Source organism: Erwinia sp. V90_4 (assembly GCF_029967685.1).
GTDB classification, from domain to species: Bacteria; Pseudomonadota; Gammaproteobacteria; order Enterobacterales; family Enterobacteriaceae; genus Erwinia; species Erwinia aphidicola.
The window spans coordinates 1-51108 of the sequence record NZ_JASCAQ010000049.1 but is presented as its reverse complement, the minus strand read 5'-3'; the positions used below and the strand labels follow the sequence as shown (position 1 = coordinate 51108).

Below are 51108 nucleotides of genomic sequence, written 5' to 3'. Positions count from 1 at the left end.
AACTGGTTTGGGACCAGTGGGTCGGAGGTTCGAATCCTCTCTCGCCGACCAATTTAAGAAACCTGCTTGAAAAAGCAGGTTTTTTTTCGTCTGTAGCCAATGAGGATGAGAACCTCCGAAGGAGGTTTGAGCCGAGCGCAGCGAGACAACGTTGCTTTAGCAACGGCCCGCAGGGCGGCTCGCAGAGCCGCAATCCTCTCTCGCCGACCAATTTAAGAAACCTGCTTGAAAAGCAGGTTTTTTTTCGTCTGTAGAAAACTCCCCCCTCAAAACTTGCGCTTATAAACCTTTCATGCTTTTCACCCTGAACTGCTTTTAAAGTGCGATCTGCTTCAAAAACCCCCATATCTGACAAGGTTAAGATTGGCCGCTTTTTCAACAAAAAGGTGTCAGAAATGGCAATCCCAGCTTATATGTGGGTTAAGGATGATGGCGGAGCCGATATCAAAGGTTCTGTGGATGTCACTGGCAGAGAAGGTAGTATTGAAGTTGTCAGTTTTATGCATGGCTTAAATATCCCCACCGATGACTTTACCGGTAAATTAACGGGTGTGCGCGTGCACAGCGCGATGGAAATCGAGAAAGAGTTTGATTCGTCCAGCCCCTATCTTTACAAAGCGGTTTCAACCGGGCAAACGCTGAAGTCAGTAGAGATAAGGTGGTATCGGATCAATCATGCCGGGCAGGAAGAAGTTTACTTCATCATGTTGCTGGAAAACGTAAAAATCGTCGGTATTAATCCGATTATGCATAATATTAAAACGCATGAAAAGATGAATCACCTCGAATCCGTTTTAATTCGCTATGAAAAGATAACCTGGAAATATTGCGAAGGCAATATTCTCCACTCTGATACATGGAAAGAGAGAGCCTAAAGGGATATGGCGTAGTAATACGCCATTTATAATAAAAGGAGACAGAGATGGCTTGGGTATATGAAGTAAATAAAAAGAGTTTTTTCTTAAATGATGATTTCAAGTTTAGTGCAAGATATGCTGGTGCGCCGGGCTATAAAAATGATACGCAATACGAGTGTCTGGCTAACAAAGGGCCATTACCCAGAGGAAAATACCGTATTGTGGGCCAACCCTTTAAGCATCCCACTGCAGGTCGGTTCACGCTGCGTCTGGAACCTTATGCCAGTAACAATATGTGTGGAAGGGTGGGTTTTTGATCCACGGGGATAGCCGTAAACATCTTGGTGAAGCATCAAACGGATGCATAGTAGCTAACCCTGAAGATAGAAAGGCAATATGGGACAGTATGGATAAGGAATTAATCGTAAAATGAAAAATATCTTACTGATACTAATCACCTTGTCAGCTTCTGCATTTGCCGATGTTATCAAAGATGACCCGTGTAAATCACCCAAATCTTCAACCGGAATTCAAATGATGCGAATTATGGAGGATCAATTGGGTATGGGGATTTTAATAGATACGGTAGACCAAAGTGCAACAACAACAGAATTGATCGCTAATACTAAAGTGAGTGACCGGCTGGCAAGTCAATTCGCAAGGGAGTCATATAGGAAAAGTCCTGACGACTGGCTATCTGTTAAGGATTATAAAAAAATATACAGTGAAGATGATGCTCGCAATCTCATCATTAAATTCCATTATTACAACAAGGATAAAAAGGAAAATATTTTCCTGGTATCCGCGCTGGCTAATAAATATGAATGTGGGGTGCGGTTTAACGGCTATATTGTCGTTAAGCGGGAATTCTAAAGCTGGCTCGGCGGAGGAATCAAAGCAGTGGTCCATCCTTTACAGAATGAAGGAGTCTGCCACTGATACCTTTCGTCTCCGTTAGGTGACGTCTATCGTATTGTTTTAAAATGAATTTACTCATACTTGCATTACTTGTCTCCGATTAGAGACGCCTTCAGGCGGGAGATGTTGGTTTTTAACGACAGCATTCCTGAGCGGTTTTAGCTTTTCTGAACTTTAAATCAAGATAAATCATAGAGATATATTTTTAAGAGTCATAGTTATGCCATTCTGGCACGGCATATGCAATAATTTCCCCGTAGATGCTCATTCCACCTCTTATGTTTGCTAACGCTTCATAAACCTGGGAATGACGCAGAGCCACATTACGGTACCTGTTGTCCAGCCAGCCAATATCGCTTACGCCTTATTGGATTTATCGGGCAAAACGTTGAGTCGGGTACCAATCGGTTGTCTTAACCGACCTGATATTTAGACCTGCCAGATGGCAGGTCTTTTTTTTTGCATCGGATTGGCTACAGGAAGGGTAGGGGCCGGGCATGCCCGGCCGCAGTTACGGCGTGTTCTTCAGCGTCAGCAGCAGGCCGTCGCGACGCATGCTGGCCGCTTCTTCCGGCTTGTGCTGGCGGTCCAGCGTATCGGCCAGCCAGGCATAGTCAAACGCGTCCGGGCGCTGCGCGAGCGCAGAACGGAAGGCTTCACTGGCCTGTTCCCACTCCCCGTGCTGCATCAGCAGTTGCCCCAGCGTGCTGTACAGCAGCGGCGTGGCGCCGTGCTGCTTAATCTGCTGGCGCAGTGCTTTTTCCAGCTGCTCCGGGTTACCGGTTTTCAGGCGCGGCATCAGCAGCACCAGGCGCTCGTCATACTGGCGCTTCAGGCCATCCAGCACGATTTGCTGCGCGGTGTCATGGTCGTCACAGACGATCAGGTGATCGGCCATGGCGACCTGCAATGCAGTTTCATGACGCGTTTTACGGCTCTGATTCTGCCACCAGCGCTTCAGGCCATCGCTGCCCTGATCGGCCATTGCCTGGCTCATCAGACCCAGCCATGCCTGCTGCTGTAGCGCAACACGATGAGTTTCATCACCCACCTGCACTTTCTCCATCGCTGGCAGAATATCTAACAGCGCGCTCCATGCCTGAGTACGCACGTAAGCCTGCTCGGCCAGGCGCAGCACTTCAGGATGACGCGGAGCAATCTCCAGCAGGCGGTCAACGCCGTGACGGGCGGCGTGATCTTCATTGCGTGCCAGCTGGATGCGCACGCGGGTAATCTCAACCGGCAGCGGGTCGCCGTCGTTGAGCTCGGTGGCACGTTCCAGATGCTGATTGGCGCGGATTTCGTCACCGCGCTGCTGGGCGGCCTCAGCGGCCAGCAGATAGTTGACCATCGGCTGCTCAGCGTGATCGGCATGGCGCGACAGCAGTTTTTCCACCTGCTGGTAGTCACCTTCCGCCAGCTTCACCAGCGCAGCATTGGTCTGCTTGCGGGCGCTACGGCGTTTACGACCTGTGAACCAGCCACGGGTGCGGGCACCGGTGCGGAAAATGCGGCGCAGCAGCCATTCGATAGCGAGGATCGCCAGCAGCGCCAGCACCAGCATAATCACCAGGCCAGTCACGCTGGTTTCAATATTCCAGTTATCGGTCTGGATCAGCACATAGCCCTGATGGCCCGCTATCATTGGGCCAATCACCACGCCAGCGATTAACAGCAGGAAAAGAAGGAGAACTTTTAACATGGTTATTCTCCCTGCTGCGTGGGTTTAGCGGCATTAACAGAAGGTTGTGCCAACAGGTTACGTACGCGGGTCTGCATCAATTTATCCAGCAGTGGCTGGCTTTCCAGCGCGTCCGGCACGTCCATCGACACGCTCTGCTGGCTCAGTTCATCGAGCTGGCTGAGAAACGCCTTGGTGCTGGCATCGTTAGTATCGAACCAGGCACGCACCCAGGCGGAAACGGTATCGATCGACTGCTTATAGATTTCGTCCTGATGGCGCGGTACGGCCTGGGCGGCAATCAACAGGCGCGAACGGATATTTTCACGCAGATAAACGTCCTGATTCGGTGCCAGCAGCGGCTCAGCGGTGGCATCGCGGCGGCGGATGGTGATGAAATCATCCATAAAGTTATGCCAGCTTTTCACCAGGTTCTGGCGCCATTCACGCAGGGATGAAGAGAGTTCGCCGCTGTCGGCATCCATTGGCTCATCATCGCTGTTGTTGTCGGCAAGGCGCAGATTATCCACGCCGTTAGACAGCTGGTTCAGCTTAAGGATGATGCCGTCATAGTCGACCTGGCTGAGGGTGGAAAGCGTGCTGATATCCTGCGCCAGGGCGCGACGTGCGTCGATCAGGCTGGGATCGTTCATGTCGGCCAGGCTGGCGTCGGCGCTCTTCAGCAGCGCGGCGGCGGTGGTGACATCCTGATCGCTCCACAGCTTACGCCCGGCCATTTTCACCAGATAATCAGACTGGGCCAGCAGCCAGGTCTGTGCATCGCTGCCGGAAATCGTCGCAACCTTCTCTTTCAGTTCGTCGAGCTGCTGGCTCATCGCCGTTTGCTGCTGACGCGCTGTATCCAGTGCGCTGGTCTGCGTTGCCAGCTGCTGAACCAGTGACTGCCGGTCGCTGACCGACTGCTGCTGCAGTTCAGAGAGCTGTGCGGCCAGTGCCTGGCTGGCAGCAGCCTGCTGTTGAGCCTGATGCTTCCCATACATATAGAGGCCACCGCCCACTGCCAGCGCAATCGCGATAGCGACAATGCTGAGCACGGTGGCGCTATTTTTCGCTTTACGCGCTGGCGTAGATTCAGGTGTTGAGGTTTCAACCGCTGGGGTGGTCTCTTCAACCATGGCGGAGGAATCTTTGTGTTCCGTCATAATGGCTCATCCCATATTAAGTGCGCGTAGTAACGCGTCATTATCGGCACCCCCGGCGACACAGATGTTCGCCCAGCCCAGTTCCCTGGCCAGGGTAGCCAAACGTTCACTGACGACAACAAGCCGACAGTGCAGAAGCCATTCATCCCGATCGACCTCGGGGAATAGCGAGTAAAGCTGTTGCAGCATCTCACCGCTGGTGACCACCAGGGTATCTATTCCCTGATTGCGCCAGCGCCGGCCCTGCTCCGCGCCGTGGTAATACTTTGCACACCGTTGATAGCACTCAATAAACTCTACCTGAGCGCCACGGTTAAGCAAAGTTTCCGCCAGTAATTCACGCCCGCCGTTGCCGCGCAGAATCAACGCCCGCTTGCCAGCGACCGCCTGCAGCGCCGGGAGTTGAATAAGAATTTCACTGGTTTCCTGCTCGTGCGGCCAGACTACGTCGTAACCGCTGACGGCATGCAGCGCCAGCGCGGTGCTGCGGCCTATAGCATAATAGTTCAGGCTGGCGGGCCATGTTGCTCCGGCGCGCATTAACGCAGGCTGAGCATAGTGAATGGCGTGCTGTGAGAGAATAAACACCAGATCCCCGTCCTGCAATGCGCTCAGGCGTGCGGGTAGAAGGTCCAGCTGAGTTCCGGGGGTAAATTCAATCAGCGGAAAGGCCCAGGCAACCTGGCCGCGTGCGCACAAACGGCTGACCAGCTCATCTGCGGCAGGTGACGGACGGGTTACCAGGATACTCATGTTGGTGGATTTCCCTGATAAACCTCGGCGAGAATTTCGCGCGCGCCGTTATCCAGCAGCTCTTCCGCCAGCGAAATTCCCATTTTCTCGGCATCCGCACGCGGGCCACGGCGTTCACCGCTGACCATTTGACTGCCGTCCGGTGAACCCACCAGACCGCGCAGCCACAGCTGCTCACCTTCCAGCAGCGCGAAGCTGCCGATAGGCACCTGACAGCCACCTTCCAGCCGGGTGTTCATCGCACGTTCAGCCAGCACGCGGCAGGCCGTGTCTGCATCATTCAGCGCTGCCAGTAGCCCGATGGTGTAAGCATCATCAAGGCGGCACTCAATGCCCACCGCGCCCTGGCCAACGGCAGGAAGCGACTCCTCAGCGGGCATGATCTGGCGAATGCGATCGCCAAGGCCCAGGCGCTTTAATCCGGCCACGGCCAAAATAATCGCGTCATACTCTCCGGCATCCAGCTTGCTTAAGCGAGTGCCGACGTTACCCCGCAGCGAGCGGATCACCAGATCCGGACGACGTGCGCTGATCTGGCACTGACGGCGCAGGCTGGAAGTGCCGACAATGGCCCCCTGCGGCAGCGCGTCAACCGAATCATAATGATGGGAGACAAACGCATCGTGCGGATCTTCTCGTTCACAGATCGTCACCAGCCCCAAACCCTCAGGAAAAGCGACCGGGACATCTTTCATCGAGTGCACGGCAATATCGGCGCGGCCTTCCAGCATCGCCTGTTCCAGCTCTTTGACGAACAGACCCTTGCCGCCCACCTTCGCCAGTGGGGTGTCAAGGATCACATCACCCTTGGTGACCATCGGCACCAGTTCGACGCGCAGCCCCGGATGGCTGGCGGTTAAACGCTGCTGTACGTACTCCGCCTGCCATAAGGCCAGCGGACTTTGCCTGGTGGCAATTCTTAAAATTTTGTCTAACATGCTTGATACCGTTTTGATCGTTCACTGATTATCCTATCATTGAACCGGGAAGGCTGTCAGTTAAACGGCGGCACACGGACGTATTGCAGTGGGTTGAACGCAAAATGTGCTAAACTGTTAAGTAGCGCAACTTTCTTTACGGTCAATCTGCCAGGTGTTAGATTGATCACGTTTCCAGCAAAAATCTGCACGACTATTTTTAAAGCAAACGGCAGATTTCGGAAACCGAACTTTTATATACCCTTTTCAGTCCATAAGGGTGTAAGCACTGGGACAATCAGGCGAGACGTCTTGTACCTCTACATTGAGACACTGAAACAGAGACTGGATGCCATTAACCAGCTGCGCGTTGACCGCGCACTGGCCGCTATGGGACCTGCATTCCAACAGGTTTACAGTCTGCTGCCGACCTTATTACATTGTCATCATCCGCTGATGCCGGGTTACCTTGAAGGTAACGTTCCACATGGCATCAGCTTCTACTCGCCTGATGAAAGCCAGATTAGCTATCTTAATGATTTGGAAGATAAATCCGGATCTCTTGCCGCCATTCCCGCCGCGGGTGAAATGCCGATTACCGGCGTTTACTCCATGGGCAGCACCTCCTCTATCGGCCAAAACTACACCTCTGACCTCGATATCTGGGTCTGCCATCAGTCATGGCTGGACAATGACGAGCGCCTCAGCCTGCAAAAAAAATGCACCCTGCTGCAGAAGTGGTGCGCCTCGATGGGGGTGGAAGCCAGCTTCTTCCTGATTGATGAAAACCGCTTCCGTCATAATGAGAGCGGTAACCTGGGTGGAGAAGACTGTGGTTCAACCCAGCACATTCTGCTGCTTGATGAGTTCTATCGCACCGCCGTGCGCATGGCGGGCAAACGAATTCTGTGGAATATGGTGCCGCGTGAAGAGGAAGAGCATTACGACGACTATGTGATGTCGTTGTATCAGCAGGGTGTGCTGACGCCCAACGAGTGGCTCGACCTCGGTGGCCTCGGCACGCTGTCGGCGGAAGAGTATTTCGGCGCCAGCCTGTGGCAGCTGTATAAAAGTATCGACTCGCCGTACAAAGCCGTGTTGAAAACCCTGCTGCTGGAAGCCTATTCATGGGAATATCCGGCCACCCGCCTGCTGGCAATGGATATCAAACAGCGCCTGCACGATGGAGAAATCGTCTGCTACGGGCTGGATCCTTACTGCATGATGCTGGAGCGGGTAACGCACTATCTGACCAGCATTGACGACCACGCACGCCTTGATCTGGTGCGCCGCTGTTTCTATCTGAAAGTGTGTGAGAAGCTCTCACTCGCGACAGAGGATGCCGGCTGGCGCCGCGAGATCCTCAGCCAGCAGGTAAAAGAGTGGGGCTGGGACAGCGCACGTCTGGCGATGCTCGACAGCCGAGCCGACTGGAAAATCGGCCAGGTACGCGAAGCGCACAACGAGCTGTTAGACGCGATGATGCAGAGCTATCGCAACCTGATCCGCTTTGCGCGGCGCAACAATTTAAGCGTGAGTGCCAGCCCGCAGGATATTGGCGTACTGACGCGTAAACTGTATGCCGCGTTCGAAGCGCTGCCGGGGAAAGTCACGCTACTGAACCCGCAGATCTCCCCGGATCTCTCTGAGCAGCACCTGACCTTTATTCACGTGCCTAACGGCCGCGCCAATCGTGCAGGCTGGTATCTGTACAACCAGTCGCCGGATATGAGCTCGATCATCAGCCATCAGCCGCTGGAATATAACCGCTATCTCAATAAGCTGGTGGCGTGGGCATGGTTCAACGGATTGCTGACCAGCAAAACAAGGCTGCATATTAAAGGCAATGAGATTTGCGACCTGGCGCGTCTGCAGGAGCTGGTGGCCGATGTGTCACACCATTTCCCGCTGCGCCTGCCTTCTCCGACGCCCAAAGCGCTCTACAGCCCCTGCGAAATTCGCCATCTGGCCATTATCGTCAATCTCGAATATGACCCGACGGCCGCGTTCCGCAATCAGGTGGTTCACTTTGATTTCCGCAAGCTGGACGTGTTCAGCTTTGGCCAGCAGCAGCAGTGCCTGATTGGCAGCATCGATCTGCTGTACCGCAACTCGTGGAATGAAGTGCGTACCCTGCATTTCAACGGCGAGCAGTCGATGATCGAAGCGCTGAAAACCATCCTCGGCAAAATGCATCAGGACGCCTCACCGCCGGATAATGTTGAGGTGTTCTGCTACAGCCAGCATCTGCGCGGACTGATCCGTACCCGCGTGCAGCAGCTGGTGTCCGAGTGTGTTGAGCTGCGTCTCTCCAGTACCCGCCATGAGCCAGGCCGTTTTAAAGCGCTGCGCGTGGCGGGCCAGACGTGGGGGCTGTTCTTTGAGCGCCTCAGCGTGTCAGTACAGAAGCTGGAAAATGCCGTGGAGTTCTACGGTGCTATCTCCAATAACAAGCTGCACGGCCTGTCGCTGAAGGTGGAAACTGACCAGGCGCGCTTACCGGCAGTGGTGAACGGCTACGCCAGCGAAGGGATTATCCAGTTCTTCTTTGAAGACACGCGCGACGATCGCGGCTTCAATATCTATATCCTCGACGAAACTAACCGCGTTGAGGTTTATCACCATTGCGAAGGCAGTAAAGAGGAGCTGGTGCGCGACGTCAGCCGCTTCTACTCCTCTTCACACGATCGCTTCACCTACGGTTCCAGCTTTATCAACTTCAATCTGCCGCAGTTCTACCAGATTGTGCCGCTTGACGATCGCTTCCAGGTGATCCCGTTTCGCAGTCAGACTCTGACCCAGCTGTGCGCCACGCTACCGGAAAGCGGCTCCAGCGAAGATTACGCCCAGCGCTATCAGATGCATTAATAGCGTCACGGCGGCTTCTGCTGCGCGATTCGCTTTTCCTGTTGCTTTTCGAACTTCAGCTGCGATGATAGACAGCATTAGGTATCTTTCACGAGCAGAAAAGAATGAAGAAAACGATTTGCCAGCTGGCACTGTTACTGACTGTCGTCAGCCTGGCGGGATGCGGGCTAAAAGGGCCGCTCTATTTCCCAAAGGATGAGCAGCCGAAGTCACAGGCGACCCAACCGGTCCAAACCACGCCATCAACGACGCCATCCACCGATACCGGGCAAACGCCTGCAAGCGGCGGGACGAGTGTGCAACCGGCTCAGTAACCCATGACGCACCCGGCGGAGCAGAAAATGCAGTTCTCAAAAATGCACGGCCTTGGCAACGACTTTATGGTTGTGGATGCCGTCACGCAAAACGTCTATTTCTCTCCAGAGCTGATCCGCCGCCTGGCCGATCGTCATCTGGGGATCGGCTTTGATCAGTTGCTGATCGTCGAACCGCCTTACGATCCCGATCTCGATTTTCACTACCGTATCTTCAACGCCGACGGCAGTGAAGTTGCGCAGTGCGGCAATGGCGCGCGCTGTTTTGCCCGCTTTGTGCGCCTGAAAGGGCTGACCAATAAAAGCGATATTCGCGTCAGTACGCAAAATGGCCGCATGGTGCTGAGCGTCAACCAGGATGAACTGGTGTGCGTGAATATGGGCGAGCCGAATTTTGAGCCGCAGCAAGTGCCGTTCCGCGCCAACAAAGCCGAATCTATCTATCTGATGCGCGCCGCTGAGCAAACGGTGATGTGCGGCGTAGTGTCGATGGGTAATCCTCACTGCGTGCTGCAGGTTGAAAGCATTCAGACCGCCACGGTCGAGGTCCTCGGACCGGTGCTGGAAAGCCACGAGCGCTTCCCGGAGCGCGTTAACGTCGGCTTTATGGAAGTGGTCAGCCGTGAACACATTCGCCTGCGCGTCTATGAACGCGGCGCGGGAGAAACCCAGGCCTGCGGCAGCGGCGCCTGTGCGGCGGTGGCGGTGGGAATTCAGCAGGCGCTGCTGAGCGATAAAGTGCGGGTCGACCTGCCTGGCGGCACGTTGCACGTCGCCTGGAAAGGTCCGGGGCATCCGCTGTACATGACCGGGCCAGCCACTCACGTTTACGACGGGTTTATTCATCTATGAAATATGTCGGGGAGCCACAGCAGGAAGAGAGCGAACTTCTGCTGGACGATCGCGCCGTCAGCGATTTTCTGCTGCAAAATCCAGACTTCTTTATTCGCAATGCGCGCCAGGTTGAACAGATGCTGGTACCGCACCCGGTGCGCGGCACCGTGTCGCTGGTCGAGTGGCAGCTGGCGCGCCAGCGCAACCATATCCAGCAGTTGGAAGAAGAGATTACGCTGCTGATGGAGCAGGCGAGCGCCAACCAGCAGCTGTTCGATCGGCTGTTTGCGCTGCAGGCGCAGCTGGCTTCGGCCCCGAGCCTGCATGAGATGCTGAATCGTCTGCACCGCTGGGCGCGTGAATTTGGGCTGGCCGGGGCGAACATCCGCCTGTTCAGTGAGAAATGGCATATCGGTGCGCCATCCGATTTCACCCAGCTGGCGTTGCCGCGTCAGGCTTTCGAATCCGTGCGCATTCAGCGTCTTGGCAAGCAGAATCACTATCTCGGCAGCCTCAACGGCCCTGAACTGCTGCTGCTGTTACCGCAGGCGAAAGCCATCGGTTCAGTCGCCCTGTCGCTGCTGGGCGAAGAGGGCGACCTCGGCGTGCTGATCTTCAGCAGCCGCGACAGCCAGCACTATCAGTCCGGGATGGGTACCGTCCTGCTCCAGCACCTGGCGCTAATGCTGCCGCAGCTGCTGTCGCGCTGGATTGAGCGCGTGTGAGCAGCGAATCGCCTCTGCAACCTGCCGTAGAGGGCTTCCTGCGTTACCTGAAGGTTGAGCGCCAGCTCAGCCCGCTGACCCAGATCAACTACCAGCGCCAGCTGACGGCAGTTATCGCCCTGCTGGACGAACTCAAGGTCAGCGACTGGCCGCGCCTCGATGCCGCGCTGGTACGTTCGCTGGCTGCACGCAGCAGCCGCAGCGGACTGAAACCCGCCAGCCTGGCGCTGCGCCTCTCTGCGCTGCGCAGTTTTCTTGACTGGCTGATTAGCCAGGGCGTGATTAAAGCGAACCCGGCGAAAGGGGTGGCGACGCCGCGTGCGCCGCGCCACCTGCCGAAAAATATTGATGTCGATGAAGTGGATCGCCTGCTGGAGATCGACCTTAACGATCCGCTGGCGGTGCGTGACCGGGCGATGCTGGAAGTGATGTACGGCGCAGGGCTGCGTCTGTCTGAACTGGTCGGTATCGACCTCGGTCATCTCGACCTCGCGACGGGTGAAGTCTGGGTGATGGGTAAAGGCAGCAAAGAGCGCCGCCTGCCGATTGGCCGCACGGCGGTGCTGTGGCTTGAACACTGGCTGGCGCTGCGCGAGCTGTTTGTACCCGAAGATAACGCGCTGTTCCTGGCGAAACAGGGCCGGCGTATCTCGGCGCGCAATGTACAGAAGCGCTTTGCCGAATGGGGCGTGAAGCAGGGGCTGTCGGGCCACGTACATCCGCACAAACTGCGCCACTCTTTTGCCACGCATATGCTGGAATCCAGCGGAGATTTGCGTGCGGTGCAGGAGCTGCTGGGTCATGCCAACCTGACCACCACCCAGATCTATACTCATCTCGACTTTCAACACCTGGCGTCGGTTTACGATGCTGCTCATCCCCGTGCGAAACGAGGAAAATCCTGATGCACTTTTACCGACCACTGCGCCCGATTGCGGCGATGACCTTCGATCTCGACGACACCCTGTATGACAACTCCCCGGTGATCCGTCGTACCACTAAAGAGTCCCACGCTGCGCTGCAGGCGCATCATCCTTTACTGAAGGATTACAGCGTTGAACAGTATCAGCAGGTGCGCGATCGCCTGCTGGCCGCCGAGCCGGAAATCTATCATGACGTTAGCGAATGGCGCCGCCGTGCGGTTGAGCAGGCGATGCTGGATGTCGGTATTGCTGCGACCCAGGCCGCCAGCGGCTCGCGCGAGGTGATGGACGTGTTCGCCCACTGGCGCAGCCAGATCGACATTCCTGAAGAGACGCACCAGACGCTGAGCGCGCTGGCCAAACGCATTCCGCTGGTGGCGATCACCAACGGTAACGCTGAACCGCATCTGTGCGGGCTGGATCACTACTTCCAGTTTGTGCTGCGTGCCGGTCCGGACGGGCGTGCTAAACCGTATCAGGATATGTATCAAACGGCGGCTGAAAAGCTGAATCTGCGTCCTGAGCAGATCCTGCATATCGGTGACGATCTCACCACCGATGTTGCCGGTGCGGTTCGCTGCGGGATGCAGGCGTGCTGGATTAACCTGCGTGAAGGGAATCTGATGCATATCGACGATACCCGCCTGCTTCCCACGCTGGAAATTTCGCAGTTGGCTTCTTTAACTGCGCTTGTATAATAAGCTGGTTAAATATCCAGTGGGTGGCCTGACGCCGCCCCCGATCTCCGACGGTGCCTATGGACGTTTCTGACCTGCTCGACAGCTTGAATGACAAACAACGCGAAGCCGTAGCCGCCCCGCGCAGCAACCTGCTGGTGCTGGCCGGTGCCGGCAGTGGTAAAACCCGCGTGCTGGTGCATCGCATTGCCTGGCTGATGGCGGTTGAAAACTGTTCTCCGTATTCGATCATGGCCGTCACCTTCACCAATAAAGCGGCGGCGGAGATGCGCCACCGCATCGAGCAGCTGATCGGCACCAGTCAGGGCGGCATGTGGATCGGGACCTTCCACGGCCTGGCGCACCGCCTGCTGCGTGCGCACCACCTCGATGCTAACCTGCCGCAGGATTTTCAGATCCTCGACAGTGAAGACCAGCTGCGCCTGCTTAAGCGCCTGATCAAGGCGATGAACCTTGATGAGAAGCAGTGGCCGGCCCGCCAGGGGATGTGGTACATCAACGGCAAAAAAGATGAAGGGCTGCGGCCGAAACATATTGAGAGCTACGGCAACCCGATTGAGCAGACCTGGCTGAGGATCTACCAGGCCTATCAGGAAGCCTGCGATCGCGCCGGGCTGGTGGACTTCGCCGAGCTGCTGCTGCGTGCACACGAGCTGTGGCTGAACAAGCCGCATATCCTTAATCACTACCGCGAGCGCTTCACCAATATTCTGGTGGACGAGTTCCAGGATACTAACAACATCCAGTACGCCTGGATCCGCATGCTGGCGGGCGACAGCGGCAAAGTAATTATCGTCGGCGATGATGACCAGTCAATCTACGGCTGGCGCGGGGCGCAGGTGGAAAATATCCAGCGTTTCCTCAACGATTTTCCCGGCGCGGAAACTATCCGTCTTGAGCAGAACTACCGCTCGACCAACAACATCCTTAAAGCCGCCAACACCCTGATCGCTAACAACAACGGGCGCCTGGGTAAAGAGCTGTGGACCGAAGACAGCGACGGTGAACCGATCGCCATTTACTGCGCGTTTAACGAGCTGGACGAAGCGCGCTTTGTGGTAAACCGCATTAAGGTGTGGATGGAGAACGGCGGCGCGCTGAACGACTGTGCCATTCTCTACCGCAGTAACGCCCAGTCGCGCGTGCTGGAAGAGGCGCTGCTGCAAACCAGCCTGCCTTACCGGATTTACGGCGGGATGCGCTTCTTCGAACGGCAGGAGATCAAAGATGCGCTGGCCTATCTGCGTCTGATCTCTAACCGCAACGATGACGCGGCATTTGAGCGCGTGGTAAATACGCCAACGCGCGGTATTGGCGACCGCACGCTGGATGTGGTGCGCCAGACTTCGCGCGAGCGCCAGCTGACGCTGTGGCAGGCTACGCGTGCGCTATTGCAGGAGAAAGCGCTGGCCGGGCGTGCTGCCTCCGCGCTGCAGCGCTTTATCGAACTGGTCGACTCGCTGGCGCAGGAAACGGTTGAGATGCCGCTGCACGTACAGACCGACCGGGTAATCAAAGACTCCGGCCTGTGGATCATGTACGAGCAGGAGAAAGGTGAGAAGGGCCAGGCGCGTATTGAGAACCTTGAGGAGCTGGTAAACGCCACGCGCCAGTATGCCTATCAGGATGAAGATGAAGATCTGATGCCGCTTCAGGCGTTCCTGTCCCATGCCGCGCTGGAAGCGGGTGAAGGCCAGGCTGACAAATGGCAGGATGCGGTGCAGCTGATGACCCTCCACTCGGCCAAAGGGCTGGAGTTTATGCAGGTGTTTATCGTCGGCATGGAAGAGGGGATGTTCCCGAGCCAGATGTCGCTGGATGAGGGCGGGCGGCTGGAGGAAGAGCGTCGTCTGGCCTACGTTGGCGTGACGCGTGCCATGCAAAAGCTGACCCTGACCTATGCGGAAACCCGACGTTTGTATGGCAAAGAGGTGTATCACCGTCCGTCGCGCTTTATCGGCGAGCTGCCGGAAGAGTGCATCGAGGAGGTTCGCCTGCGCGCCAGCGTTACCCGGCCGGTGAGTCATCAGCGCATGGGCACGCCGGTAGCACAAAACGACAGTGGCTTTGCCCTTGGTCAGCGCGTGCGCCACGCCAAGTTTGGTGAAGGGACTATCGTCAATCTGGAGGGCAGCGGCGAACACAGTCGTCTGCAGGTCGCGTTCCAGGGGCAGGGCATAAAGTGGCTGGTTGCGGCCTACGCGAAACTGGAAACAGTCTGATACTTTACGGGCGCGTGGCCTGCTTGACGGCTTTTTCGTCTCAGCGTAACATGCGCCCACCATTACCCTTAGAGGACACCCGCCTTGGACACACCCAGTACATACTGGCTCATTGACCTGCTCACCAGGTACAACTCCTAAGGCTATCCTCCTTTGCCGATAGCCTTCGTGGTTGTTGGCGACCCCCGTATATCGTCGCACTGAGTCAGTTTTGCTCGCTGACTGAAACGCTTGTTTCCCGTGTTCAACGCTTTGTCCCATTTGTTGTTACGAATTGGGAGTACAGCTATGCTGAGCGCATTTAAACTGCATCAAAACCGTCTGACCCGCCTTGAACTGGATGATGCTGATGCCAGTGAAGAGCTGACGGGGTCCGTTTGGGTCGACCTGATTGAACCTGAAGAAACCGAGCGTGACCGTGTGCAGACCGAACTGGGTCAGAGCCTTGCGACACGTCCTGAACTGGAAGATATCGAAGCCTCGGCGCGTTTCTTCGAAGACGAAGATGGCCTGCATATCCACTCCTTTTTCTTCTATGAGGATGCGGACGATCACGCGGGTAACTCCACCGTGGCGTTCACCATCCGCGAAGGGCGACTCTATACGCTGCGCGAGCGCGAGCTGCCGGCGTTCCGTCTCTACCGCATGCGCGCCCGCAATCAGACGCTAATCGACGGCAATGCCTTCGAGCTGCTGCTTGACCTGTTTGAAACCAAGATCGAACAGCTGGCGGATGAGATTGAAAATATCTACAGCGACCTGGAAAAGCTCAGCCGCGTGATTATGGAAGGGCAGCAGGGCGATGCCTTCGACGAAGCGCTGTCGACGCTGGCGGAGCTGGAAGATATTGGCTGGAAAGTGCGCCTGTGTCTGATGGATACCCAGCGCGCGCTTAACTTCCTGGTGCGCAAGGCCCGCCTGCCGGGTAACCAGCTGGAGCAGGCGCGCGAGATCCTGCGCGATATCGAATCCCTGCTGCCGCACAACGAGTCGCTGTTCCAGAAGGTCAACTTCCTGATGCAGGCGGCAATGGGCTTTATCAATATTGAGCAGAACCGCATTATCAAGATCTTCTCGGTGGTTTCGGTGGTGTTCCTGCCGCCAACGCTGGTGGCTTCCAGCTACGGGATGAACTTTGAATTTATGCCGGAGCTGAAGTGGAGCTTTGGCTATCCAGGGGCGATTACCCTGATGATCCTGGCGGGGCTGGCACCTTACGCCTACTTTAAGCGTAAAAACTGGCTGTAAGATAAGAGTAAAAACCCCGCGTTCAGCGGGGTTTGCTTACGTAGACAATTACTGGCAGCTTGAACGACCGGTTTTATTGTTAACTCATTATCAGTAAATAGCAGCACGACTCTGCTCATTAACCTCGCGCTGAGGTTAAGGCTGACGAGGCTTCTCATCAGACGCGGCATTTTGCCACGGTTAGGGATGGTTGATGCGGCGGGACGATGAATACAAGACGGGTCCTGGAGTGGCGCATTGCCTGATAGTGAGATGCGACAGGGTGAAGGTGACTGAGTGGAGAAAAGGAAAGAAAGATGGGATCGGGACCCCGCCTGGTCATTGTGAGATCCCTCTCCCGAACCGCTAATTAAATCAGCGGCTCAATCAATTGCAGCAGCGCTGCAATCAGGTTAAGTACCGCAGCAATAATTGCCAACATAACCCGCTCCTCCATCTCTGTGGAGCGCGACGTCACCACCGGTTTCGCCTCCCTTCGCCTGTACCTCCGGTGTTTCCATCTGTTGAGGAAGGATATGCCACGCTACCGTTTAAAGGCCCTGTCAGCACCACCTGTTACAGGCAGGACTTATTAGTTAATACACTGAATAAGCCAACACCAGGGATAAGGTCACGGCAGCAAGGTTAATCATAATTTCCTCAACCGCGTGATTATATCCCTGGAGATGAATTAAACAACGCTTGGATTGATTTAATTTTGCACAGATGATATTTTCCAATCGTTGAGGATCGATATGCCACGCAGGCTTCCCCGGTTTATCGGCAGAAGCCAAAAGTCAGAATTAAACCCCGCCACCAACGGGGTTTTTTTCTGCCCTGAATTCTTACGCCCTTCCTGGGCTGGCGCATCCCGGCGGTAACGCGTACTCTTTAACCTCTTCTTTCAATAGATAAAGTTTTACTCTATGGAACGCATTTCCCTGCACGGGCAGTGGGCGATTCTGCTTGGCGTCTCGCTGTTACTCGGTTTTATACTCCAGACTTTTCACGTACCGGCGGCGCTGCTGCTTGGCCCGATGATTGTTGGCGTGGTAATGGGGCTATGTGGTGCAACCATCCGCATTGATAAACGTATTTTCGTGCTGTGCCAGGCGGTACTGGGCTGCATGATCGCTCAGAGCCTGTCGCCATCTATCCTGCAGCCGCTGATTGCCGACTGGCCGATAGTGCTGGCGGTATTGATCCTGACGCTGGCGGCCAGTGCGCTCTCCGGGTTTTTACTGGTGCGCTTTAGTAGCCTGCCGGGGCCGACCGGGGCGTGGGGATCCTCCCCTGGCGGGGCATCCGCCATGGTGGCGATGGCAGGGGACTTTGGGGCTGATACCCGGCTGGTGGCATTTATGCAGTATCTGCGGGTACTGTTTGTCGCTACCGCTGCCGCCATTGTGGCGCGTATCGGCTTAGGCGACAGCGCACATGCGGCCGATACTGACTGGTTTCCCGCACTTGGCTCGCCGTTTGCCGCCACGATTGGCGTGATGCTGCTGGGCGCATTTCTCGGGCAAAAGTTTCGCATTCCTTCCGGCGCACTGCTGCTCCCGGCGATTATTGGCGCGACATTGCACTCCAGCGGAACGCTGAGTTTGCAGGTGCCGGAGTGGCTGCTGGCGCTGGCCTATGCGCTGATTGGCTGGACCGTCGGGCTGCGTTTTACCCGCCCGGTATTTCTGCTGGCGCTGCGCACGCTGCCGCAGATGGTGATATCGATAATTGGTCTGATGCTGCTGTGTGGCGCGATGGCATGGATGCTGACCAAAACGCTGCATGTCGATATGCTCACGGCCTATCTGGCAACCAGCCCCGGCGGGTTGGATACCGTGGCGATCATTGCGGCCGGCAGCCGGGTGGATATGGCGTTTGTGATGGCGATGCAGACGCTGCGTCTGTTTACCATTCTGTTCACCGGCCCGGCGCTGGCACGTTTTCTCTCGCGCTATGCGCGCAGCTGACTCAGCCAATCATATAGGTGGCCGTGGCGCTGGCGATATGCAGGCCCGCATCGTTATGCAGTTCGACGCGCGCCACCGACACTTTATTACCGCCGCGCAGCAGGCTGCTGCTGGCGATAAAGCGCTCACCGCGCCCCGGACGCAGGTAATCCACCCGTAAATCGATGGTGCCCATGCGCGATAATCGCTGGCGCAGCTCCTCTTCGGTAATACTCTCCTGGCGGGTCAGCGCGCTGGTGACGCACACCAGCCCGGCGGCGACATCCAGCACCGATGCAATCACCCCGCCGTGCAGGATCTTCTGCGCGGAGTTGCCGACCAGCATCGTCTGGTTGGCCAGGCTAAGCTCGGCGTAATCGGACTCCAGCCGGTCAAGTTCCAGCCCCAGGGCGCGGTTGAAGGGCATGTGGTAGACAAAAATTTCACCGATCAGGCGGCGGGCGGCAGCCTGATCCATAGGTACTGCTGACATTATCGGCTTTTCCTGTGATGCGTGCTGAGTAAAAGTCAGGTTAACGGAGTGTGTATATTATGCTTCGTTGTTAGTGCTTTCCACTTTCGAAAATGAGCACTAATCCCTCATGATTTTTCTGTGTAGAATGGCGTGCTTTTTATTCAATCATTCGCCTCTCTGGGAGAACCCTATGGCTCTGCTGAAAGGATTGCTGGCGTCAGCAATTCTGTTTCCTACATTAGTGCTGGCTCAGGAAGCCACGGTTAAAGTGATTCATGACCGTCCTGCGGTGAAGGGCAGTATTATTGCCAACATGCTGGAGAAACACGACAACCCGTTTGTCCTGTTGCCTTATGAAAGCAACTATCTGCTGTATACCGATACCAGCAACATAAATAAGGAAGCGATCGAGTCTTATAACTGGGACAAAACGAAACACGATGAAGTGAAGTTTCAGCTGAGCCTCGCATTCCCGCTGTGGCGCGGCATTCTCGGTGAAAACTCGGTGCTTGGCGCATCCTATACTCAGAAATCCTGGTGGCAGCTCTCTAACCGCAGTGCCTCTTCGCCGTTCCGCGAAACTGACTACGAGCCACAGGTCTTCCTCGGCTGGGCAACAGACTACAGCCTGGGCGGCTGGACGCTGCGCGATGTGGAAACCGGTGTGAACCATCAGTCCAACGGCCGCTCCGACCCAACCTCGCGCAGCTGGAACCGCGTCTATGCGCGTCTGATGGCGGAAAACGGCAACTGGCTGGTGGAAGTGAAACCCTGGTACCGTATTCCAGAAAATGAAAATAATGACGATAACCCGGATATCACTAAGTACATGGGGTATTATCGCCTGACGGTGGGATATCAGTGGGGCGAGAGCATCTTCAGCGTGAAGAGCCAGTATAACTGGAACAGCGGCTACGGCGGCGCTGAACTGGGCTGGAGCTACCCAATGACTGAGCATGTGCGTTTTTACACGCAGGTGTATAGCGGTTATGGTGAATCCCTGATCGATTACAATCATCGTCAAACGCGCGTCGGTGTCGGCGTGACGCTCAACGACCTCTTCTAAGGTCGCCGCTTACCGGGCAGGCACTGCCGCCCGGTTAAAAATTCAGTCACTTCAGATTTTGGGGACAATGTGTCTACGGCAGCAGTCATCAATAAAGAAACGCTGGCAGAGCAGGTATTACGCGATACCTTCGGCTACCAGCAGTTTCGTCCGGGGCAACAAACTATCATTCAGGAATCGCTTAACGGCCGCGACTGTCTGGTAGTCATGCCGACCGGCGGCGGAAAATCACTCTGTTATCAGATCCCGGCGCTGGTGCGCGAAGGGCTGACGCTGGTGGTGTCGCCGTTGATCTCGCTGATGAAAGACCAGGTGGACCAGCTGCTGGCAAACGGCGTGGCGGCAGCCTGCCTCAACTCGACGCAGAACCGTGAAGAGCAGCAGGAAGTGATGGCGGGCTGTCGTACTGGCCGCATCCGCCTGCTGTACATTGCGCCTGAACGTCTGATGATGGACAACTTCCTCGACCAGCTGACGCACTGCAATCCGGCCATGCTGGCGGTCGATGAAGCTCACTGTATCTCCCAGTGGGGCCACGATTTCCGTCCGGAGTATGGCGCTTTAGGCCAGCTGCGCCAGCGCCTGCCGGATGTGCCGGTGATGGCGCTGACCGCGACCGCCGATGAAACCACGCGTAACGATATTGCCCGCCTGTTACAGCTTGACGATCCGCTGATCCAGATCAGTAGCTTTGACCGCCCCAATATCCGCTACACGCTGGTGGAAAAATTCAAACCGACCGAACAGCTGCTGCGCTATGTGCAGGATCAGCGCGGTAAGTGCGGCATTATTTACTGTAACAGCCGGGCAAAAGTGGAAGACACCGCAGCCCGACTGCAAAGCCGTGGGCTCAGCGTCGGGGCTTATCATGCCGGAATGGATAACGCCCACCGTGCGCACGTGCAGGAAGCGTTTCAGCGCGACGATCTGCAAATCGTGGTGGCGACCGTCGCATTCGGCATGGGCATCAACAAACCCAACGTGCGCTTCGTGGTGCACTTTGATATCCCGCGTAATATTGAATCCTACTATCAGGAAACCGGCCGCGCCGGGCGTGACGGTTTGCCTGCTGAAGCGCTGCTGCTGTACGATCCGGCCGATATGGCCTGGTTACGTAAGTGCCTGGAAGAGAAAGCGCCAGGCCCGCTGCAGGATATCGAGCGCCATAAGCTGAATGCGATGGGCGCGTTTGCCGAAGCGCAAACCTGCCGCCGCCTGGTGCTGCTGAACTACTTCGGCGAAGGCCGTCAGCAGGCGTGCGACAACTGTGATATCTGCCTCGATCCGCCGCGCCGCTACGACGGACTGGTGGAGGCACAGAAAGCGCTGTCCTGCATTTACCGCGTGGGTCAGCGTTTCGGGATGGGCTATATCGTCGAGATCCTGCGCGGGGCCAACAACCAGCGCATCCGCGATATGCAGCATGATAAATTGCCAGTCTATGGCATTGGCCGCGAGCAGACGCACGAGCACTGGACCAGCGTGCTGCGCCAGCTCATTCACCTCGGTCTGGTGACGCAGAACATTGCGATGCACTCGGCGCTGCAGCTGACCGAAGCCGCCAGGCCAATTCTGCGCGGGGAAGCGCCGCTCCAGCTGGCGGTGCCGCGCCTGGTCAGCATCAAGCCGCGCAGCAGCAGCCAGAAGTCGTTCGGCGGCAACTATGATCGCAAGCTGTTTGCCAAACTGCGCAAGCTGCGTAAAGCGATTGCGGATGAAGCGAACGTGCCGCCATACGTGGTATTTAACGATGCGACGCTGATTGAAATGGCAGAGCAGATGCCGATTACCGCCTCAGAGATGCTGAGCGTGAACGGGGTCGGTCATAAGAAGCTGGAACGTTTTGGCAAGCCGTTCCTGGTGATGATCAAAGAACACGTCGACGGCGACGACGTGGAGTAATGGATACCGGCGGGCCAAGCGGAAAACGGTCGGCCTCTCCTGCACTTGCCGCGGGCGACATTTTTGCCGCCCGCCCCCAATTATTCAGGCCATTCTGCGCGCCGAAGCCAGCAGCGCACCCACCGCCATAAATAACCCACCAAACGTCCGGTTCAACAACTTCATCTGTTGCGGGCCTTTAATCCATACCGCAATGCGCGTCGCCAGCGTGGCGTAGCCAATCATCACAATGATATCGACCACCACCGTGGTGACGCCGAGCACCAGATACTGCATCGCCTGGGGCTGATGCGGAATAATGAACTGCGGGAACAGTGCGGCGAGGAAAATGATGCTCTTCGGGTTGGTCAGATTGACCAGCACTGCTCGGCGAAACAGCTTGCGGCGCGGCATCGCCTTCGCCACCGCGCCGAGATCAATCGCGCCGGATGAGCGCCACTGCTGAATACCCAGCCACACCAGATATGCGGCACCCGCCCACTTGAGAATTTCAAACGCCAGCACCGACTGAGAAAACAGCGCACCCAGCCCAACGCCGACCAGCACGATATGCAGCGAAAGCCCGACCTGCAGCCCGGCAATGGAGGCCACTGCACCGCGATAGCCGTGGCTAATGCCGGTACTCATGGTGTTAATCGCCCCGGAGCCGGGCGACAGGCTTAAAATGCTGGTTGTTAACAAATAGGTTAGCCACCATTCGATGGTCATGGGGTAAAGCTCCCTGAAAACGCTCAATTGTGACACAATACGACATTGTTGAACGTTGCGCTATGGGTAACAATGTCCGCTGCCCGCAGTTTGTCTCTTCTGGAAAACGCCCGATGGAACATCTTAAAAACAGCTGGCTGACGCGGGAGAGAGCCTTCGCCGCTTTTGCCACCGGCCCGCTGCTGGATTTCTGGAAGCAGCGTGAAGAGGGTGAGTTTACCGGCGTGGAAAACGTGCCGATCCGCTATGTCCGCTTCATCTCCCCGCAACACGATAAAGTTATTTTGCTGTGTCCCGGCCGGATTGAAAGCTATGTGAAATATCCCGAGTTGGCCTACGACCTGTTCCACAGTGGGTACGACGTGGTGATTATCGACCATCGTGGCCAGGGGCGCTCCGGCAGGCTTCTTGCTGATTCGCATCGCGGACACGTGGTGGAATTTGAAGATTACGTCGACGATCTGGAAACCCTGTATCTGAAAGAGATCGTCGCACGCCACTATCGTCACCGCTACGCGCTGGCCCACTCGATGGGCGGGGCGATCCTCGCGCTGATGCTGGCGCGCCAGCCAGCAGCCTTCGACGCGGTGGCGCTGGCATCGCCGATGTTCGGCATCTATCTGCCGATGCCGCTGTGGATGGCGCATCAGATCCTTAACTGGGCGGAGAAACGCCCGGCGGTGCGCGATGGCTATGCGCTCGGCACCGGGAAATGGCATGCGCGCCCCTTTGCCATCAACGAGCTGACGCACAGCCGCGAACGCTATCGCCGTAATCTGCGCTTCTACGCTGACGACCCGGGGCTGCGCGTCGGCGGACCCACTTATCACTGGGTGCGTGAAGGCGTGCGCGCCGGGCAGAGCATCCTCAGCCAGGCCGCGCAGATTGCCACGCCGCTGCTGCTGCTGCAGGCATCAGAGGATAAGGTGGTGGATAACCGCGCTCAGGATCTGTTCTGTCAGACGATGGTGGCGGCAGGCCAGCCCTGTGCCGGCGGCAAACCGTTGGTGATTGACGGTGCCCGGCACGAGATCCTGTTTGAGAGCGACCGCATGCGTGCCGAAGCGCTGGAGGCGATCCTCACCTTCTTTGCACGCCACCCGTAAGTGGCCAGTATTCAGTGACCGGCGGGGAGTCCCGCCAGAAAATGTTAACCAGAGGTTTTATGTTCCATATTGTTGCTTCAGACCTGGATGGCACGCTGCTGTCACCGGATCACACCCTTTCTCCTTTTGCGCGCGAAACGCTACAGCTGCTGACGCGTAAAGGCGTGCACTTTGTCTTCGCCACCGGTCGTCACTACATTGATGTGGCGCAGATGCGCGACAGCCTCGGCATCGACGCTTACATGATCACCTCAAACGGCGCGCGCGTGCACAACACCGCCGGTGAGCTGGTGTTCAGCCATAATCTGGATGAAGATATCGCGCAAGAGCTGTTTGCCATGCAGCACGCCAACCCGGATATCTACACCAACGTCTATCGCGATGAAGAGTGGTTTCTTAACCGCCATCGTCCGGAAGAGGTGGATTTCTTCCGCGAATCAGACTTTAACTACCAGATTTTTCAGCCGGGCCAGCTGCAGACCGACGGCATCAGCAAGGTGTTCTTTACCTGCGCGATCCCCGAGATGCTGGTGCCGCTGGAGCAGGCGCTGATGGCGCGCTGGGGCGACCGGGTAAATGTCAGCTTCTCGCTGCCGACCTGTCTGGAAGTGATGGCGGGCGGCGTGTCGAAAGGACATGCGCTGGATGCGGTTTCAAAATCGCTCGGCTATTCGCTGCAGGAGTGCATCGCCTTTGGTGACGGCATGAACGATAAAGAGATGCTGAGCATGGCGGGTAAGGGCTGCGTGATGAGCAACTCGCATCAGCGCCTGAAGGATATTTTGCCGGAGCTGGAAGTGATTGGTTCAAATGCCGATCTGGCGGTGCCGAAGTATCTGCGCGAGCTGTTTAACGTCTAAGCTTTTAAAACGGGTCAGGCATGCCTGACCCCTACGTTTTATCGTCCTAAAAAATGCACCGCTTTATCCGGGAAGTCGGTAAACAGCCCGTCGACGCCGGCCTTGTGGTACAGCAGGTCATACAGCTGGTCGACATCACTGACATACGGCGGCAGCCGATCGGCGCGCACGGTGTAAGGGTGCACCACCATCTTATTCAGATGCGCTTCTTTAACCATGTCGGTGACGCGCACGTCGCCGCGCTGTGATCCGTCCGCTATCAGCATGTGGTAATCCGGCCCGATACCGTCGGCATACTGTGCAATCGTCTTCATCGCACCCGGTTTAAACATCCAGTCGTAGCTGTAATTTACCCACTTGCCGTTCTGCTGCTCCTGGGTTTCATCCCATTTGGTATAGGCAATCAGCTGCACCAGCTTGAGGTTCATCGCGCGCTGCGGTTCCAGCTCGGTTTTGATGCGCTTCACTTCGTTATAGTCAAAGCACTGCAGATAAACCTTATCGTCCTTGCCGCTATAACCATACTGTTTCAGCACATCCAGCACCTTCGCCGAGATGTCTTTGCCCTCCTTACGATGGAACCACGGTGCTTTGATCTCGGTATAGATACCGATGTTCTTGCCGGTAGAGTGGTTCAGACCCTGGATAAACTCCAGCTCCTCCTCGAAGGTGTGCACGCGGAAGTCCGATTTTCCCATCGGGAAACGTCCTGGGAAGGTCTGTACTTTTTTGCCGTTCTCAATCTCAAACCCTTCGCTGAACTTCAGGCTTTTAATCTCGGCCAGCGTAAAGTCGATGGCGTAATAGCGCCCGTCTGCGCGGGCACGCTGTGGGAAGCGCGTGGCAACATCGGTGACGCGATCGAGGTAGTGGTCATGCAGCACCACCAGACGATCGTCTTTGGTCATCACCAGATCCTGCTCAAGATAATCGGCACCCTGGGCGTAGGCCATCGCCTTCGCCGGCAGCGAATGTTCCGGCAGATACCCGCTGGCACCGCGATGGGCAATCACGATGGGTGCGGTACTCGCGGCCGTAGCCGCGAGAGAGGTCGAAAGCAGTAAAGTTGCGATAACGTTTTTCAACATAATGGCGTCTCCTTTCAGCGAGTTTTCAGTGCCTGCTTGTGTTTGTTCTCACTTACCATGGTCATAAACAGCAGGATCACTGCCAGTACGCAGCCGCCGATCATCACCATAAAGCCGCCGTCCCAGCCGAAGAAGTCCACGGTGTAACCGACGATGGCACTGGCCGCGACGGAACCGCCGAGGTAGCCAAACAGCCCGGTGAATCCGGCCGCCGTCCCTGCCGCTTTCTTCGGTGCCAGCTCCAGGGCATGCAGGCCAATCAGCATCACTGGGCCGTAGATCAGGAAGCCGATAATCGTCATACACGCCATATCAACGCCCGGATTGCCGGCCGGGTTCATCCAGTACACCACGGTGGCAATCGTCACCAGTACCATAAAGAACACGCCGGTGGCACCGCGATTGCCCTTGAAGACTTTATCCGACATCCAGCCGCACAGCAGCGTCCCTGGAATACCGGCGTACTCGTAGAAGAAGTAGGCCCACGAAGATTTATCCAGCGTGAAGTGCTTCACCTCTTTCAGGTAGGTCGGTGACCAGTCGAGGATGCCGTAACGCAGCAGATAGACGAACACGTTCGCCAGCGCGATATACCACAGCAGCTTGTTGGGCAGGATGTACTGCATAAAGATCTGTTTCGCCGTCAGCTCTTCTTCATGCTTTTCATCATAGTCCGGCGGATAGTCGTTCTTATACTCTTCAATCGGCGGCAGGCCGCAGGATTGAGGGGTGTCACGCATTAAAGCAAAGGCAAAGATGGCGATAAGAATGGCGCCAAAGGCAGGCATATACAGCGCGGCTTTCCAGTCGTTAAACCACGCCATCCCCAGCAGGAACAGCAGTGGAGGGATCCCGCCGCCAACGTTGTGCGCGCAGTTCCACACCGACACGATACCGCCGCGCTCTTTTTGCGACCACCAGTGCACCATGGTGCGTCCGCACGGTGGCCAGCCCATTCCCTGGAACCAGCCGCACAGGAACAGCAGCACGAACATCACCATAATGCTCGACGTCGCCCACGGCACGAAGCCCATAAACAGCATCACCACCGCGGCCAGGATCAAGCCAGCAGGCAGAAATACGCGCGGGTTTGAGCGGTCCGATACCGAACCCATAATAAATTTGGAGAAGCCGTAAGCAATGGAGATCCCGGACAGGGCAAAGCCGAGGTCGCCGCGCGAAAAGCCCTGCTCAACCAGGTAAGGCATTGCCAGTGCGAAATTCTTTCGCACCAGATAGTAGGCGGCGTAGCCAAAGAAAATACCCAGAAAGATCTGCCAGCGCAGTTTGCGGTACAGCGGATCGACGCGGCTGTCATCGACACGCGGTTGATGTGCAGCAGGTTTGAAAATACTTAGCATGTAAACGGCCTCCCGTGGCTTATAAAACTGACACCCTGATGGATGTTCAGCAAAAGGAACAAAATCCGGCCAGTGCAGGGTTAAATGTTCCATTTCGCGCACAGCCTAGTGGTTATCAGCACAAAGGACTGTGAAGAAGGGCGCAGATGTTACACTTTTATGACAAAGTGGCTATATGTGCATCACAAAATGATGAAATATTTTCGCAATGAAACGATAAAGCGTGATGACTATCACGTTTTGAGCGAGAGGGGATGCTGCTGTGTTCGTTTGGTGAGTGGTTATGTTCTAAATGGAAGATATGAGGAAGGGAAGATAAATGCGATTAACGCAGTCGGGCGTTAATCGCATCAGGCGTTAAGCCTGCGCTTTAGGTTTGGCCGGGCGAATTTTCATCGTCAGGCCTTTGAGGAAGTTACGCAGGATCTGATCGCCACATTCGCGGTAGTTTTTATGCCCCGGTTTACGGAAGATCGCGCCGATCTCTGACTGACCTACCGCAAAATCGGTGCTTTTCAGCAGCTCAATAATGTCGGTGGTTTTCAGGTCGAATGCCACGCGCAGCTTTTTCATCATGATGTTGTTGGTCATCTTGCGTTCGATAGAGGGCGCCGGGGCATCTTCGCTTTTGCCGCGACGCTCGAAAATCAGACCGTTGAGAAAGTAACCCATGATGACATCCGGGCAGGCGCGAAAACCGGGCTCTTCCTCTTTCTTCAGGAAGCTGGCAACTTCGGCTTCTGTTACTTCGCTCTCTGCCAGCGCCAGAATGCTTACCACTTTCGCATCGCTTAAATTCAGCATGTAACGCACGCTGCGCAGGACATCATTATTCGTCATAGGAACTCTCTTTCATTGAAACCATAGCAATGAGCGCATTATAGAGACAATTCGTGAGTTAAACAGGAAAAACCGCCAGCGGCAGGCTGGCGATGGTGTTACAGAGGATTGATCGCGGATAACGGCGTGCCGGGGCGTGAAGCGTCACGCACCAGCGGCAGGTGATCGCAGGCGTGCTGACGGGCGGAACGGATAAATGCCTCCACGATTGGCTGGCGCTGTTCGCCGTCGCGCACGGCGGCATATAGCCTGCTCCACAGGCCGTCCCCTAACGTTTTCGTCACCACCAGCCCCTGGTGTTCAAAACTTTCTACCACCCAGTGCGGCAGTGCGGCAATGCCCATCTGCGCGGAAACCATCTGAATCAGCAGCAGCGTATTATCGACGTTTTTCAGCGCCGGGCTGATCCCCGCGGGCTGCAGGAAATGGCGCCAGATATCCAGGCGCTGGCGCTGTACCGGGTAGATCATCAGCACTTCACTGGCCAGATCCTCCGGCGTGATGTGATCCTTCTGTGCCAGTGGGTGATCCGGGGCCAGCACCAGGCGTACCTCAAAATCAAACATCGGCGTATAGAACAATCCGCTGCGCGGCAGAATATCTGAGGTCAGGACGATATCCAGCTCGCCCTGCTGTAAAGCGGGCTGTGGATCAAAGGTCACGCCCGACTTGAAGTCCATTACGACCTGCGGCCAGCTCTGACGGAAGTTATTCAGCGCGGGCGTCAGCCACTGAATACAGCTGTGACACTCAATGGCAATGCGCAACGTGGTCTGATGCGGCTCGTGGCATGCCTGAAGCGCGTGCTGGATCTGCGGCAATACCTGCTCTGCCAGCTGAAGCAGGATCTCCCCCTGTGGCGTAAAGCGCAGCGGCTGGCTTTTTCGCACAAACAGGCGAAAGCCAAGGCGCTGCTCCAGATCGCTGAACTGGTGAGATAACGCTGATTGCGTCTGGTGGAGCTGAGCGGCAGCGGCGGCCAGCGACCCGGTATTTCGCAGTGCCTGCAGCGTTCGCAGGTGCTTGAGTTCGATCATGAGAGTCCTTCACATCGACAGTGAACATTTTGCGCTTGTGGTGAATACACTACCTGCGGATTATAGCGGTGTAAACATCTGGATGGCTAAATGAGTCAGCCAGCCCGGTAAAAATGGATTCTACGAGGCAAAACTGATGACTATTCTGAACCATACACTTGGATTTCCGCGTGTCGGTCTGCGCCGCGAACTGAAAAAAGCACAGGAAAGCTACTGGGCGGGTAACAGCTCTCAGGAAGCGCTGTTAGCGACCGGTCGTGAACTGCGCGCCCGCCACTGGCAGCAGCAGAAAGAGGCCGGTGTTGACCTGCTGCCGGTCGGCGATTTCGCTTGGTACGATCACGTCCTGACGACCAGCCTGCTGCTGGGGAACGTTCCGGCGCGCCATCTCAATAAAGACGGTTCAGTTGACCTCGACACCCTGTTTCGCCTGGGCCGTGGCCGTGCACCCGGCGGTGAACCGGCGGCGGCGGCAGAAATGACCAAATGGTTTAACACCAACTATCACTACATGGTGCCGGAATTTGTGCAGGGCCAACAGTTCAAGCTGAGCTGGACTCAGCTGCTGGACGAAGTGGATGAAGCGCTGGCGCTTGGACACAAAATCAAACCCGTGCTGCTTGGCCCGGTAACCTATTTATGGCTGGGGAAAGTGAAGGGCGCCGCGTTTGACCGCCTGAACCTGCTCAAAGCGATCCTGCCGGTTTACCAGCAGGTGCTGGCTGAGCTGGCAAAACGCGATATCGAGTGGGTGCAGATTGACGAACCTGCTCTGGCGCTGGAACTGCCAGCCGAATGGCTTGCGGCCTTCAAACCTGCTTATGCTGCATTGCAGGGCCATACCAGACTGCTGCTGACCACCTACTTCGACAGCATCGGCCAGAATATCGATACCATTCGCGTACTGCCGGTGCAGGGCCTGCATGTGGACCTGGTGCACGGTAAAGACGATATCAACGCGCTGAACCGCCAGCTTCCGGCGAGCTGGCTGCTGTCGGTTGGGGTGATCAATGGCCGTAACGTCTGGCGTGCCGACCTCAGCCGCTGGTTTGAGCGCCTGCAACCGCTTGTCGCCGCCCGTAAGCAGCTGTGGATTGGCTCTTCCTGCTCGCTGCTGCACAGCCCGATTGACCTGAGCGTGGAGACCCGCCTCGATGACGAGGTCAAAAGCTGGTTCGCCTTTGCCCTGCAGAAATGCGCAGAGCTGTCGCTGTTGAGCCATGCGCTAAATAACAGTGACCCGGCCTCGCTGGAAGCCTGGAGCGCCCCAATCCGCGCCCGGAAATTCTCGACCCGAGTGCACAATCCGGCAGTAGGCCAGCGCCTGGCGGCAATAACCGCTCAGGACAGCCAGCGTAATCACCGCTATGCGGTGCGCGCGGAGGCTCAGCGCCAGCGCTTCCAGCTGCCTGCCTGGCCCACCACCACCATCGGTTCGTTCCCGCAGACCAGCGAAATTCGTGGCCTGCGCCTCGATTTTAAGCAGGGGCGTCTGGATGCTAACCACTACCGCACCGGTATCGCTGAGCACATCAAGCAGGCGATTGTCGAGCAGGAGCGCCTGGGGTTGGACGTGCTGGTCCACGGGGAAGCCGAGCGCAACGACATGGTGGAGTACTTTGGGGAAAACCTCGACGGCTTCATCTTTACGCAAAATGGCTGGGTGCAGAGCTACGGCTCACGCTGTGTGAAGCCACCGGTGATTATTGGCGACGTCAGCCGCCCGCAGGCCATCACCGTGGAGTGGGCAAAGTATGCCCAGTCGCTGACCAACAAGCCGGTGAAAGGTATGCTGACCGGTCCGGTGACCATTCTCTGCTGGTCATTCCCGCGTGAAGACGTTTCGCGTGAAACCATCGCTAAGCAGATTGCCCTGGCGCTGCGTGATGAAGTGGCAGACCTGGAAAAAGCGGGAATTGGCATCATCCAGATTGATGAGCCAGCGCTGCGAGAAGGGCTGCCGCTGCACAAATCCGATTGGGCCGCCTACCTGGAGTGGGCAGTGGACGCTTTCCGCCTGAACGCCGCCGTGGCGCAGGATGACACTCAGATCCACACCCACATGTGCTACTGCGAGTTCAACGACATTATGGATTCGATCGCTGCGCTGGACGCCGACGTGATCACCATTGAAACCTCACGGTCCGATATGGAGCTGCTGGAGTCGTTCGAAGAATTTGAGTACCCGAATGAGATTGGCCCGGGCGTGTACGACATTCACTCGCCGAACGTGCCGTCGATAGAGTGGATAGAAGCGCTGCTGCTGAAAGCGGCTCAGCGCATCCCGACTGAACGTCTGTGGGTTAACCCGGACTGCGGCCTGAAAACCCGTGGCTGGGCTGAAACCCGCCAGGCGCTGGCGAACATGGTACAGGCGGCGCAAAACCTGCGTAACGCCAAAGCGTAATTATCTGTGTTGTTGATGTGTATTTGGGGCGCTAAGCGCCCCCTTTTTTAGGCCTTTGGCGCAACGCCATACTGTTTAAACCATGCCAGCATACGTTGCCAGCCGTCCTGGGCGGACTCGGCGTGATAGCTGGCGCGATAGTCAGCATTGAAGGCGTGACCGGCATCGGGATAGACAATAATTTCCGCATTCGCATTGGCCGCCCGCAGTGCCTGACGCATGGTTTCCACGCTCTCCTGCGGGATGCTGTCATCTTTACCACCGTACAGCCCTAATACCGGGGCATTCAGATCGACGGCGATATCGACCGGCTGCTTCTGCTGCTTCATGGTTTTATCACCGACCAGCTTGCCGTACCAGGCGACGGCAGCCTTCAGCTGCGGATTGTGCGCCGCATAGAGCCAGGTAATGCGCCCGCCCCAGCAGAAACCGGTAATCGCCATATTGCGCATATCGCCGTCGTGACGCGATGCCCAGTTAGCCACATGATCCAGGTCGGCCAGCACCTGATTGTCCGGCACTTTACTCACCAGCTCTGAGAACAGGGTTGGGATATCGTCATATTCGCTCGGGTCGCCCTGGCGGAAGTAGAGCTCAGGAGCGACAGCCAGATATCCCTCCGCCGCCAGGCGGCGACAGATATCGCGGATGTGTTCGTGAACGCCGAAGATCTCCTGGACGACTAACACCACCGGCAGCGGGCCTGTGGCATTACGCGGTTTGGCGTGAAACGCCGGCATATTCTCCCCCTGAGAGGGAATCGAGGTTTCCCCGGAGATAATCCCGGCGCTGTCGGTAATAATTGTGGTGGCAGCCGTCGGCAGGACTGCGGGCGCAAAGCCTTTCTCGCTCAGTTCTTGAGTCATGTTATCTTCGTTTTTCATGGTTCTCTCCGTGCAGGCGCGAATGCAATCAGCTAACTATAGCCAGGAATGCGATGGGGTCAGAGCTTGAGTGAGGGTATCTCTTTATCACCTGATAAAGCTGAACCACAGGGCAAGTTGTGTCAAAGTGGCATGAGCAAATAATGAAATGTGATGCTGGTCACTATTTTCAGTGTAAGGCGTGTAACTTTCATTTTAATCAGCGACATTAATCACACTAAAAGGCGCCGTTATTCCTTACAGTAGCGCTTAATTTACTATCCCCGCTTTCCGCGACAGGAGTTTGAAATGGCACATTCTGACGTTTTCCATCTTGGCCTCACTAAAGCCGATCTCCAGGGCGCGACGCTGGCCATCGTGCCTGGCGACCCGGAGCGCGTAAAGAAAATTGCTGCCCTGATGGACAATCCTGTCCACCTGGCTTCACACCGTGAATTTACCACCTGGCGCGCCGAGCTTTCCGGTAAGCCGGTGATCGTCTGTTCGACCGGTATCGGCGGTCCTTCGACGTCTATTGCCGTGGAGGAGCTGGCGCAGCTCGGCGTTCGCACCTTCCTGCGCGTGGGTACCACCGGTGCTATTCAGCCGGACATCAACGTTGGCGATGTGCTGGTGACGACCGGTTCCGTACGTCTCGACGGTGCCAGCCTGCACTTTGCGCCGCTGGAGTTCCCGGCGGTAGCGGATTTCACCTGCACCACCGCGCTGGTCGATGCGGCGAAAGAGGCCGGCGCGCGCACCCACATCGGCATCACTGCTTCATCTGATACTTTCTATCCGGGCCAGGAACGTTACGACACCTGGTCAGGCCGGGTGGTGAGCCGCTTCCAGGGGTCGATGAAAGAGTGGCAGGAGATGGGCGTGCTGAACTATGAAATGGAGTCCGCTACCCTGTTGACTATGTGTGCCAGCCAGGGACTTCGCGCCGGAATGGTCGCTGGGGTAATTGTTAACCGTACCCAGCAGGAGATCCCGGATGCGGAAACCATGAAAAAAACCGAAAGTGACGCGGTGAAAATCGTGGTTGAGGCTGCACGCCGCCTGATCTAAATTTCTCACTTTGCGGGCAGCGTCTGAAAGCTGCCCGCATACCGCAACCGCCCCCTCATTTATCTGCGTACCCTCTCCAAAATTTCTCCTAAGCCCGTGAGCAAGTTGCTTTTTATCTGGACATTTATACAGTGCGCCTCTATTTTTCCCCTGTCAGGGTTTCAGCAGGAGAAGCAGGGTGGATCCAACAATCGTTTATAGCGCAGGTATCGGTCTGGTCGGGCTACTGGCAGGGTGGCTGTTCGCCTCTTATCGCAGCCAGCAGCAGCTGGCGAAGGGCGAGACGGAGCGGCAGCTGCTGTTACAGGCGTCTGAGCAGGCGCAGGCTGAACGTCAGCGCTTACAGCAGCAGCTTGAGGCCCAGTTACTTGTCCATAAGCAGAGCGAGCAGGAGCTGCGCCAGCTGCACGCTGCGCATGCCGCAGCCGGTGAAAAGCTACAGCACCTCGATCACTGGCGCGCAGAGAGCGACCAGCTCACGCGTGAATTGCGCACTCAGCTGGAGATCAACAGCGCCCAGGAGGCGGAGCTGCGTGAAGTTACCATCCGCCTGGAAGAGACGCGCATGGCGGCTGAAGAGAAGCAGCGCCTGCTGGTCAACAGCGAGCAGCGCCTTAATGCGCAGTTTGAAAACCTGGCAAACCGAATTTTTGAAAACAGCGGCCGTCGCGTCGATGAACAGAACCGCCAGAGCCTGAATGGGCTGATTACGCCGCTGCGCGAACAGCTGGAGGGCTTCCGCCGTCAGGTGCAGGAAGGTTTCGGTCAGGAAGCGCGCGAACGCCATACGCTTTCTCACGAAATTCGTAACCTGCAGCAGCTCAATGCCCAGATGGCGCAGGAAGCGATTAACCTCACCAAAGCGCTGAAGGGCGATAACAAAACCCAGGGCAACTGGGGGGAAGTGGTACTCAGCCGGGTGCTGGAGGCTTCCGGCCTGCGCGAAGGTCATGAGTATGAGACTCAGGTAAATATACAGCTGGAACAGAGTGGCCGCATGCAGCCGGATGTCATTGTGCACTTGCCGCAGGGCAAAGACGTAGTGATCGACGCCAAGATGACGCTGGTGGCCTATGAACGCTACTACAATGGTGAAGATGAAGCCGGGCGTGAAGCGGCGATTAGCGAGCACATCGCCGCCATCCGCAGCCACCTGCGGGGCCTTAGCCGAAAAGATTACCAACAATTGCCCGGTTTACGCTCGCTGGATTATGTGTTGATGTTTATCCCGGTGGAGCCGGCCTTTCTGCTGGCTATCGACCGTCAACCAGAGCTGATCAATGAGGCGCTAAACCTCAATATCATGCTGGTCAGCCCGACCACGCTGCTGGTGGCGCTGCGCACGATCAACAACTTATGGCGCTATGAGCATCAGAGCCGTCATGCCCAGCGCATTGCCGACCGGGCCGCCAGGCTCTATGACAAAATGCGCTTATTCGTTGACGATATGAGTGCGATCGGCCAGAACCTGGATAAAGCTCAGGAGAGCTACCGTCAGGCGATGAAAAAACTGTCGGAAGGGCGCGGCAACCTGATTGCGCAGACGGAAGGCTTCCGCCAGATGGGCGTTGAGATAAAACGCCCGATAAATCCTCGTCTGGTCGAGCAGGCGCTGCCCGCGGAAGAGGGGGAGGAAGATGACGCTGCCGGGGAAGCAGAAAGTGAAGAATTTTCTCCTGCCGCAATGCCACACCGCATCAATGAATAAGCGTGTGGCAAGTGCCTGGTCAGCGTGACTCTGGTACACTTGGCAAATATTTGATTGTAGAGCAGGCAAAACAAATGGCAGATGAATCAAAGGACACCACCCACTTCGGCTATCGCACGGTAGCGAAAAACGAAAAGGCCGAGATGGTGGCTGATGTTTTCCATTCCGTTGCGGCCAAATATGATCTGATGAATGACCTGATGTCTATGGGCATCCACCGCATCTGGAAGCGTTTTACCATCGACTGCAGCGGCGTGCGCCGTGGGCAGCGCGTACTTGATTTAGCAGGCGGCACCGGCGATCTCACGGCAAAATTCTCACGTCTGGTCGGTGAGACCGGTGAAGTGGTGCTGGCCGATATCAACAGCTCAATGTTGAAAGTGGGCCGTGAAAAGCTGCGCAACAAAGGCGTCATCGGCAACGTAAATTACGTTCAGGCCAATGCCGAAGCACTGCCGTTCCCGGATAACTACTTCGACTGCATTACTATCGCTTTTGGTCTGCGTAACGTGACCGAAAAAGAGAAAGCGCTGGCCTCGATGTTCCGGGTGCTGAAGCCGGGCGGGCGTCTGCTGGTGCTGGAGTTCTCCAAGCCGCAGTTCGAACTGCTGAACAAAGCCTATGACGCTTACTCTTTCCACATCCTGCCGCGTATTGGCGAGCTGGTGGCGAAAGATGCAGGTAGCTACCGCTACCTGGCAGAATCCATCCGAATGCATCCCGATCAGGAAACCCTGAAGCAGATGATGATGGACGTTGGCTTTGAAAACACCACGTATCACAATCTGACGGGCGGCATTGTTGCCTTGCACCGCGGATTTAAGTTTTAAGCAGGAAAACGCATGACATTAACGCCGCTGTTAACTGCCAGTCTGGAGAGCGCGCTTAACCAGATTTTATACCGCGATCGCGGCCTGAAGGCGGCGCGTCAACGTCTTAACGGGCGTAGCCTTGCTATCGTTCTTGCGGAACTGCAACAGCCCGTCACCTTCGTCTTCAGTGAAAACCAGGTGGATGTGATAGGTGCGTGGGGTGACACGCCAGACTGTACGGTGAAAACCCGTCTGGCAACCTTGCCCAAACTGCGCGACCGCCAGCAGCTGACGGCCCTGATCCGCAGCGGCGAGCTGGAGGTGGAAGGTGACCTGCAGCTGGTGCAGCAGTTCTCTGCACTGCTGGACCTCGCAGAACTCGACCCGGCGGAATATCTTGCCCCGTGGATTGGCGACATAGCTGCGGAAGGGCTGACAAAGTTTGCCCGCCGTGGTTTCAACGCGCTGCGCCGTGATGTCGAGCGTAAGCAGAGTTATCTGGGCCAGACGCTGACGGAAGAGTGGCGGCTGGCACCGGGTAAGCTCGAGCTCGCCTGGTTCAGTGAAGAAGTGGATGCCTTAACCCGATCGTTGGATGCCCTTGATGCCCGAATTAATCAGCTGGAGGTCAAATGACCTTCGGTGAACTGCGTCGTCTCTACCTGATTATCCGCGTTTTTCTCAGCTACGGTCTGGATGAACTGATCCCCAAAACCCGCCTGACTTTACCCATTCGCCTGTGGCGCAAATGCCTGTTCTGGATGCCAAATCGCCACAAAACTCAGCCGCTGGGCGAGCGTTTGCGTCTTGCGCTGGAGCAGCTCGGGCCGGTGTGGATCAAGTTTGGTCAGATGATGTCGACCCGCCGCGATCTGTTCCCGCCACACATTGCTGACCAGTTGGCAATGTTGCAGGACCGCGTGGCGCCGTTTGATGGTGCCAAAGCGTTGAAGCTGATTGAGCATTCACTCGGTGCGCCAATTGAGAGCCAGTTCGACGACTTCGAGATCGTCCCGCTGGCTTCTGCCTCGATTGCTCAGGTTCACACGGCGACGCTGAAAGAAAACGGTCGCGAGGTGGTAATCAAAGTGATCCGCCCTGACATTCTTCCGGTCATTAAAGCGGATATGCGCTTGATCTACCGCCTGGCCCGCTGGGTGCCGCGCCTGCTGCCTGATGGCCGCCGTTTGCGCCCGCAGGAAGTGGTCGCCGACTATGAAAAAACGCTGCTGGATGAACTGAATCTGCTGCGCGAAGCCGCGAACGCCATTCAGCTGCGGCGTAACTTTGACAACAGCAGAATGCTGTATGTCCCAGAAATCTATTCCGATTACTGCAGTGAAAATATGCTGGTTATGGAGCGTATTTATGGCATCCCGATCTCTGATGTGGTGACGCTGGAGCAGCACGGTGTCAACATGAAGCTGCTGGCCGAGCGCGGCGTGCAGGTGTTCTTTACCCAGGTGTTCCGCGACAGCTTCTTCCATGCGGATATGCACCCGGGCAATATTTTCGTCAGCTATGAACACCCTGAAGATCCGCAATATATCGGCATTGACTGCGGTATCGTCGGCTCGCTGAACAAAGAAGATAAGCGCTACCTGGCGGAAAACTTTATCGCCTTCTTCAACCGCGATTATCGCAAAGTGGCTGAACTGCACGTCGATTCAGGCTGGGTGCCGCCGGATACCAATGTTGAAGACTTCGAGTTCGCCATTCGTACCGTGTGTGAGCCGATCTTCGAGAAGCCGCTGGCAGAGATCTCTTTCGGCCACGTGCTGCTTAACCTGTTTAACACTGCGCGACGTTTCAATATGGAAGTGCAGCCGCAGCTGGTACTGTTACAGAAGACGCTGCTGTATGTTGAAGGCGTCGGCCGCCAGCTTTATCCGCAGTTGGATCTCTGGAAGACAGCCAAGCCGTTCCTTGAAGACTGGATTAAAGACCAGATCGGCATTCCTGCTATCGTGCGTGCACTGAAAGAGAAAGCGCCGTTCTGGGCAGAGAAGATGCCGGAGCTGCCGGAGCTGTTTTATGACAGCCTGCGGCAGCATAAGCAGCTGCGTCACAGTGTTGACCGCCTGGCAAGCGATCTCAAAGGGGAGCGGACCAGGCAGCATCAGTCACGCTATCTGTTTGGCGTGGGCGCCACGCTCCTGCTGAGCGGAACGGCTATTCTGCTGACGCGCCCTGAGTGGGATATGTTCTCCGCCGCCCTGATGGCTGCAGGTGCTGTCGCCTGGCTGATAGGTTGGCGCAGAACAAACTGATTGTCATGAAAGGTAAATAGGCAGTTTATTGTGCGTGGGTGGGGTTTGCGCATCGTCAGCACGACATAAGCTGTTATATACTCGAAATTCGCATCAATTATTGATATCAGAGGTAATAATGGGTGGCATTACACTTCCACATTTGTTGATCATCGCCGTACTGGTTGTCCTGCTGTTCGGTACTAAGAAACTGCGTTCGCTGGGTTCTGACCTCGGTTCATCAATCAAGGGCTTTAAAAAAGCTATGAGCGATGAAGACGACAAGGAAAAGGATAAAGCGCATGCTGATGATGCTGACTTCAACGCCAAACTGGCGGACAAACAGCATACTGAAGCAAAAAAAGAAGACGTTAAGAACGACAGGGTATAAACCGTGTTCGACATAGGCTTTAGTGAGCTGGTACTGGTATTCGTTATTGGCCTGGTGGTTCTGGGTCCGCAGCGTCTACCCGTAGCGGTTAGAACAGTGATGGGCTGGATCCGCGCACTGCGTTCGCTGGCGACCAGCGTGCAGAATGAACTGGCGCAAGAGCTGAAAATTCAGGAGCTGCAGGACGGCCTGAAGAAAATCGAACAGGCGAGCAAAGACAGCCTCTCCCCTGAGCTTAAAGCCTCGGTGGAGGAGCTGAAGCAAACGGCTGACTCGATGAAACGCTCTTACCTTGGTGATAATGAAAAAGCTGACGATGAAGCGCACACCATTCATAACCCGCTGGTAAAAAACCCGCAGGAATCCCATGAAGGCGTGACGCCAGCCGAAGCGGACCATCAGGCCAGCGCGCCGGCACAGGCACCGGTCACCGTGACCCAGACCGCCGCGACGCCGCAGCCTGAAGTCAACCCTGAGCCGGCTGTACCCGCTGAACCGAGAGCCCCCGTGAATTCCACTCAAGCGAGCGATAACGTAAAACATGGCAGTTGAAGATACCCAACCGCTTATCAGTCATCTGATCGAGCTACGTAAGCGCCTGCTGAACTGCATCATTGCTGTTCTGGCAATATTTCTGTGCCTGGCTTACTTCTCCAATGATATCTACCAGCTGGTTTCCGCACCGCTGATTAAGCAGATGCCTGCGGGCGCCAGCATGATCGCCACCGATGTCGCCTCGCCATTCTTTACGCCGATTAAGCTGACAATTATTGTCTCGCTGTTCCTGTCGGTACCGGTGATCCTCTATCAGGTCTGGGCATTCGTTGCGCCTGCGCTGTATCGCCACGAGCGCAAGCTGGTTATGCCGCTGCTGTTTTCCAGTTCATTCCTATTCTACCTGGGGATGGCTTTCGCCTACTTTATTGTCTTCCCGCTGGCGTTTGGCTTCTTCGCCAAAACCGCGCCTCAGGGCGTACAGATTGCCACCGACATCAATAACTATCTCGACTTCGTGATGACGTTATTTATGGCGTTTGGTGTGTCGTTTGAAGTGCCGATTGCTATCGTGCTGCTGTGCTGGACCGGTGTGACCACGCCAGAAGATCTGCGCGCTAAGCGCCCTTATGTGCTGGTTGGTGCGTTCGTCGTTGGGATGTTGCTGACGCCGCCGGATATCTTCTCCCAGACGCTGTTAGCCATCCCGATGTACTGCCTGTTTGAAGTCGGGGTTTTCTGCGCACGCTTCTATGTGGGTAAAAATCGTCGCGATGGAGATGAAGAAGAGCAGGACGCCGAATCGGAGTAATTGCCGCGAACGGCTGCCTCTGGCAGAACATATTGAGTTTACTAACCGCCCGTCAGGGCGGTTACTGTTTGGAAGAGACTATGTTTGATATTGGTGTGAACCTGACCAGCACGCAGTTTGCTAAAGATCGCGCTCTGGTGGTGAAACGTGCGCGCGAAGCGGGCGTTGAAGGCATGTTGATTACCGGGACCAGCGCGCTGGAGAGCCAGCAGGCCTGCAGTCTGGCGCAGCAGCACCCGGACTATTGCTGGTCCACTGCCGGCGTGCATCCACATCACGCCAGCGAGTGGTCGGCGGAAACCGCGTCAACCTTACGCCGCCTGGCAGAGAATCCACAGGTCGTCGCCATTGGCGAATGTGGCCTGGACTTCAACCGCAACTTCTCTGACCCGCAACAGCAGGCTTACGCGTTTAACGCGCAGCTGGAGCTGGCGGCTGAGCTGGCGCTGCCGGTTTTCCTGCACTGCCGGGAAGCGCACCAACGTTTTATTGAGATCCTTGAACCCTGGCTGACAAAACTTCCGGCGGCGGTGCTGCACTGTTTTACCGGCACGCGTGAAGAACTGGAATCCTGCCTGTCGCTGGGATTGTCGATTGGCATTACTGGCTGGGTATGTGATGAGCGGCGCGGGCAGGAACTGCGTGAGCTGATGCCATTGATCCCGGCAGAGCGCCTGCTGCTGGAAACCGATGCACCGTGGCTACTGCCGCGTGACATGCGCCCGCGCCCGGCGACGCGCCGAAATGAGCCCTGCTTCCTGCCGCATATCGTTCAGCAGGTGGCGCTGCTACGGGGTGAGGATGCACACACCCTGGCGCAGCAAACGGCGCTGAATGCGCGCACGTTGTTCCGGCTTTAAGGGGTGAAGTCTGTCGCTGAGAAGAGTGACGCTCTTGCGGATGAATTACAGCTTTTGAAACTGGCGATTGCCAACGCTGCGAACCACCTGCTTATTAAGCAGGTTAAGCAACAGCATCGACCGGGCTTCACCATCGGGCTCGGTAAAGATTGCTTTCAATCCTTCAAATGCCCCTTCGGTTATGATCACGGTATCACCGGGCTGCGGCAGGTCGTGATCGATAACAATTTCTACCGGGTCATTTTGCAGCGCGGTGATCACATCCAGCGGCACGGTGGCGGGCTGGTTTCCAAAGCGGACAAAATGGCTCACGCCACGCGTTGCGCTAATGGTGGTGGTGTGGATGGATTCCGGATCAAACTCAATAAAAAGATAGTTGGGAAATAGCGGCTCGCTGACCTGAGTACGTTTTCCGCGCACGGTTTTCTCTAAAGCAATCATTGGGCTAAGGCAATGCACGGCCTGACGCTCAAGATGTTCTTTCGCGCGCAGCAGCTGACCTCGTTTGCAATAAAGTAAATACCAGGATTCCATAACGTCACTTTCCAATTATCTGGCCGATAAGGATAGCAAAATCGCTCACATAGATATAGCGGGATTGGCAGTAACCGCGGGTTTTCACGCGCGTTCTTATTAACGAAACACATAACCCTATGGCTTTAAATTAGCAATAATTAGCCGCGCCGTTTGCCAATATACGCGCTATTTGAATTTGACGTCATCTGGCAAGTTGTATCAGTATCCAGCTCTGTCTATTGGCAACGTTGAACAGGCGAAAGTGGAACTGTTCCTGCTGCGTAATGACAAAATGGCGCATGGTGAGCCGCAGGTGCCGTTCCACTGCGGCTAAACTTCATAACAAAACTAACGACGAGCGCAGGATCGGCACTATAATGACCGACTCACTGACCGTACTGATGGAAAGTCATGAAATACCACGACTTACGCGACTTCCTTTCTCTGCTTGAACAGCGTGGGGAATTAAAACGCATCAAACACGAGATCGATCCCGATCTGGAAATGACCGAAATTGCCGACCGCACGCTGCGTGCCGGCGGCCCGGCGCTGCTGTTCGAAAACCCCAAAGGTTACGACATGCCGGTGCTGTGCAATCTGTTTGGTACCCCGGATCGCGTGGCGATGGGCATGGGCCAGGAAGATGTTAAGGCGCTGCGTGAAGTTGGCCGCCTCTTGGCCTTTCTGAAGGAGCCGGAGCCGCCGCGCGGTTTTCGCGACTTCTTCGACAAAATGCCGCAGTGGAAACAGGTGCTTAACATGCCGACCAAACGGCTGCGTAATGCGCCGTGCCAGGAGCAAATCTTCGAAGGGGATGAGGTGGACCTGAACCGCATCCCGGTGATGAAATGCTGGCCGGATGATGCGGCCCCGCTGGTCACCTGGGGGCTGACGGTCACCCGTGGGCCACTTAAAGAGCGGCAGAATCTCGGTATTTATCGCCAGCAGGTGATTGGCAAAAACAAACTGATTATGCGCTGGCTGTCACACCGTGGCGGCGCGCTGGACTTCCAGGAGTGGTGCCAGCAGCATCCGGGCGAACGCTTCCCGGTTTCGGTAGCATTAGGCGCTGACCCGGCCACTATTCTGGCGGCCGTCACACCGGTGCCGGATACCCTGTCGGAATATGCTTTTGCTGGCCTGCTGCGCGGGACCAAAACCGAAGTGGTGAAATGCGTTTCTAACGATCTTGAAGTTCCCGCCAGTGCTGAAATTGTGCTGGAAGGCTACATCGAGCCGGGCGAAATGGCGCCGGAAGGACCCTACGGTGACCACACGGGTTACTATAATGAAGTAGACAGCTTCCCGGTGTTCACCATCACGCATATCACGCAGCGCCGCGATGCTATCTATCATTCGACCTATACCGGGCGTCCGCCGGATGAACCTGCGGTGCTGGGCGTGGCGTTGAATGAAGTGTTTGTGCCGATCCTGCAAAAGCAGTTCCCGGAAATTGTGGATTTCTATCTGCCGCCAGAGGGCTGCTCTTATCGCCTGGCCGTGGTGACGATCAAGAAACAGTATGCCGGGCATGCCAAACGCGTCATGATGGGCGTCTGGTCTTTCCTGCGGCAGTTTATGTACACAAAATTTGTTATCGTTTGCGATGACGACGTTAATGCGCGTGACTGGAACGATGTGATCTGGGCCATCACTACGCGCATGGATCCGGCTCGTGATACGGTACTGATCGAGAATACGCCGATCGACTATCTCGATTTTGCCTCACCGGTTTCCGGCCTGGGGTCAAAAATGGGGATGGATGCGACTAATAAATGGCCTGGCGAAACGCAGCGCGAGTGGGGCACGCCAATCCGTAAGGACCCGGCGGTGACTGCTCGCATTGATGCGATTTGGGATGAGTTAGGCATCTTGAGTGATACACCAGCGCGCTGAAGCGCTGGCGGTCAAATGATAATGACGACCCGACAGAGGGAACGCATGACAACCTTAAGCTGTAAAGTGACCTCAGTAGAGGCGATTACCGATACCGTGTACCGCGTACGACTGATCCCGGAGGCGGATTTCAACTTCCGCGCCGGTCAGTACCTGATGGTCGTGATGGACGAGCGTGATAAGCGTCCGTTCTCACTGGCTTCTACGCCGATGGAAAAAGATATTATCGAACTGCATATCGGTGCTTCCGAGCTGAATCTGTATGCGATGGCAGTCATGGAGCGCATTCAGCAACAGCGTCAGATCACCGTAGATATTCCTCACGGTGACGCGTGGCTGCGCGAGGAGGGCGATCGCCCCCTGGTGCTGATTGCAGGCGGTACCGGTTTCTCCTATGCGCGTTCTATTCTGCTGACCGCACTGTCGCAGCAGCCGGATCGCCATATCGCCATTTACTGGGGTGGGCGCGAGCTGAAGCACCTGTATGATTTGGATGAACTGAACGCGCTGGCAGTTAAGCACCCGAATCTGCAGGTGATACCGGTTGTTGAGCAGCCGGAAGAGGGCTTCACCGGCCGTAACGGCACCGTGCTGACTGCCGTAATGCAGGATTATACCAGCCTTGCCGGGCACGATATCTATATTGCCGGTCGTTTTGAAATGGCGAAAATTGCCCGTGAGCGTTTCTGTGCCGAGCGTGGCGCACTGGAAGCGCACATGTTTGGCGATGCCTTTGCCTTTATCTGATGGTTCAGGGGGCAGCAATGCTGCCCCCGCAGGATAAAAAAACCGCCCTGACGGGCGGTAAATTAGCAATAAAACTGCCAGATCAACGTATCACAGACGCTCGAAAACCGTCGCGATCCCCTGGCCCAGGCCAATACACATTGACGCTAAACCAAACTGTGCATCGCGGCGCTCCATCAGATTAAGCAAGGTAGTACTGATACGTGCTCCCGAGCAGCCCAGTGGATGCCCTAACGCAATGGCACCGCCGTTCAGATTGACCTTCTCATCCAGTTGCCCCATCAGCCCCAGATCTTTAATGCACGGCAGTACCTGCGCAGCAAAAGCCTCGTTCAGCTCAAAAATATCGATATCTGCAGCGCTCAGCCCGGCGCGTTTCAGCGCCAGCTGCGAGGCCGGAACCGGGCCGTAACCCATAATCGACGGATCGCAGCCCACGACTGCCATCGAGAGAATACGTGCGCGCGGCTTCAGGCCCAGCTCCAGCGCACGGGATTCGCTCATAATCAGCATCGCGGCTGCACCGTCGGAAAGTGCCGAACTGGTACCTGCCGTCACGCTGCCGTTAACCGGATCAAATGCCGGGCGCAGTGCGGCCAGGCTTTCAACGGTGGTTTCAGGGCGGATTACCTCATCAAAGTCATAGCGTTTGAGGACGCCGTCGGCGTCGTGCCCGGAGACCGGGGCGATCTCATTGGCGAAATGCCCTGCCTGGGTAGCGGCAGCTGCACGCTGATGCGAACGGGCAGCAAACTGATCCTGCATTTCACGGCTGATACCGTGCAGGCGTGCCAGCATTTCTGCGGTCAGTCCCATCATGCCTGCGGCTTTTGCTACGCTGCGGCCCAGGCCAGGGTGGAAATCCACGCCGTGATTCATCGGCACATGGCCCATGTGCTCCACGCCGCCGATCAGACAGGCGCGGGCGTCACCGACCATAATCATGCGCGCCGCATCGTGCAGCGCCTGCATGGATGAACCACACAGGCGGTTAACGGTGGTGGCAGGAACGCTGTGAGGGATTTCCGCCAGCAGCGCGGCATTGCGGGCAATATTGAACCCCTGCTCCAGCGTCTGCTGCACGCAGCCCCAGTAAATATCATCCAGCGAGGCGGCTTCCAGCGCCGGGTTACGGCTCAACAGGCTACGCATCAGATGGGCGGAGAGATCCTCAGCGCGCACGTGGCGGAAGGCTCCCCCTTTCGAACGGCCCATCGGCGTGCGGAGGGCATCAACGATGACTACTTTTTCCATTTTGCTTTCCTCACGCAGTTTTCAGAGTGGCGTCAGCCAGGGGGGTTGCCTGTGGATACCAGCTGGCACGTTGCGCTGCCTTGTCACGCAGTGCCTCCGGCACCTGATACAGCGCACCCAGTTCGGCAAAAGGTTCGGCACCCGCGACAAAAGTATCGCTGCCCAGGGTATCCAGATAGCGGAATGCTCCGCCGTGGAACGGAGGAAAACCGAGGCCATACACCAGCGCCATATCGGCTTCCGCCGGGCTGGCAATGACGCCCTCTTCAAGGCAGCGCACCACTTCATTAATCATCGGGATCATCATGCGGGCGATAATTTCCTCATCGCTGAACACCCGTTTCGGCTGGCAGACGCTCTGCAGCAGACGATCGGTTTCGCTATCGCCGACCTTTTTCGCTTTGCCTTTGCTGTCGGTTTCCCAGCGCCAGAAGCCCTGCTGATTTTTTTGTCCATAGCGTTTAGCGTCGAACAGCACATCAATGGCATCGCGGTAATCTTTCTTCATACGCTGAGGGAAGCCATCGGCCATCACGCTTTGGGCATGGTGCGCAGTATCAATACCGACCACATCGAGCAGCCATGACGGGCCCATTGGCCAGCCAAACTGTTTTTCCATCACCCTGTCGATTTGGCGAAAATCGGCACCGTCGCGCAGCAGCAGGCTGAAGCCGGCAAAGTAGGGGAACAGCACGCGATTGACGAAGAAGCCTGGGCAGTCATTCACCACAATCGGCGTTTTGCCCATTTTGCTGGCCCAGGCAACCACTTTGGCGATGGTTGCATCAGCAGTTTTATTACCGCGGATCACTTCAACCAGCGGCATACGCGGTACCGGGTTAAAGAAGTGCATGCCGCAGAAGTTTTCCGGGCGGGTTAAGGATTCCGCTAACTGGCTGATGGGAATAGTTGAGGTGTTCGATGCCAGAATCGTATCCGGGCGAATATGACTTTCCGTCTCCGCCAGCACGGCGGCTTTGATCCTGGGATTTTCCACTACCGCTTCCACCACCACATCGACGCGGTCAAAACCGGCATAATGTAGCGTTGGCTGAATGGTGCTGATGACGCTGGCCAGCTTCATGCCGTCGATTTTGCCGCGCGCCAGCTGTTTGTTCAGCAGCTTGGCAGCCTCGCCCATGCCCAGCGCCAGCGATTTCTCGCTGATATCTTTCATCACCACCGGCACGCCTTTCCAGGCCGACTGATAAGCAATACCGCCGCCCATAATCCCGGCGCCCAGCACGGCTGCCTGTTTGGGTGTTTCCACATCGCGCGTCAGTTTTTTCGCTTTGGCTTTCACTGCCTGATCGTTAAGGAAGATGCCAACCAGCGCCCGCGCTTCATTAGAACGCGCCAGCGGTACAAAAGCGGCGGTTTCCAGCTGTAATGCTGCATCACGGCCCATCCCGGCGGCGGCTTCAATGGTTTTGACCGCGGTAATTGGCGCCGGATAGTGTTTCCCGGCGGTCTGCATCACCAGCGCTTTAGCCGTGCTGAAGCTCATTGCCGCTTCGATTTTGCTCAGCTTCAGCGGCTCCAGCTTCGGCTGGCGGCGTTCACGCCAGGCCTGTTTACCCGCAACCGCCTCTTTTAATACGCTTAGCGCTGCGCCGTGTAGTTTTTCTGCTGCGACCACGGCGTCCACCAGGCCCAGCTTCAGCGCCTGAGCAGCATCGATATCTTTACCGGCAGCGATAATTTCCAGCGCGCTATCCGCCCCTAACAGGCGTGGCAGGCGTACCGAACCACCGAAGCCCGGCATAATACCCAGTTTGGTTTCTGGCAGACCGATGCGCGTGTCCGGCGTGGCGATGCGGAAGTCTGTTGCCAGCACGCATTCGCAGCCGCCGCCGAGCGCATAGCCGCTGATGGCGGAAACTGTCGGAACCGGCAGGTCCTCCAGACGGTTAAAGATACCGTTGGCAAAGGCCAGCCACTGCGTCAGTTTTTCGGCCGGTGCCGCAAACAGAGAAAGAAATTCTGTAATATCGGCACCGACGATAAAGGCCGATTTGCGTGAGCTGAGTAGCAGCCCGCGCAGCTGCGGCTGCTGTTCCAGCACGGTAAGCGCGTCGCCCAGGCTGGCGACGGTTTGGGTATCCAGCTTATTGACCGAGCCGGGGGCATCAAATACCAGTTCGGCTATGCCGTCTTCCAGCCAGTCGAGGGAAAGGGTTTCGCCTTGGTAGAGCATGTCTGTCTCCTGAGCCGCGATTAAGGGATCTGGTCATACCAGATGATCGTGAGTGTGGAAGTGATGTTAATTATTTGCAAACGATACGTTGTCGATTTGCAAACAAGATCACAGCTGCGCCAAAACGGCATACCCCAGCGGGCTGTGATAAGATGCGGGCACTATCGCCACAACGGAGACAGGGGTATGGAGTCGCTAGTTACGCTCTATCAGGAGCATGTGAAAACACTGCAACAGCGCGCGCAGCAGGTTCTGGCGCGTCACAATCTTGATGCAATGCTGATTCATTCTGGGGAATTACTGACGGTATTTCTCGACGATCACACCTATCCATTCAAGGTCAATCCGCAGTTTAAAGCCTGGGTGCCGGTTACTCAGGTGCCGAACTGCTGGCTGTGGATTGATGGGGTGAATAAACCCAAGCTGTGGTTTTACTCTCCTGTCGACTACTGGCATAACGTCGAACCCCTGCCAAACAGCTTCTGGACGGGTGCGGTGGAGGTTATCGGCCTAAAGAATGCCGATGATATCGGCCAGCAGCTGCCAGCGCAGCGCCAGAACGTGGCCTATATTGGCCCGGTCGCCGAGCGCGCGCGCCAGTTGGGCTTCAACAGCGATTCGATTAACCCTAAAGGGGTGATCGACTTCCTGCACTATCATCGCGCCTATAAAACCGGTTATGAGCTGTACTGCATGCGCCAGGCGCAGAAAATTGCGGTTACCGGCCATCGTGCGGCAAAAGAAGCCTTCAAATCGGGGATGAGTGAGTTTGATATTAATGTCGCTTACCTCAGTGCGACCGGCCACCGCGATACCGACGTGCCGTATGGCAATATCATTGCGCTGAACGAGCATGCGGCGGTGCTGCACTACACTAAACTCGATCAGCATGTGCCTGAGCAGCTGCGCAGCTTCCTGATTGACGCCGGAGCCGAGTATAACGGTTATGCCGCCGATCTGACGCGCAGCTACGCGGCGAATAGCGGTAGCGAATATGCCCAGCTGGTGAAAGAGATGAATGCCGAAGAGCTGGCGCTGATCGGCACCATGAAAGCTGGCGTGCGCTACAGCGAGTATCATGAGCAGATGCATTTTCGTATCGCCAGCCTGCTGATTAAGCATCAGTTGGTCAACGGCATCAGTGCGGAAGCGATGGTGAAGGACGATCTTACCGGGCCATTTATGCCGCACGGTATTGGTCATCCACTTGGCCTGCAGGTGCATGATGTCGCCGGCTTTATGCAGGACGATCGCGGCACGCATCTGGCCGCTCCGCAGCAGTATCCCTATCTGCGCTGCACGCGTATGGTGGAGCCGGGCATGGTGCTGACTATCGAGCCGGGCATTTACTTTATTGAGTCACTGCTTGCACCATGGCGCGCCGGGAAGTTCAGTAAACATTTTGACTGGGCGAAAATCGATGCGCTGAAGCCTTACGGCGGTATCCGCATTGAGGATAACGTGGTGATCCATGCACACAGCGTGGAAAACATGACGCGCGACCTGAACCTGGCCTGATGGACGCTTACGACATCCCGGCGGAGCTGTTCAGCTACAGCGAAGAGATCAAGAAAAGCCGCTTTATTACGCTGTTAGCACATACTGACGGCGTGGAAGCGGCCCGGGCTTTTGTTCAGCAGGTTAAACAGCAGCACCCAACGGCCCGGCATCACTGCTGGGCCTTTGTCGCCGGGGCACCGGATGACTCGCAGCAGTTGGGTTTTTCTGATGACGGTGAGCCTTCGGGTACCGCAGGCAAACCGATGCTGGCGCAGCTGATGGGTAATAATATCGGCGAAGTCACGGCCGTTGTGGTGCGCTACTATGGCGGCATTATGCTGGGCACCGGGGGGTTGGTAAAAGCCTACGGCGGTGGCGTACAGCAGGCATTACGCTTGCTACCACGTACGATTAAAGTGCCGATGCTCAGTTTTCAACTTATCTGTGATTATGCGCAACTGAGCGATATTGAACGCATGGTGAGCCGGTTTGACGGGCAGCTGCTACACAGTGAGTTTTTACACAATATCATCCTGACGCTGGCGCTGCCTCATGCGCAGGTTGCAGGTTTCAGGCAGAATTTATCCGACTTTAGCCGGGGCGCACTGCAGCTAGCCCCGCTCAAATAACTCTTAACGTCAGGAAAGGAACGGCAGAATGCATTTTCGTGCCATAACCCGCATAGTGGGTTTGCTGGTCATCTTATTCTCAGGGACGATGATCGTGCCCGGACTGGTGGCACTGATCTACCGCGACGGGGCGGGGCGTGCATTCACGCAGACGTTCTTTATGGCGTTGATGATCGGAACACTGCTGTGGTGGCCGAACCGTAAGCAGAAAAGCGAGCTTAAGCCACGCGAAGGCTTCCTTATCGTAGTACTGTTCTGGACCGTGCTGGGCAGCGTAGGGGCAATGCCCTTTATCTTCGCCGAGCAGCCGAACCTCTCGTTAACCGACGCCTTCTTTGAATCTTTCTCCGGTCTGACAACCACGGGTGCGACGACGCTGGTGGGGCTGGATTCCTTGCCGAAAGCGATTCTCTTCTATCGCCAGATGCTGCAGTGGCTGGGGGGGATGGGGATCATCGTACTGGCCGTTGCCATTCTGCCGATCCTCGGCGTCGGCGGCATGCAGCTTTATCGTGCGGAAATGCCAGGCCCGCTGAAAGACAACAAAATGCGGCCACGCATTGCGGAAACGGCTAAAACGCTGTGGCTAATCTATGTACTGCTGACCGTGGCCTGCGCGCTGGCGTTATGGCTGGCGGGGATGCCGTTGTTTGATGCCATCGGTCATAGTTTTGCCACTATCGCGATTGGCGGCTTTTCCACCCATGATGCCAGCATCGGCTTTTTTAATAGTCCGACGATTAACACCATCATCGCTATCTTCCTGCTGATCTCCGGCTGTAACTATGGTCTGCACTTCTCATTATTAAGTGGACGTAGCCTGCGAGCATACTGGCGCGACCCGGAGTTTCGCATGTTTATTGGCGTGCAGATCACGCTGGTGGCTATATGTACCGTGGTGCTCTACTTCCATAATGTTTACCAGACCGGGCTACAAACGCTGAATCAGGCATTCTTCCAGGTGGTCTCTATGGCCACCACCGCCGGCTTTACCACTGACAGTATTGCTCGCTGGCCACTATTCTTGCCGGTGCTATTGCTGTGCTCAGCGTTTATTGGGGGCTGTGCCGGCTCAACCGGCGGCGGCCTGAAGGTGATCCGCATTCTGCTGCTGTTCAAGCAGGGCTCGCGTGAGCTGAAAAGGCTGGTGCACCCGAATGCGGTATACACCATCAAGCTCGGCAACCGTGCGCTGCCGGAACGTATTCTGGAAGCGGTGTGGGGGTTCTTCTCCGCCTACGCGCTGGTGTTTATTCTCAGCATGCTGGCGATCATTGCCACCGGCGTTGACGACTTCTCGGCGTTTGCTGCGGTCGCTGCGACGCTCAATAACCTTGGCCCCGGTCTGGGTGTGGTCGCGGACAACTTTACTTCCATGAACGACACCGCGAAGTGGATCCTGATTTTAACGATGCTGTTCGGGCGTCTTGAAGTCTTTACCTTGTTAGTCCTGTTTACGCCGACCTTCTGGCGCGAATAATTGAGAGTGTAATCATGAAAGCGTTAATCCTGTTTTCCAGCCGCGATGGCCAGACCCGTGAAATTGCCTTCTATATAGCTAACCAGATAAAGGGAGAGCGCGAGTGTGACGTGTTCAATATCCAGCTGGTTGATGAGATTGACTGGGCGCAGTATGACCGCGTGCTGATCGGCGCCTCTATCCGCTATGGACACTTCCAGCCGGTGGTAGCGAAGTTTGTGAAAACACACCTTAGAGAGCTGCAGCAGCGTTCAAGTGGCTTCTTCTCAGTAAATCTCACTGCGCGTAAACCAGAAAAGCGTACTCCGCAGACCAATGCATATACCCGTAAGTTTTTACTACAGTCGCCATGGGAGCCAGATTGCTGCGCAGTTTTCGCAGGTGCGCTGCGCTATCCACGCTATGGCTTCTTTGATCGCATCATGATCCAGCTGATTATGCGTATGACAAACGGCGAAACCGATGCGAGTAAGGAAGTGGAGTATACCGACTGGCAACAGGTGACACGATTTGCCCATGAATTCGCTGCTTTACCGAGCAAATTGTCGTAAAAAAGCACGCTTCGCTGAAAAATGACGCGCTCAGTCATTTATTTGCAATAAACGCTTGTCACGCGTCAGGATCTCCCTATAATGCGCAACCACTGAGACGGCACAACGGCTTACAGGCCAGCGACTCAGGAGGTTCAGGAAGTATCTGAACCGCCGGAAAAACTTCTCAAAAAGAAGTT

At 56.2% G+C, this 51108-nt stretch carries 46 protein-coding genes and 1 other RNA gene; 33 read left to right on the top strand and 14 right to left on the bottom strand.

What is annotated here, in order from left to right; translation table 11 throughout:
* Positions 1-84 precede the first annotated feature (84 nt).
* The 4 genes from QLG07_RS12620 to QLG07_RS12605 all read left to right on the top strand — a co-directional run bounded on the left by QLG07_RS12620 (position 85) and on the right by QLG07_RS12605 (position 1730).
* A non-coding RNA gene (locus tag QLG07_RS12620) (RtT sRNA) lies at positions 85-210 on the top strand.
* Positions 211-395: 185 nt separating this feature from the next.
* The gene (locus QLG07_RS12615; protein WP_282469328.1) at positions 396-875 is read left to right on the top strand and encodes an Hcp family type VI secretion system effector; all 480 of its coding nucleotides are present in this window, start codon (positions 396-398) and stop codon (positions 873-875) included.
* A 47-nt stretch (positions 876-922) separates the two neighbouring features.
* The gene (locus QLG07_RS12610) at positions 923-1174 is read left to right on the top strand and encodes a hypothetical protein (RefSeq protein ID WP_282469327.1); all 252 of its coding nucleotides are present in this window, start codon (positions 923-925) and stop codon (positions 1172-1174) included.
* A gap of 112 nt (positions 1175-1286) precedes the next feature.
* Positions 1287-1730 (top strand): hypothetical protein, encoded by a 444-nt coding sequence (locus QLG07_RS12605; RefSeq protein ID WP_282469326.1) that lies wholly within the window; start codon positions 1287-1289, stop codon positions 1728-1730.
* Between the two features lie 556 nt (positions 1731-2286).
* Here QLG07_RS12605 and hemY read toward each other — a convergent pair.
* From hemY to hemC, 4 genes are read right to left on the bottom strand one after another with little or no spacing between them, the layout of a single operon-like run.
* Positions 2287-3477, bottom strand: a complete 1191-nt coding sequence (gene hemY / locus QLG07_RS12600) for a protoheme IX biogenesis protein HemY (protein WP_282469325.1) — start codon at positions 3475-3477, stop codon at positions 2287-2289.
* Between the two features lie 2 nt (positions 3478-3479).
* Entirely contained in the window at positions 3480-4619 is a 1140-nt protein-coding gene (gene hemX, locus QLG07_RS12595) for a uroporphyrinogen-III C-methyltransferase (RefSeq protein WP_048914361.1), read from the bottom strand.
* 6 nt (positions 4620-4625) lie between these two features.
* Entirely contained in the window at positions 4626-5372 is a 747-nt protein-coding gene (gene hemD, locus QLG07_RS12590; protein WP_048914362.1) for a uroporphyrinogen-III synthase, read from the bottom strand.
* On the bottom strand, positions 5369-6310 hold the full coding sequence (gene hemC, locus QLG07_RS12585) for a hydroxymethylbilane synthase (RefSeq protein ID WP_048914363.1): 942 nt from the start codon (positions 6308-6310) through the stop codon (positions 5369-5371). The genes hemD and hemC overlap by 4 nt, the downstream gene beginning before the upstream one ends.
* 291 nt (positions 6311-6601) lie before the next feature.
* On the opposite strand from hemC, the gene QLG07_RS12580 reads away from it, so the two are divergent.
* From QLG07_RS12580 to QLG07_RS12540, 9 genes are all read left to right on the top strand, one after another.
* On the top strand, positions 6602-9157 hold the full coding sequence (locus tag QLG07_RS12580) for a class I adenylate cyclase (RefSeq protein WP_133622254.1): 2556 nt from the start codon (positions 6602-6604) through the stop codon (positions 9155-9157).
* A 104-nt stretch (positions 9158-9261) separates the two neighbouring features.
* The gene (locus QLG07_RS12575; protein ID WP_282469324.1) at positions 9262-9471 is read left to right on the top strand and encodes a lipoprotein; all 210 of its coding nucleotides are present in this window, start codon (positions 9262-9264) and stop codon (positions 9469-9471) included.
* Between the two features lie 27 nt (positions 9472-9498).
* On the top strand, positions 9499-10323 hold the full coding sequence (gene dapF / locus QLG07_RS12570) for a diaminopimelate epimerase (RefSeq protein ID WP_282469323.1): 825 nt from the start codon (positions 9499-9501) through the stop codon (positions 10321-10323).
* The gene (locus QLG07_RS12565) at positions 10320-11030 is read left to right on the top strand and encodes a DUF484 domain-containing protein (protein WP_282469322.1); all 711 of its coding nucleotides are present in this window, start codon (positions 10320-10322) and stop codon (positions 11028-11030) included. Before dapF ends, QLG07_RS12565 begins: the two co-directional genes overlap by 4 nt.
* Complete coding sequence (gene xerC / locus QLG07_RS12560; protein WP_282469321.1) at positions 11027-11935, top strand: tyrosine recombinase XerC; 909 nt, start codon at positions 11027-11029, stop codon at positions 11933-11935. Before QLG07_RS12565 ends, xerC begins: the two co-directional genes overlap by 4 nt.
* Complete coding sequence (gene yigB / locus QLG07_RS12555; RefSeq protein ID WP_133622252.1) at positions 11935-12651, top strand: 5-amino-6-(5-phospho-D-ribitylamino)uracil phosphatase YigB; 717 nt, start codon at positions 11935-11937, stop codon at positions 12649-12651. Before xerC ends, yigB begins: the two co-directional genes overlap by 1 nt.
* 59 nt (positions 12652-12710) lie before the next feature.
* On the top strand, positions 12711-14873 hold the full coding sequence (gene uvrD, locus QLG07_RS12550; protein WP_282469320.1) for a DNA helicase II: 2163 nt from the start codon (positions 12711-12713) through the stop codon (positions 14871-14873).
* 288 nt (positions 14874-15161) lie between these two features.
* Positions 15162-16121: a magnesium/cobalt transporter CorA gene (corA, locus tag QLG07_RS12545; RefSeq protein WP_048914369.1), complete on the top strand. Its 960-nt coding sequence runs from the start codon at positions 15162-15164 to the stop codon at positions 16119-16121.
* A gap of 905 nt (positions 16122-17026) precedes the next feature.
* Positions 17027-18070 carry an AbrB family transcriptional regulator gene (locus tag QLG07_RS12540; protein WP_048914370.1) on the top strand — a complete coding sequence of 348 codons (1044 nt, stop codon included), beginning with the start codon at positions 17027-17029 and terminating at the stop codon, positions 18068-18070.
* 1 nt (position 18071) lies between these two features.
* On the opposite strand, the gene QLG07_RS12535 is transcribed toward QLG07_RS12540, so the two are convergent.
* On the bottom strand, positions 18072-18542 hold the full coding sequence (locus tag QLG07_RS12535) for a thioesterase family protein (protein ID WP_099753792.1): 471 nt from the start codon (positions 18540-18542) through the stop codon (positions 18072-18074).
* 172 nt (positions 18543-18714) lie between these two features.
* Between QLG07_RS12535 and pldA the strand changes: the two genes are divergently transcribed.
* Together pldA and recQ are read left to right on the top strand one after the other, a co-directional pair.
* Positions 18715-19590, top strand: coding sequence for a phospholipase A (pldA, locus tag QLG07_RS12530; RefSeq protein WP_048914372.1), 876 nt, complete (start codon positions 18715-18717; stop codon positions 19588-19590).
* A gap of 69 nt (positions 19591-19659) precedes the next feature.
* Positions 19660-21492, top strand: coding sequence for an ATP-dependent DNA helicase RecQ (gene recQ / locus QLG07_RS12525; RefSeq protein WP_048914373.1), 1833 nt, complete (start codon positions 19660-19662; stop codon positions 21490-21492).
* 84 nt (positions 21493-21576) lie between these two features.
* Here recQ and rhtB read toward each other — a convergent pair whose 3' ends face one another.
* Positions 21577-22200, bottom strand: coding sequence for a homoserine/homoserine lactone efflux protein (rhtB, locus tag QLG07_RS12520; protein WP_048914374.1), 624 nt, complete (start codon positions 22198-22200; stop codon positions 21577-21579).
* A gap of 113 nt (positions 22201-22313) precedes the next feature.
* Between rhtB and pldB the strand changes: the two genes are divergently transcribed.
* Positions 22314-23306, top strand: coding sequence for a lysophospholipase L2 (gene pldB, locus QLG07_RS12515; protein ID WP_187498079.1), 993 nt, complete (start codon positions 22314-22316; stop codon positions 23304-23306).
* A 59-nt stretch (positions 23307-23365) separates the two neighbouring features.
* Positions 23366-24166, top strand: a complete 801-nt coding sequence (gene yigL, locus QLG07_RS12510) for a sugar/pyridoxal phosphate phosphatase YigL (RefSeq protein WP_282469319.1) — start codon at positions 23366-23368, stop codon at positions 24164-24166.
* Between the two features lie 38 nt (positions 24167-24204).
* Here the strand turns inward: yigL and glpQ are convergent, their stop codons facing one another.
* From glpQ to metR, 4 genes are all read right to left on the bottom strand, one after another.
* Positions 24205-25257 (bottom strand): glycerophosphodiester phosphodiesterase, encoded by a 1053-nt coding sequence (gene glpQ / locus QLG07_RS12505; RefSeq protein ID WP_099753790.1) that lies wholly within the window; start codon positions 25255-25257, stop codon positions 24205-24207.
* An 11-nt stretch (positions 25258-25268) separates the two neighbouring features.
* A complete protein-coding gene (gene glpT, locus QLG07_RS12500) occupies positions 25269-26615 on the bottom strand; it encodes a glycerol-3-phosphate transporter (protein ID WP_048914380.1) in 1347 nt (448 codons plus the stop codon).
* Between the two features lie 357 nt (positions 26616-26972).
* Positions 26973-27455, bottom strand: coding sequence for a DUF1456 family protein (locus QLG07_RS12495; protein WP_048914381.1), 483 nt, complete (start codon positions 27453-27455; stop codon positions 26973-26975).
* A 98-nt stretch (positions 27456-27553) separates the two neighbouring features.
* Complete coding sequence (metR, locus tag QLG07_RS12490) at positions 27554-28492, bottom strand: HTH-type transcriptional regulator MetR (RefSeq protein WP_048914382.1); 939 nt, start codon at positions 28490-28492, stop codon at positions 27554-27556.
* A 136-nt stretch (positions 28493-28628) separates the two neighbouring features.
* On the opposite strand from metR, the gene metE reads away from it, so the two are divergent.
* On the top strand, positions 28629-30899 hold the full coding sequence (gene metE, locus QLG07_RS12485; RefSeq protein ID WP_282469318.1) for a 5-methyltetrahydropteroyltriglutamate--homocysteine S-methyltransferase: 2271 nt from the start codon (positions 28629-28631) through the stop codon (positions 30897-30899).
* A gap of 47 nt (positions 30900-30946) precedes the next feature.
* On the opposite strand, the gene QLG07_RS12480 is transcribed toward metE, so the two are convergent.
* Complete coding sequence (locus QLG07_RS12480; RefSeq protein ID WP_282469317.1) at positions 30947-31783, bottom strand: dienelactone hydrolase family protein; 837 nt, start codon at positions 31781-31783, stop codon at positions 30947-30949.
* Positions 31784-32071: 288 nt separating this feature from the next.
* Here QLG07_RS12480 and udp point away from each other — a divergent pair, with 288 nt between their 5' ends.
* The 9 genes from udp (at position 32072) to tatD (ending at position 40159) form a co-directional block, all read left to right on the top strand.
* Positions 32072-32833, top strand: a complete 762-nt coding sequence (udp, locus tag QLG07_RS12475) for a uridine phosphorylase (protein ID WP_048914385.1) — start codon at positions 32072-32074, stop codon at positions 32831-32833.
* Positions 32834-33011: 178 nt separating this feature from the next.
* Complete coding sequence (gene rmuC / locus QLG07_RS12470; protein WP_282469316.1) at positions 33012-34541, top strand: DNA recombination protein RmuC; 1530 nt, start codon at positions 33012-33014, stop codon at positions 34539-34541.
* A 74-nt stretch (positions 34542-34615) separates the two neighbouring features.
* Positions 34616-35371, top strand: coding sequence for a bifunctional demethylmenaquinone methyltransferase/2-methoxy-6-polyprenyl-1,4-benzoquinol methylase UbiE (gene ubiE / locus QLG07_RS12465; protein ID WP_048914387.1), 756 nt, complete (start codon positions 34616-34618; stop codon positions 35369-35371).
* A 12-nt stretch (positions 35372-35383) separates the two neighbouring features.
* Positions 35384-35989 carry an SCP2 domain-containing protein gene (locus QLG07_RS12460; RefSeq protein ID WP_099753787.1) on the top strand — a complete coding sequence of 202 codons (606 nt, stop codon included), beginning with the start codon at positions 35384-35386 and terminating at the stop codon, positions 35987-35989.
* On the top strand, positions 35986-37623 hold the full coding sequence (ubiB, locus tag QLG07_RS12455; RefSeq protein WP_048914389.1) for a ubiquinone biosynthesis regulatory protein kinase UbiB: 1638 nt from the start codon (positions 35986-35988) through the stop codon (positions 37621-37623). Before QLG07_RS12460 ends, ubiB begins: the two co-directional genes overlap by 4 nt.
* A 118-nt stretch (positions 37624-37741) precedes the next feature.
* Positions 37742-37993, top strand: coding sequence for a twin-arginine translocase TatA/TatE family subunit (gene tatA, locus QLG07_RS12450; RefSeq protein WP_048914390.1), 252 nt, complete (start codon positions 37742-37744; stop codon positions 37991-37993).
* A 3-nt stretch (positions 37994-37996) separates the two neighbouring features.
* On the top strand, positions 37997-38545 hold the full coding sequence (gene tatB / locus QLG07_RS12445) for a Sec-independent protein translocase protein TatB (protein WP_048914391.1): 549 nt from the start codon (positions 37997-37999) through the stop codon (positions 38543-38545).
* Complete coding sequence (gene tatC, locus QLG07_RS12440) at positions 38535-39299, top strand: Sec-independent protein translocase subunit TatC (RefSeq protein WP_048914392.1); 765 nt, start codon at positions 38535-38537, stop codon at positions 39297-39299. The genes tatB and tatC overlap by 11 nt, the downstream gene beginning before the upstream one ends.
* Before the next feature lie 80 nt (positions 39300-39379).
* Positions 39380-40159, top strand: a complete 780-nt coding sequence (tatD, locus tag QLG07_RS12435) for a 3'-5' ssDNA/RNA exonuclease TatD (RefSeq protein WP_133622240.1) — start codon at positions 39380-39382, stop codon at positions 40157-40159.
* A 45-nt stretch (positions 40160-40204) separates the two neighbouring features.
* Here tatD and rfaH read toward each other — a convergent pair whose 3' ends face one another.
* Complete coding sequence (gene rfaH / locus QLG07_RS12430) at positions 40205-40693, bottom strand: transcription/translation regulatory transformer protein RfaH (RefSeq protein WP_048914394.1); 489 nt, start codon at positions 40691-40693, stop codon at positions 40205-40207.
* Between the two features lie 393 nt (positions 40694-41086).
* Here rfaH and ubiD point away from each other — a divergent pair, with 393 nt between their 5' ends.
* Complete coding sequence (ubiD, locus tag QLG07_RS12425) at positions 41087-42571, top strand: 4-hydroxy-3-polyprenylbenzoate decarboxylase (protein ID WP_099753785.1); 1485 nt, start codon at positions 41087-41089, stop codon at positions 42569-42571.
* Positions 42572-42616: 45 nt separating this feature from the next.
* A complete protein-coding gene (gene fre / locus QLG07_RS12420) occupies positions 42617-43318 on the top strand; it encodes an NAD(P)H-flavin reductase (protein ID WP_048914396.1) in 702 nt (233 codons plus the stop codon).
* Positions 43319-43408: 90 nt separating this feature from the next.
* On the opposite strand, the gene fadA is transcribed toward fre, so the two are convergent.
* Both fadA and fadB read right to left on the bottom strand, forming a co-directional pair.
* Positions 43409-44572 carry an acetyl-CoA C-acyltransferase FadA gene (fadA, locus tag QLG07_RS12415; protein WP_133622239.1) on the bottom strand — a complete coding sequence of 388 codons (1164 nt, stop codon included), beginning with the start codon at positions 44570-44572 and terminating at the stop codon, positions 43409-43411.
* 10 nt (positions 44573-44582) lie between these two features.
* Positions 44583-46769: a fatty acid oxidation complex subunit alpha FadB gene (fadB, locus tag QLG07_RS12410; RefSeq protein ID WP_282469315.1), complete on the bottom strand. Its 2187-nt coding sequence runs from the start codon at positions 46767-46769 to the stop codon at positions 44583-44585.
* A gap of 186 nt (positions 46770-46955) precedes the next feature.
* Here fadB and pepQ point away from each other — a divergent pair, with 186 nt between their 5' ends.
* Genes pepQ through hemG form a run of 4 tightly spaced genes read left to right on the top strand, consistent with a single transcriptional unit; the run spans position 46956 to position 50929 of the window.
* Entirely contained in the window at positions 46956-48287 is a 1332-nt protein-coding gene (gene pepQ / locus QLG07_RS12405) for a Xaa-Pro dipeptidase (protein ID WP_187497589.1), read from the top strand.
* Positions 48287-48898: an IMPACT family protein gene (locus QLG07_RS12400; RefSeq protein ID WP_282469314.1), complete on the top strand. Its 612-nt coding sequence runs from the start codon at positions 48287-48289 to the stop codon at positions 48896-48898. The genes pepQ and QLG07_RS12400 overlap by 1 nt, the downstream gene beginning before the upstream one ends.
* A gap of 28 nt (positions 48899-48926) precedes the next feature.
* The gene (gene trkH / locus QLG07_RS12395) at positions 48927-50378 is read left to right on the top strand and encodes a Trk system potassium transporter TrkH (protein ID WP_048914401.1); all 1452 of its coding nucleotides are present in this window, start codon (positions 48927-48929) and stop codon (positions 50376-50378) included.
* A 14-nt stretch (positions 50379-50392) separates the two neighbouring features.
* Complete coding sequence (hemG, locus tag QLG07_RS12390) at positions 50393-50929, top strand: menaquinone-dependent protoporphyrinogen IX dehydrogenase (RefSeq protein WP_048914402.1); 537 nt, start codon at positions 50393-50395, stop codon at positions 50927-50929.
* The last annotated feature ends 179 nt before the right edge of the window (positions 50930-51108 follow it).

Bases quoted from the DNA above. Each gene is read 5' to 3' on its own strand.
- QLG07_RS12615 (WP_282469328.1), top strand. From the start codon at position 396: ATGGCAATCCCAGCTTATATGTGGGTTAAGGATGATGGCGGAGCCGAT.
- QLG07_RS12610 (WP_282469327.1), top strand. From the start codon at position 923: ATGGCTTGGGTATATGAAGTAAATAAAAAGAGTTTTTTCTTAAATGAT.
- QLG07_RS12605 (WP_282469326.1), top strand. From the start codon at position 1,287: ATGAAAAATATCTTACTGATACTAATCACCTTGTCAGCTTCTGCATTT.
- hemY (WP_282469325.1), bottom strand. From the start codon at position 3,477: ATGTTAAAAGTTCTCCTTCTTTTCCTGCTGTTAATCGCTGGCGTGGTG.
- hemX (WP_048914361.1), bottom strand. From the start codon at position 4,619: ATGACGGAACACAAAGATTCCTCCGCCATGGTTGAAGAGACCACCCCA.
- hemD (WP_048914362.1), bottom strand. From the start codon at position 5,372: ATGAGTATCCTGGTAACCCGTCCGTCACCTGCCGCAGATGAGCTGGTC.
- hemC (WP_048914363.1), bottom strand. From the start codon at position 6,310: ATGTTAGACAAAATTTTAAGAATTGCCACCAGGCAAAGTCCGCTGGCC.
- QLG07_RS12575 (WP_282469324.1), top strand. From the start codon at position 9,262: ATGAAGAAAACGATTTGCCAGCTGGCACTGTTACTGACTGTCGTCAGC.
- dapF (WP_282469323.1), top strand. From the start codon at position 9,499: ATGCAGTTCTCAAAAATGCACGGCCTTGGCAACGACTTTATGGTTGTG.
- QLG07_RS12565 (WP_282469322.1), top strand. From the start codon at position 10,320: ATGAAATATGTCGGGGAGCCACAGCAGGAAGAGAGCGAACTTCTGCTG.
- yigB (WP_133622252.1), top strand. From the start codon at position 11,935: ATGCACTTTTACCGACCACTGCGCCCGATTGCGGCGATGACCTTCGAT.
- uvrD (WP_282469320.1), top strand. From the start codon at position 12,711: ATGGACGTTTCTGACCTGCTCGACAGCTTGAATGACAAACAACGCGAA.
- corA (WP_048914369.1), top strand. From the start codon at position 15,162: ATGCTGAGCGCATTTAAACTGCATCAAAACCGTCTGACCCGCCTTGAA.
- QLG07_RS12540 (WP_048914370.1), top strand. From the start codon at position 17,027: ATGGAACGCATTTCCCTGCACGGGCAGTGGGCGATTCTGCTTGGCGTC.
- QLG07_RS12535 (WP_099753792.1), bottom strand. From the start codon at position 18,542: ATGTCAGCAGTACCTATGGATCAGGCTGCCGCCCGCCGCCTGATCGGT.
- pldA (WP_048914372.1), top strand. From the start codon at position 18,715: ATGGCTCTGCTGAAAGGATTGCTGGCGTCAGCAATTCTGTTTCCTACA.
- rhtB (WP_048914374.1), bottom strand. From the start codon at position 22,200: ATGACCATCGAATGGTGGCTAACCTATTTGTTAACAACCAGCATTTTA.
- pldB (WP_187498079.1), top strand. From the start codon at position 22,314: ATGGAACATCTTAAAAACAGCTGGCTGACGCGGGAGAGAGCCTTCGCC.
- yigL (WP_282469319.1), top strand. From the start codon at position 23,366: ATGTTCCATATTGTTGCTTCAGACCTGGATGGCACGCTGCTGTCACCG.
- glpT (WP_048914380.1), bottom strand. From the start codon at position 26,615: ATGCTAAGTATTTTCAAACCTGCTGCACATCAACCGCGTGTCGATGAC.
- QLG07_RS12495 (WP_048914381.1), bottom strand. From the start codon at position 27,455: ATGACGAATAATGATGTCCTGCGCAGCGTGCGTTACATGCTGAATTTA.
- metR (WP_048914382.1), bottom strand. From the start codon at position 28,492: ATGATCGAACTCAAGCACCTGCGAACGCTGCAGGCACTGCGAAATACC.
- metE (WP_282469318.1), top strand. From the start codon at position 28,629: ATGACTATTCTGAACCATACACTTGGATTTCCGCGTGTCGGTCTGCGC.
- QLG07_RS12480 (WP_282469317.1), bottom strand. From the start codon at position 31,783: ATGAAAAACGAAGATAACATGACTCAAGAACTGAGCGAGAAAGGCTTT.
- udp (WP_048914385.1), top strand. From the start codon at position 32,072: ATGGCACATTCTGACGTTTTCCATCTTGGCCTCACTAAAGCCGATCTC.
- ubiE (WP_048914387.1), top strand. From the start codon at position 34,616: ATGGCAGATGAATCAAAGGACACCACCCACTTCGGCTATCGCACGGTA.
- QLG07_RS12460 (WP_099753787.1), top strand. From the start codon at position 35,384: ATGACATTAACGCCGCTGTTAACTGCCAGTCTGGAGAGCGCGCTTAAC.
- ubiB (WP_048914389.1), top strand. From the start codon at position 35,986: ATGACCTTCGGTGAACTGCGTCGTCTCTACCTGATTATCCGCGTTTTT.
- tatA (WP_048914390.1), top strand. From the start codon at position 37,742: ATGGGTGGCATTACACTTCCACATTTGTTGATCATCGCCGTACTGGTT.
- tatC (WP_048914392.1), top strand. From the start codon at position 38,535: ATGGCAGTTGAAGATACCCAACCGCTTATCAGTCATCTGATCGAGCTA.
- tatD (WP_133622240.1), top strand. From the start codon at position 39,380: ATGTTTGATATTGGTGTGAACCTGACCAGCACGCAGTTTGCTAAAGAT.
- rfaH (WP_048914394.1), bottom strand. From the start codon at position 40,693: ATGGAATCCTGGTATTTACTTTATTGCAAACGAGGTCAGCTGCTGCGC.
- ubiD (WP_099753785.1), top strand. From the start codon at position 41,087: ATGAAATACCACGACTTACGCGACTTCCTTTCTCTGCTTGAACAGCGT.
- fre (WP_048914396.1), top strand. From the start codon at position 42,617: ATGACAACCTTAAGCTGTAAAGTGACCTCAGTAGAGGCGATTACCGAT.
- fadA (WP_133622239.1), bottom strand. From the start codon at position 44,572: ATGGAAAAAGTAGTCATCGTTGATGCCCTCCGCACGCCGATGGGCCGT.
- fadB (WP_282469315.1), bottom strand. From the start codon at position 46,769: ATGCTCTACCAAGGCGAAACCCTTTCCCTCGACTGGCTGGAAGACGGC.
- pepQ (WP_187497589.1), top strand. From the start codon at position 46,956: ATGGAGTCGCTAGTTACGCTCTATCAGGAGCATGTGAAAACACTGCAA.
- QLG07_RS12400 (WP_282469314.1), top strand. From the start codon at position 48,287: ATGGACGCTTACGACATCCCGGCGGAGCTGTTCAGCTACAGCGAAGAG.
- trkH (WP_048914401.1), top strand. From the start codon at position 48,927: ATGCATTTTCGTGCCATAACCCGCATAGTGGGTTTGCTGGTCATCTTA.
- hemG (WP_048914402.1), top strand. From the start codon at position 50,393: ATGAAAGCGTTAATCCTGTTTTCCAGCCGCGATGGCCAGACCCGTGAA.